This window comes from Porphyromonas endodontalis ATCC 35406 (assembly GCF_000174815.1).
GTDB lineage: Bacteria > Bacteroidota > Bacteroidia > Bacteroidales > Porphyromonadaceae > Porphyromonas > Porphyromonas endodontalis.
In genome coordinates, this window is sequence record NZ_ACNN01000014.1 from 57,672 (window position 1) to 115,342 (window position 57,671).

General features: G+C 48.4%; 40 protein-coding genes and 1 pseudogene. 35 read left to right on the top strand and 6 right to left on the bottom strand.

Translation table 11 applies throughout. The annotated features are described in order from the left end of the window. The first annotated feature begins 335 nt into the window (after window positions 1-335). Together POREN0001_RS09000 and prmA are read left to right on the top strand one after the other, a co-directional pair. The gene (locus POREN0001_RS09000) at window positions 336-1,325 is read left to right on the top strand and encodes an Ig-like domain-containing protein (protein WP_004333129.1); all 990 of its coding nucleotides are present in this window, start codon (window positions 336-338) and stop codon (window positions 1,323-1,325) included. A 138-nt stretch (window positions 1,326-1,463) separates the two neighbouring features. Next, complete coding sequence (gene prmA, locus POREN0001_RS09005) at window positions 1,464-2,354, top strand: 50S ribosomal protein L11 methyltransferase (RefSeq protein ID WP_147286672.1); 891 nt, start codon at window positions 1,464-1,466, stop codon at window positions 2,352-2,354. 83 nt (window positions 2,355-2,437) lie between these two features. Here the strand turns inward: prmA and POREN0001_RS03320 are convergent, their stop codons facing one another. Continuing rightward, the gene (locus POREN0001_RS03320; RefSeq protein ID WP_004333047.1) at window positions 2,438-3,895 is read right to left on the bottom strand and encodes an aminoacyl-histidine dipeptidase; all 1,458 of its coding nucleotides are present in this window, start codon (window positions 3,893-3,895) and stop codon (window positions 2,438-2,440) included. 55 nt (window positions 3,896-3,950) lie between these two features. Between POREN0001_RS03320 and POREN0001_RS09245 the strand changes: the two genes are divergently transcribed. The 7 genes from POREN0001_RS09245 (at window position 3,951) to nifJ (ending at window position 11,917) form a co-directional block, all read left to right on the top strand. Next, entirely contained in the window at window positions 3,951-4,169 is a 219-nt protein-coding gene (locus tag POREN0001_RS09245) for a hypothetical protein (protein WP_004333026.1), read from the top strand. A gap of 25 nt (window positions 4,170-4,194) precedes the next feature. Next, window positions 4,195-4,830, top strand: a complete 636-nt coding sequence (locus POREN0001_RS03330) for an OmpH/Skp family outer membrane protein (RefSeq protein WP_004333125.1) — start codon at window positions 4,195-4,197, stop codon at window positions 4,828-4,830. A 91-nt stretch (window positions 4,831-4,921) separates the two neighbouring features. Next, a complete protein-coding gene (locus tag POREN0001_RS09250) occupies window positions 4,922-5,944 on the top strand; it encodes a DUF805 domain-containing protein (RefSeq protein ID WP_004333106.1) in 1,023 nt (340 codons plus the stop codon). Window positions 5,945-6,057: 113 nt separating this feature from the next. Beyond that, the gene (gene rd / locus POREN0001_RS03340) at window positions 6,058-6,222 is read left to right on the top strand and encodes a rubredoxin (RefSeq protein WP_004333091.1); all 165 of its coding nucleotides are present in this window, start codon (window positions 6,058-6,060) and stop codon (window positions 6,220-6,222) included. A 197-nt stretch (window positions 6,223-6,419) separates the two neighbouring features. Beyond that, entirely contained in the window at window positions 6,420-6,794 is a 375-nt protein-coding gene (locus POREN0001_RS03345; protein ID WP_004333097.1) for a thioesterase family protein, read from the top strand. A gap of 311 nt (window positions 6,795-7,105) precedes the next feature. After that, window positions 7,106-8,296: an AAA family ATPase gene (locus POREN0001_RS03350; protein ID WP_040580415.1), complete on the top strand. Its 1,191-nt coding sequence runs from the start codon at window positions 7,106-7,108 to the stop codon at window positions 8,294-8,296. 75 nt (window positions 8,297-8,371) lie between these two features. Further along, window positions 8,372-11,917 (top strand): pyruvate:ferredoxin (flavodoxin) oxidoreductase, encoded by a 3,546-nt coding sequence (nifJ, locus tag POREN0001_RS03355; protein WP_004333086.1) that lies wholly within the window; start codon window positions 8,372-8,374, stop codon window positions 11,915-11,917. A 320-nt stretch (window positions 11,918-12,237) separates the two neighbouring features. On the opposite strand, the gene POREN0001_RS03365 is transcribed toward nifJ, so the two are convergent. Then, complete coding sequence (locus POREN0001_RS03365) at window positions 12,238-13,368, bottom strand: hypothetical protein (protein WP_004333114.1); 1,131 nt, start codon at window positions 13,366-13,368, stop codon at window positions 12,238-12,240. 296 nt (window positions 13,369-13,664) lie between these two features. Between POREN0001_RS03365 and POREN0001_RS03370 the strand changes: the two genes are divergently transcribed. Next, complete coding sequence (locus POREN0001_RS03370) at window positions 13,665-15,428, top strand: DEAD/DEAH box helicase (RefSeq protein ID WP_004333108.1); 1,764 nt, start codon at window positions 13,665-13,667, stop codon at window positions 15,426-15,428. A gap of 180 nt (window positions 15,429-15,608) precedes the next feature. Here POREN0001_RS03370 and POREN0001_RS03375 read toward each other — a convergent pair whose 3' ends face one another. Both POREN0001_RS03375 and POREN0001_RS03380 read right to left on the bottom strand, forming a co-directional pair. Continuing rightward, entirely contained in the window at window positions 15,609-16,304 is a 696-nt protein-coding gene (locus POREN0001_RS03375; RefSeq protein ID WP_004333037.1) for a hypothetical protein, read from the bottom strand. Between the two features lie 14 nt (window positions 16,305-16,318). Then, entirely contained in the window at window positions 16,319-19,879 is a 3,561-nt protein-coding gene (locus tag POREN0001_RS03380; RefSeq protein ID WP_169307827.1) for a leucine-rich repeat protein, read from the bottom strand. 354 nt (window positions 19,880-20,233) lie between these two features. Here POREN0001_RS03380 and POREN0001_RS03385 point away from each other — a divergent pair, with 354 nt between their 5' ends. The 13 genes from POREN0001_RS03385 (at window position 20,234) to POREN0001_RS03445 (ending at window position 32,582) form a co-directional block, all read left to right on the top strand. Further along, complete coding sequence (locus POREN0001_RS03385; RefSeq protein WP_004333143.1) at window positions 20,234-21,220, top strand: cation diffusion facilitator family transporter; 987 nt, start codon at window positions 20,234-20,236, stop codon at window positions 21,218-21,220. Window positions 21,221-21,227: 7 nt separating this feature from the next. After that, complete coding sequence (locus POREN0001_RS03390; RefSeq protein ID WP_004333003.1) at window positions 21,228-21,800, top strand: hypothetical protein; 573 nt, start codon at window positions 21,228-21,230, stop codon at window positions 21,798-21,800. Window positions 21,801-22,041: 241 nt separating this feature from the next. Further along, entirely contained in the window at window positions 22,042-22,434 is a 393-nt protein-coding gene (locus POREN0001_RS03395) for a hypothetical protein (RefSeq protein WP_040580425.1), read from the top strand. A 104-nt stretch (window positions 22,435-22,538) separates the two neighbouring features. Further along, window positions 22,539-22,931: a hypothetical protein gene (locus tag POREN0001_RS03400; protein ID WP_004333088.1), complete on the top strand. Its 393-nt coding sequence runs from the start codon at window positions 22,539-22,541 to the stop codon at window positions 22,929-22,931. 226 nt (window positions 22,932-23,157) lie between these two features. Further along, a complete protein-coding gene (locus tag POREN0001_RS03405; RefSeq protein WP_004333033.1) occupies window positions 23,158-23,970 on the top strand; it encodes a glycogen/starch synthase in 813 nt (270 codons plus the stop codon). A 105-nt stretch (window positions 23,971-24,075) separates the two neighbouring features. Next, a complete protein-coding gene (locus POREN0001_RS03410) occupies window positions 24,076-25,476 on the top strand; it encodes a DUF4270 domain-containing protein (RefSeq protein WP_083797828.1) in 1,401 nt (466 codons plus the stop codon). 150 nt (window positions 25,477-25,626) lie between these two features. Next, entirely contained in the window at window positions 25,627-26,925 is a 1,299-nt protein-coding gene (locus POREN0001_RS03415) for an MFS transporter (RefSeq protein ID WP_004333013.1), read from the top strand. 9 nt (window positions 26,926-26,934) lie between these two features. Further along, window positions 26,935-27,372, top strand: coding sequence for an NfeD family protein (locus POREN0001_RS03420; RefSeq protein ID WP_004333148.1), 438 nt, complete (start codon window positions 26,935-26,937; stop codon window positions 27,370-27,372). 28 nt (window positions 27,373-27,400) lie between these two features. Further along, the gene (locus POREN0001_RS03425) at window positions 27,401-28,480 is read left to right on the top strand and encodes an SPFH domain-containing protein (protein ID WP_004333118.1); all 1,080 of its coding nucleotides are present in this window, start codon (window positions 27,401-27,403) and stop codon (window positions 28,478-28,480) included. A 99-nt stretch (window positions 28,481-28,579) separates the two neighbouring features. Continuing rightward, a complete protein-coding gene (locus POREN0001_RS03430) occupies window positions 28,580-29,563 on the top strand; it encodes a glycosyltransferase family 2 protein (protein WP_004333103.1) in 984 nt (327 codons plus the stop codon). Beyond that, window positions 29,560-30,603, top strand: coding sequence for an FAD:protein FMN transferase (locus POREN0001_RS03435; protein ID WP_004333117.1), 1,044 nt, complete (start codon window positions 29,560-29,562; stop codon window positions 30,601-30,603). Before POREN0001_RS03430 ends, POREN0001_RS03435 begins: the two co-directional genes overlap by 4 nt. A gap of 30 nt (window positions 30,604-30,633) precedes the next feature. Next, the gene (locus POREN0001_RS09010) at window positions 30,634-31,257 is read left to right on the top strand and encodes a hypothetical protein (protein WP_004333043.1); all 624 of its coding nucleotides are present in this window, start codon (window positions 30,634-30,636) and stop codon (window positions 31,255-31,257) included. Between the two features lie 17 nt (window positions 31,258-31,274). After that, on the top strand, window positions 31,275-32,582 hold the full coding sequence (locus POREN0001_RS03445) for an acetyl-CoA hydrolase/transferase family protein (RefSeq protein WP_004333084.1): 1,308 nt from the start codon (window positions 31,275-31,277) through the stop codon (window positions 32,580-32,582). A 17-nt stretch (window positions 32,583-32,599) separates the two neighbouring features. Here POREN0001_RS03445 and POREN0001_RS09365 read toward each other — a convergent pair whose 3' ends face one another. Next, the gene (locus POREN0001_RS09365; protein WP_147286673.1) at window positions 32,600-33,067 is read right to left on the bottom strand and encodes a hypothetical protein; all 468 of its coding nucleotides are present in this window, start codon (window positions 33,065-33,067) and stop codon (window positions 32,600-32,602) included. Window positions 33,068-33,157: 90 nt separating this feature from the next. Between POREN0001_RS09365 and POREN0001_RS09370 the strand changes: the two are divergent. The 10 genes and pseudogenes from POREN0001_RS09370 to polA all read left to right on the top strand — a co-directional run. Then, window positions 33,158-33,319, top strand: a pseudogene (locus POREN0001_RS09370) (AraC family transcriptional regulator); the annotation flags it as partial. Between the two features lie 399 nt (window positions 33,320-33,718). Then, window positions 33,719-34,897: a fimbrial protein gene (locus tag POREN0001_RS03460; protein ID WP_040580434.1), complete on the top strand. Its 1,179-nt coding sequence runs from the start codon at window positions 33,719-33,721 to the stop codon at window positions 34,895-34,897. Between the two features lie 123 nt (window positions 34,898-35,020). Then, the gene (locus tag POREN0001_RS03465; protein WP_004333111.1) at window positions 35,021-35,953 is read left to right on the top strand and encodes a FimB/Mfa2 family fimbrial subunit; all 933 of its coding nucleotides are present in this window, start codon (window positions 35,021-35,023) and stop codon (window positions 35,951-35,953) included. 52 nt (window positions 35,954-36,005) lie between these two features. Continuing rightward, on the top strand, window positions 36,006-37,340 hold the full coding sequence (locus POREN0001_RS03470) for a fimbrial protein (RefSeq protein WP_004333140.1): 1,335 nt from the start codon (window positions 36,006-36,008) through the stop codon (window positions 37,338-37,340). Window positions 37,341-37,352: 12 nt separating this feature from the next. Then, a complete protein-coding gene (gene fimD, locus POREN0001_RS03475; protein ID WP_147286674.1) occupies window positions 37,353-39,353 on the top strand; it encodes a fimbrial tip adhesin FimD in 2,001 nt (666 codons plus the stop codon). 11 nt (window positions 39,354-39,364) lie between these two features. Next, window positions 39,365-40,972, top strand: coding sequence for a lipoprotein (locus tag POREN0001_RS03480; protein ID WP_147286675.1), 1,608 nt, complete (start codon window positions 39,365-39,367; stop codon window positions 40,970-40,972). A gap of 405 nt (window positions 40,973-41,377) precedes the next feature. Further along, the gene (locus POREN0001_RS03490) at window positions 41,378-43,381 is read left to right on the top strand and encodes a T9SS type A sorting domain-containing protein (RefSeq protein ID WP_083797830.1); all 2,004 of its coding nucleotides are present in this window, start codon (window positions 41,378-41,380) and stop codon (window positions 43,379-43,381) included. Window positions 43,382-43,526: 145 nt separating this feature from the next. Beyond that, on the top strand, window positions 43,527-44,126 hold the full coding sequence (ruvA, locus tag POREN0001_RS03495; RefSeq protein ID WP_040580480.1) for a Holliday junction branch migration protein RuvA: 600 nt from the start codon (window positions 43,527-43,529) through the stop codon (window positions 44,124-44,126). A gap of 28 nt (window positions 44,127-44,154) precedes the next feature. Beyond that, window positions 44,155-51,639 (top strand): T9SS outer membrane translocon Sov/SprA, encoded by a 7,485-nt coding sequence (gene sov / locus POREN0001_RS03500; protein ID WP_004333142.1) that lies wholly within the window; start codon window positions 44,155-44,157, stop codon window positions 51,637-51,639. A 53-nt stretch (window positions 51,640-51,692) separates the two neighbouring features. After that, complete coding sequence (gene polA, locus POREN0001_RS03505; protein WP_004333102.1) at window positions 51,693-54,506, top strand: DNA polymerase I; 2,814 nt, start codon at window positions 51,693-51,695, stop codon at window positions 54,504-54,506. A gap of 291 nt (window positions 54,507-54,797) precedes the next feature. On the opposite strand, the gene POREN0001_RS03510 is transcribed toward polA, so the two are convergent. Continuing rightward, window positions 54,798-55,394 carry a sugar transferase gene (locus POREN0001_RS03510; RefSeq protein ID WP_040580485.1) on the bottom strand — a complete coding sequence of 199 codons (597 nt, stop codon included), beginning with the start codon at window positions 55,392-55,394 and terminating at the stop codon, window positions 54,798-54,800. 398 nt (window positions 55,395-55,792) lie between these two features. Between POREN0001_RS03510 and POREN0001_RS03515 the strand changes: the two genes are divergently transcribed. Continuing rightward, on the top strand, window positions 55,793-56,305 hold the full coding sequence (locus POREN0001_RS03515; RefSeq protein ID WP_004333066.1) for a hypothetical protein: 513 nt from the start codon (window positions 55,793-55,795) through the stop codon (window positions 56,303-56,305). Then, entirely contained in the window at window positions 56,302-57,603 is a 1,302-nt protein-coding gene (locus tag POREN0001_RS03520) for a hypothetical protein (protein WP_004333073.1), read from the top strand. The genes POREN0001_RS03515 and POREN0001_RS03520 overlap by 4 nt, the downstream gene beginning before the upstream one ends. Window positions 57,604-57,671 lie beyond the last annotated feature (68 nt).

Here is a 57,671-nt window from a genome sequence, read left to right on the forward strand (position 1 = left end):
CAAATTGGAGATTATACTCAAAGATAAAGAACATACTCAAAACTATGATTGATAATCAGGTACTTACAGTTTGATGCGGGAACCCTGACAGAAAATGGATTCGCTTGTGCGAAAATAATAGTATCTTTGTCTCGTACTGGGAGCTACGCCATGGACACAACGGTGAAAAATACTACGCAGCCCTCGTATACAAAAGAAGAGTAGGAAGAAGAGTTTAATGCTCCAAGGATTGATGTTCTCATCCTCTTTCCCTTGTATTCTCCCCTAGAGAGAGGATGGGATAATGGGAAAAAGACAAAATAGAAATAGACAAATCACTTAAAACTACAAGCACTATGAACAAAATGAAAACATGGATGTCTCTATTGACTACCGTAGCTACGCTCGCTTTGATGAGTGTAGTTTGCTCCGGGTGTGACCCTAAGAATGGAGGTGGTAACGATCCGGATCCTAATGGCGCGACAGGAATTACCCTCAGTGCAACTGAGATGACCCTCATGGTCAATGAAACTAAACAACTCACGGCTGTACTCAATGCCGAGGCTAAGGTCAAGTTTGTTACTTGGTCTTCGGACAACGAGAGAGTTGCTACCGTTATGCCCGATGGTACTGTAGCGGGGATCGCAGAGGGAAATGCAAAGATCACAGCTTCTGCCGGATCTGCTCGTGCCGTGTGCAAGGTACAAGTAAAAGGAGTGAAGAAGCTTGAGCCTCTTGAGGTTACAATGACTGGGAAAATAGACCACGAAAAGCACACTCCCGGGCAAAGTGGCTCAGTAAGCTTCAATCGTTTCCCTGCCTCCGTTGCAGAGTTCATGCAGGTGCGTGAGAAAATAGGGAAGGAGCCTCAGGGTGCTGTAGCTTTGGAAATTATGGCGATGGAGATGTACCGTCGCAATCGCAGTGTTGGTACTGAGTGCCTTAAGTGGTGCAATACGTTTACCAATACGGGTGCCTGCCTAGATCGACTTAAAGAGATTTTTGGGACGGATATAAATTATGCTCGTCCCTATCAGATGGCTGCATTCTTAGAGGGAGCTACCCCCCAGAATGGTTATAAGCCGAACGAACCCTACACGGTAACAATTGATGTCCGTGAGAACAGACCCTACCAAGATTCGGGAATTTTCCAGACAAAGGTTCTTGCTTTTTGGATTCATTGCGGAGGTGGAAAGCCTGGTTCAAAGAAGGGGATTGAAGTACTCAAAACATTGAAAAAAGATGAAGTGAGCAAGGATCCATATTTTATTGTTTTCACTTGTCCCGATCTCTACTTCCAGGTGGAACCCATTAGTTTTTCCACTACTTTTGAAGGCCTGAAGTAAGAAATTATCACTCGAGGGGGAGGTTGAGAAAGTCTCTCCGGAGAGGGCGATTTTACTAGACGGGAAACCGAGAAGAGCGCTTCTTTTGCTCCTATCGGTTTCCTTTTTTTGTCTCTTTCTGTACTTTTGTGTCCCAAGATGAGATACAAACAATACACTTTTAGCTTGAGCCACGAGGCCCATGCTGCCGAGTGGGATGCCACGATTTATCTTCCAATTCTGAGCCAAAGTTTGGCAGATATTGGCTTCGAAACGTTTGAGGAGTATCCCGAGGAGGGGCGTCTCGTGGGCTATGTGTGTGAACGCTTTTTCTCCGCTCTCCCTAGCGAAGGCGTGTGGCATTTAGAGTATCTCCCCTTGTCTTTTACCTACACCTCTTCGGATTGTGCCAGTGAGAACTGGAATAGCCGTTGGGAAGCGGAGAGTTTCACACCACTGGCTCTGGGCGAAGATCTGTATGTGCGAGCACCCTATCACGCCCCCTCGCCTTGTGCTGCACGGGAGTTGCTGCTAGAGCCGCGCTGTGCTTTTGGTAGCGGGGCACACCATACGACGCAGATGATGCTCTCCCTCCTCCTTGAGGAGCATTCGGCTCTTGCTCACGCACGTGTGCTGGATGTAGGCTGCGGTACCGGCGTCTTAGGGATTGCCGCAGCCCTCTTGGGAGCCGAGAGGGTTAGCTTTGTTGATATAGACGCTACGGCGGTAGAGAATGCTCGGCATAATGCAGAGTTGAATGGACTTAGGGTTCCCTGCTCCTTTTACGAAGGAATACTAGAAGAATTGGCGTTGGACACAGCCTCTTTTGATTGTCTTCTTGCCAATATCCACCGCAATATCATCCTGCACGACTTGCCCCGATATAAAACATTACTATCCCCCGGAGGGCTTTTGCTCGTGAGCGGATTTTACCAAGGAGAAGACGAACAAATCATCACCTCTGCCCTAGAGCGGATGGGCTTTGCTCTCAGGATGAGAAAAGAAAGTGGCGAATGGGTGGCTCTTTCTTTCACCTCCTTGTCTAACTAATGGAAATGAAAAAGCCCCACAGCAACAGAACATTGCTATGGGGCCCAGCGATTGGATTCAGGTGAAGAATCGCTCCCTAAAGTTTATGCTTCGGGGATATTTTTTAGTACCTCTACAAGATGACGCCAGAAAAGGTCTACCGTGGCGATCTCCATCTTTTCTACGGGAGAGTGAACGTCGCGTAGCGTAGGACCAAACGAAACCATATCTAGGTAGGGGTATTTGCTGAGGAAGAGTCCGCACTCTAGCCCTGCATGGATCGCCTTAACGGCAGGTTCTTTGCCAAAGAGTTTCTTGTAGGCATCCACCGTAACCTTGAGGATGGGCGAATCTGTATTGGGGCTCCAACCGGGATAGCCGTCGCGTACTTCCACTTCGGCTCCGCTCAATTCGAATACAGCCTTCACCATATTACCAACATCCGTCTTGAGGGATTCGCTAGAGGAGCGTTGGCTCGTTTCTACGCGGATTACACCCTCCTCTTTCATCTTGATAGAGGCGAGGTTGGTAGAGGTTTCTACAAGGCCTTCGATGCTGTGGCTCATGCCCATCACGCCGTGGGGGCAGCTGTAGAGACCTAAGATAAGGCGACGAGTTGTATCGGCATCCACAACGTGTGTGGGAGCGTCGGCCGTATTTACCGTAATCTTAACGCTAGGATCTACGGCTTTTAGCTCCTGACGAACATCGCCATCAAGCTCATTGATGATCACGCTGAGAGCTTCTTTTTTATCCATAGGCACCCCGATTACAGCAGTTGCCTCGCGAGCGATGGCGTTGTGTAGGTTACCACCGTCGATGTGTGCAAGTACCATAGGCATCTTTTCGCGTACAGCGTAGAGTGCACGAGTGATGATCTTGGTAGCAGCGCCAAGCCCTACATGGATGTCACCGCCTGAGTGTCCTCCCTTGAGACCACTCACCTTGATGGTAGCATAGTAGTACTCTTGGGGAGCCTTCTCTTGGGTGTATTTGTAGTAGGCCATTGTACCCATACCTCCGGCGCAGCCGATAAACATTTCGCCTTCGTCTTCGCTATCGAGGTTTAGAAGGATGGTACCTTTTACGAATCCGGGAGCTAGGTTCATGGCTCCTGTCAATCCGGTTTCTTCGTCAACGGTGAAGAGACATTCGATAGAGCCATGCTCCAGTGTATCGTCTGTTAGTACCGCCATTTCTGCAGCAACGCCTATTCCGTTGTCGGCGCCCAGTGTTGTACCATCGGCGCGCACCCAGTCTCCGTCGATAATTGTGCGGATGGGGTCGTTGTCGAAGTCGTGGATTGTATCGTTGTTTTTCTCACAAACCATATCCACGTGGCTCTGAAGAATTACCGTCTTGCGGTTTTCATAGCCTTTGGAGGCAGGTTTGCGAATAACGATATTACCAGCGGCATCTTGGTCGTATTCTAGTTTGTGCTCCTCGGCAAATTTCTTAAGAAAAGCAAGGATCTTCTCTTCTTTTTTGCTCGGACGAGGCACTTGAGTGATTTGGTGGAAGTAGCCCCATATTGCAGAGGGCTTGAGTTCAGTGATGTTCATAGCGTTTCTCTATGTTCTATTTATACTTATCTTTGTGCTACAAATATAGAACAAAATGCCGATAATACTGATAATTGCCCTCATAATCGTGCTCTTGGCAGTGCTTCTTTTGGGGGTTCGTGTCTTTTTTGTTCGTGGGGGCAAGTTCCCTAGTACGCACATAGAAGCAAATAAAGCGCTCAGGGAGAAGGGAATCCATTGTGCCAATAGTCAAATGGAGGCTGAGGCGCGCAGGAAGAATCTTTTCGACCGTATCGATACTGCTAATAAATAGGAAAAAGATAGAATAGACAATCCTCATGCAATCATTCAAACAAGCCCTAGTGGCCTCTTTTGTAGCTCTTGCAATACTCGCATTGGGTACTGCGTGTCAAAGTACCAATAGTACTACCAACGTGTCCGATTCTTTGGCTTCTCCATCATCAAATGGACTCAAAATTGCCTATGTAGAGCTAGACTCTGTGCTCAATAACTACGAGCAGTACACCGAGATGAAGGCTACGCTTGAGAAGAAGAGCAACGATAGTCGTGCTTCGCTCTCGGCTAAGATGAATAATCTACAGCGTGCCGGAGCCAGCTTCCAGCAGAAGTTGCAAAGCAATCAATTCGCCACTCGCGAAGCTGCCGAAGCAGAGCAAGCTCGCCTGATGAAGATGCAACAGGAGTTGGAATCCCTCAACGCAAGCCTCACCGAGCAACTCATGAAGGAGCAGGAAGCTGCCGAAGAAAAGCTTTACAAGGCCATCAAAGAGGAAATCGCCAAGATGAATAAAGACTGGGGATTCGACTTGATCCTTTCTAACGTAAAGGCCGATAATATCCTCTATGCAGCCGATGGACTTGATATTACCGGACGTGTAATTGAGGAGCTTAACAAGGCCTATAAAAAGGAGGCTCCGGAGGCAACCCCCAAAAAAGAAGAGGCAAAGAAATAGGAGTTTCTTTCCTGCTCCCGAGCTCTTTGTGCATTGAGCTCCTTTTCCCTCCTCCCTCACCGAAATATCCTCTTAACTCGCATTATTAAGTATGGAACGTACCTATTACATCTTACGCAACAACCAGCAAGAGGGTCCTTTTACGCGTCAAGATATTTTGCAAATGGCTCTGCCCGATCAGACTTTGCTATGGAGTGAGGGGTGGACACGCTGGCTCCCTCTTGCCGAAGTTGATGACTTTTCTCCCACACAAGAGGGTGGTGAACTTCCGCCGGCTCTCCCGGGGGAGGAGCGAAAAGGACTTGCACGGGAGTATCATTTGGCGAATCTCCGCGAGCAAATCGGGGTATTCACCCTCGAGGAGTTACGTCGAGATCTCTCTCCTCTAAGAGGGGCAAAATGGGTTTGGTACCAAGGGCTTGCCGAGTGGATAGCACTGGATAAGGAGCCTGAGATAGCCGCATTACTCGCTGCACAAGCCCAAGAGAGTGTGCCCACTCCACCCCCTGCTGAGCCTGCCCCAGCTACCCCTCCGCCCTATCATGGGGCTTCGGCATCGTCTGAGGTGCCCCCTTCGTTCTCCGGTGCTGCAAGGGAGAGGGTAAACACTCAGAGTAGAGTATATACGCCCGAGCCTTCGCTCTGGAGCTATTTTATTGGCTGTATCACCAAGCGATTTGCGCAATTCTCCGGACGAGCCAGACGGCGTGAGTTCTGGGGATTTGTGCTCTTTTCGTTCATTTTTCGTTACCTGATTCAGTTCTTTTCGTCCTTCATACTCTTTCCTTTCATCATGTCCGATGTTTTTAAGGAGCGGATATTCGATGCTTATATGAGTGGAGGTATCATAGATATGTATGGCGAGATCTTTAGGAATCCAGGCTTTATCACTACCTACGGACTTCTTACGGTGGTGTCCTTATTTCTCATGATTCCTTCGCTTGCTGTCTCTGTGCGTCGTATGCACGACATTGGCAAGTCGGGTTGGTTCCTCTTGATTACGCTTATCCCCGTGGTGGGGTCAATTATTTTTATCATCTATGCCGCCCAGGAAGGGGTGCGTTGTCCTAATAAATATGGAGAGGATCCGAAGGCTCCTCAGACCCCTAATTAAGACGCGGTTTATAGGGGTATAGATGGATTCTTAATACCCTATGCCCCTACAACAACTATCTTTGTTCTCAGAAAATAAGAACTGAAAGAAAATAATAGAAAGAGAAAAGAATTATGAAGAAGTACATCTGTGAACTCTGCGGGTACATCTACGATCCCGAAGTGGGAGACCCCGATAGCGGCATCGCCCCCGGCACTCCTTTCGAATCCATCCCAGACGATTGGGCTTGCCCTCTCTGTGGTGCCGAAAAGTCGGACTTCGTTCCCTACAACGGCTAAAACCGACCCATCCTCCTCACGAGAGAGGGGGTATTCATAAGTAATAAGAGTCCCCTGTCTTTAGAGAGTTGGTTTATAAGCCTCCTCTCTTAGGGCAGGGGCTTTTTTTATGCTCTCTCTTACGAATGGGGCGGAGGGCACCTGTAGGATATTTGTACATTTGCATCCGGAATATAAACAACCGAAAATAGAAAAATATGCTACCTATCCATCAAACTTGTCAGCTGGAGGTAACTCTCCAAGATCACCACTCCGCCATCCATGTTGGCTCGGGAGATTTACCCGTTTTTGGCACGCCTGCCATGATTGCTCTTATGGAGAAGGCCTCGGTACAACTCGTTGCTCCCCATCTAGAGGAAGGGGCTTCTACTGTGGGGATTCACCTTGATGTACACCACACTCGTGCCACGGCAATAGGTCAGACGGTGCGTGTGATGGCAACCCTTACCGAAGTGGATGGGCGTAAACTCATCTTCGACATTCGAGCCGAAGATAGCCAAGGAGAGATTGGGCACGGCACGCTGGAGCGTTTCATTGTCTATCGGGATAAGTTCATGGCAAAGCTAGCTTAATACAGCCCTTCCACGCCCACCGGCATAACGCCCCCTTGCTTATGTCGAGAAATTAAGGTGTCTATCCGAAAAAAGATAGGCACCTCTTTTTTTGTTTTAGGCTGATTTTGGAGGTGTTTTTTATCTGATTTTTGCAGAAGAATCTCCCTGTAAATTTTCTTTTTCTCTCCAGAAAGGGGAGTCGTTATTAGGTACTACTTCTATACCTACGAATGGTTGTTTTACCCTCAAATTGCCCGTTATTGTCATTTGCTTATTGCAATATGGAAAGTATTCCCTATCTTTGTTACCGAAAAATTGGTATCAATAGAATGGAAAGTCTTTTTAGGACACACGATCATTTGTTGCGCGCGCGAGAGAATACGGTGCGGCGCACGCTGATGGATGAAATCGACCCCAAAGAACGCTTGGTAGGGATTGTGGGCGCTCGGGGAGTGGGTAAGACCACTTTCTTATTAGATTGGGCTAATGAAAAGTATGGGCCTCTTAATCGTAAGGCACTATACATCAATCTAAACCAATTCCTATTTACGACAAAAACTCTTGTGGAGTTTGCCGGGGAGTTTGTGGCGGGTGGAGGCGAGACGCTTCTGCTCGACCAAATCTTTAAGTATCCCTCTTGGCGAGAAGAATTGTTGGAGTGCTACGAAAAGTATCCCTCTCTCAAGATCATCTACTCGGGCTCTCCACTAATTGTGGGCACAGGCACGAATGGATGGGAGCCGGTTGGCAAAACGTACGAATTGCTTGGCTTCTCTTTGCGAGAGTTTATCTATTCTCAGACGGGGGTAGAGCTCCCTCTGGTGCAGTGGGACGATATTCTCCATCGTCATATCGACCTCGCTCGGGAGATTCTGACAAAGCTCAATCCGGTACATTGGCTCAACGAGTACTTTCAGCATGGTTATTACCCCTATTTCATGGAGCAGCACAGCTATTCTGAAGATATTCTTAAAAATATCAACATGACACTGGAGGTCGATGTTATGTACATTCGCAACATCGATCAGCGTCTCCTCCCTAAACTCCGTAAGCTTATCTATCTCATGGCCATGGAGGGGCCCTCTTTGCTCAATGTGTCTCGCCTTGCCAAAGGGATTGATACCTCTAGGGCAACGGTGACCAATTACGTGAATTTCTTACGCGATGCTCACCTCGTCAATTTGATACACAAGAATGGATCAGCGGAGGTCAAGGCTCCTGCTGTTTTCTATTTGCAGAATACCAACCTTCTCTATGCCCTATTGCCCCATACTCCTGTGGGGGCTCACGTGGACAACGATGTGTGCCGCACATTCTTCCTCAACCAGATAAGCCAAGGTAGAAACATCGAAGCATCGATACGAGCCAATGTCAATTTCATTATAGATGGTACGCAGGAGTTCCGTGTAGATCGCGAGATAACCGCTCGCTATCATCCTAAGCGTTTCTATGCCGTACATGGCATTAACGTAGGGAGCCGCAACGTGATCCCCTTGTGGCTTTTCGGTTTCCTCTACTAAGTCTTTTAGAAGACTTCCCTCAGACAAAAAACAAAACGAAAGAGAGAAATATCTATTATCAAACTTATACAAGCTATGGCAAAACAAAAGAAAATGATGACGTGCGACGGTAACCAAGCCGCAGCACACATCGCCTATATGTTTAGCGAAGTAGCCGCTATTTACCCCATCACTCCATCGTCTACGATGGCTGAGTTTGTAGATGAATGGGCTGCTCAGAAGCGTAAAAACATATTCGGAGAAATTGTAAACGTAGAAGAAATGCAGAGCGAGGGTGGTGCCGTTGCAGCTATGCACGGGGCACTGCAAGCCGGTGCTTTGGCTACTACCTTTACGGCATCTCAGGGGCTTTTGCTCATGCTCCCCAATATGTACAAGATTGCCGGGGAGTTGCTCCCGGGCGTTTTCCACGTATCGGCTCGTGCTATCGCAGCTCAAGCTCTTTCTATCTTTGGGGACCAACAAGACGTGATGAGTGCACGTATGACGGGTTTTGCTCAGCTCTGTACAGGTTCTGTTCAGGAGGTGATGGACCTTGCGGCCGTAGCTCATCTTACGGCCATTAAGAGCCGAGTTCCCTTTATCCACTTCTTCGACGGCTTCCGTACTTCGCACGAAATTCAGAAGATCGAAAGCCTCGACAACGAAGATATTGCACCTCTTGTAGATCGTGATGCTCTGCTCGCCTTCCGCAATCGTGCTCTTACTCCCAATAAACCTGTAACTCGTGGTACGGCTCAGAATGGGGATATTTACTTCCAAAATAGAGAGGCTGCCAATCCGTTCTACCTCGCTGTGCCCGATATGGTACAAGAGTATATGGATAAGATGGCAGAGGTTACGGGTCGTAGCTACCACCTCTTCGATTACTATGGAGCCCCCGATGCAGACCGCGTAATTATCGCCATGGGTTCGGCAACGGAAGCTATCCGCGAAACCATCGATTACCTCCAAGCTAAGGGCGAGAAGGTAGGGCTTCTTGCTGTTCACCTCTATCGTCCGTTTAGCATTAAGCACTTCTTGAAGGCGTTGCCCACCTCGGTAAAACGTATTGCCGTACTCGATCGTACCAAAGAACCCGGTGCATTGGGCGATCCCCTCTACATGGATGTGTGCAATGTATTCTATGGTAAAGAAAACGCCCCTCTCATAGTAGGCGGTCGTTACGGGCTATCTTCTAAGGATACAACTCCTGCTCAGATTGCCTCGGTTTTCGAGAATTTGAGCCTTCCCACTCCCAAGAACCATTTTACCATCGGGATTGTGGATGACGTTACCTTCTCTTCACTTCCTCAACACGAAGACCTTATCTTTGCGGATGGAACATTCGAAGCAAAGTTCTTCGGTCTTGGTGCAGATGGTACCGTAGGTGCCAATAAAAACTCGGTGAAGATCATCGGGGATAATACCAATAAATACTGCCAGGCTTACTTCGCTTACGACTCGAAAAAGTCGGGCGGTTTCACAGCTTCGCACCTCCGCTTCGGCGATAAGCCCATTCGTTCTACCTATTTGGTGGTAACTCCGGACTTCGTAGCTTGTCACGTGCCGGCCTACCTCCATATGTACGATGTGCTCAAGGGACTCAAGAAGAACGGTACATTCCTTCTCAACTCTATCTGGGCCCCCGAAGATATTGAGCAACATCTCCCCAACAAGGTAAAGCGTTATCTAGCGAAAAACAATATCCGCTTCTATACGATCAACGCAACGGCTATTGCTCAGGAGATTGGATTGGGCAATCGTACCAACACAATCTTGCAATCGGCTTTCTTTAAGATTGCCAACGTAATCCCCTACGATCTCGCTGTAGAGCAGATGAAGAAATTCATTGTTAAGAGCTACGCTAAGAAGGGCGACGACGTGGTAAACAAGAACTATGCAGCCGTAGACCGTGGTAGCGAGATTATCGAAATACCTGTGAAGGCTGAGTGGGCAAATCTCGAAGATGATGCCCCCGTTCGCCACACAGACGATACGGACTTTATCCACGATGTGGTACGCAAAGTCAATGCACAAGCCGGAGACGATCTACCCGTAAGTGCCTTTGTCGGTCGTGAAGATGGTACATGGGATAATGGTACGGCAGCCAGCGAAAAGCGTGGTGTGGCCACCTTTGTTCCCGTTTGGAAGATGGAAAACTGTATCCAATGTAACCAGTGTGCCTTTGTGTGTCCTCACGCAACGATCCGTCCTTTCCTCCTCGATGCTGCCGAAAAGAATACAACCGGCGTTGCAACGCTCGAGGCAATGGGTAAGGGGCTCAAGGAAGCCGGCTTAGGATTCCGCATACAAGTGGATGTACTCGACTGCTTGGGCTGTGGCAATTGTGTCAACGTTTGTCCGGGGAATAAGAATGGTAAGGCTCTAGAGATGGTGCCTCTTACCACCCAATACGACGAGCAGGACAACTGGGATAAGATGGTTAAGCAGGTGACCAATAAGTCTAAATTGGTAGATGTTTTGGCCAATGTGAAGAATAGTCAGTTCGCTCAACCTCTCTTCGAGTTCTCCGGAGCTTGTTCGGGGTGTGGTGAAACTCCCTATGTTAAGCTCATCTCACAACTCTTCGGTACGCGTCAGATGGTAGCCAATGCTACGGGTTGCTCGTCTATCTATTCGGCTTCGGCTCCATCTACTCCTTATACTACGGATGCTTGTGGTCACGGTCCTGCATGGGCTAACTCTCTCTTCGAAGACAATGCCGAGTTTGGCTTGGGTATGCGCATTGCTGCCAATACGATGAGAGAGCGTCTGTCGCACGTGGTAGAAAAGGCGTTGGCAGACGGAGCGGTTGCAGGTGAACTAAAGGCTCTTCTCGAAGAGTGGACTGCTAACTTCGAAAACTCTGCAGAAACACGTCGTCTCAGCGATGCTATCCTACCTTTGCTAGAGGCTGATAAGACGCCAGCTTTGGCCGAAATGCGTGAACTTAAGGACTACTTCCTCAAGCATTCACAATGGATCATCGGAGGGGACGGTTGGGCATACGACATCGGCTTCGGTGGCCTCGACCATGTACTCGCTTCCGGCAAGAACGTGAATGTACTCGTACTCGATACAGAGGTGTATTCCAATACCGGAGGACAAAGCTCAAAGAGTACGCCATTGGGTGCTATTGCCAAGTTTGCCGCCGGAGGTAAGCGAGTTCGTAAAAAAGACCTTGGGCTTATTGCCACTACATACGGCTACGTATATGTAGCTCAGATCGCTATGGGTGCTAACCAAGCTCAGACGCTTAAGGTAATCCGTGAGGCTGAAGCTTACGATGGACCTTCTCTCATTATTGCTTACGCTCCCTGTATCTCACACGGACTCAAGGGCGGTATGGGTAATGCTCAAAGCGAGGAAAAACGCGCTGTAGAGTGCGGTTACTGGCACCTCTGGCACTACGATCCTACGTTGGCCGAAGAGGGCAAGAACCCCTTCTCATTCGATAGTAAGGAACCGGATTGGAGTAAGTTTAAGGACTTCCTCAAGAGCGAAGTGCGTTACTCTTCTCTCTATAAGCAGTTCCCCGACGAAGCAGAAGAGCTTGCCGAGGCATCTCTCGAAGCTGCTAAGTATCGCTACAATAGCTATCAACGTCTCGTTAAGACAGATTGGAGTGTAGAGGAGTAACCCTCCTCTCACTACCTTTTGCTTCTCGTCTCTTTGCCCTTAATGTGGAAAAGCACGGGGCAAGAGACGACCTGTAGAATAGTAAGAGAGGCCGTGCCACAGCACCCGGTTTTGGGGAGCATGACGCAGCCTCTCTCGTTTTCCTTTAGGATGAGTGGATTCCTTTCTAAGGAAAACATTCTGAGCGAACTACCCAAAGATACAGAGCAAATCCGAGTTTACCCAGAGTATCTTTTGGTAGCCTCTCAGGTTCTTTTTATAAGGGCTTCTATTTCCTCGCTTAGGGAAGCCCATGTGTTTTTGCAGTGGTATTTCGGTTTTTATTGAATGAGTAGCTTGTGCGTTCTTCCTCCAATGGATACGATGTAAACGCCTGTTGCCAAAGACTCAATATGGAGTCGACTAGCTCCGTTGGCATCAGTTCTCCCATGAGCCATTAGCTCTCCTTCTGTAGAGTAGAGACGTACATAAGTATCGGGAGTGGCGTTGTTGATACATAGTACTTTGTTAGATGGGGTTACGTAAAGCACAGGTGCTTTCTGACCCATAGCCTCTAGAGAAGTCGGTACTCCCGGATAGGGGATCCAATCTTCTCCATCATGTTGGTTGACCTCCCAGTTTTTCTTTTTAGCAATGGCTACATCTTCTGTGGTGCATTGGTTCTGTTCGTTCTTGTCCCAGCCTGCATAGGCCCCAAAAAGTCCGGGGGTTGCTGCACCTGTTCTATCGGGTAATGCTTCCATCACACGCTTCATCGCATCGCCTCTTAGGTGGTTTACGGTAGCCGAGAGCGAGGTGAGCTGATCGACTTTCCCCAGTTTGAGTTCTGAGATTTGGTTGAGAGAGCAAATGATGTTTTCCAAATTGGGGCAGTCTGTTAGGTCTAAGGTCTGAAGTTGATTCTCGTAGCAAGTTAAGAGTGTCAGGAGAGGACAATTCTTCAGAGAGAGAGTTTTTATAAAGTTCATAGAGCAATCCAATGTGTTTAACTGAGTCTGATTGGATAGGTCTAGAGCCGTGAGGGCGTTCTCTACACAGTAAAGTTCTCGAAGATTATTGGTGTTCTTGAGGGCAATTTCTGTCAGCTCGTTTTGTCTGCAATCGAGCTTAACCAAATCGGAACAATCCTCGAGAGTGATGGATGTTGCCTTTACAGCAATAAAATTGATCTCTTGCACCTTTCCCTTTATGGTGATCGTGGGATCGGTTAATGTATAGGTAGCCCAGCCTTCTCCGTAGGGATTGGGGTTGGCTTCGGTGCCGGAAACGGTAAAATCACCAAGCGCAATGACCCTGAGATTCATCTTGTCCCCCTTGGCCTTCTTGGTCTTAATGGTGATTACTCCCTGGGCAAAGCTCTGCATAGAGAGCCCGGAGAATCCTAAAAATAGTGCAGTAAAAAGGAGTGAAAATATCCCTCTCTGCATCCCAAAAGTAAAACTAGTCTTCATAAGCATATATTACTAAGTCAATCCTATATTCCTTTCAATAGTCGCTTTGTGTAAGCTCTAAAGTTTCCAAATTAATATTCTGGCGCAAAGATATGAAACTTTTTGATTATGCAATGCCTTAAAGGGAGAAATAATATTTTGTCTAAAGTGTTTCTTTTTACTCTAAGAGGCAATCTCCTTGTACACTTTGTCTTCTTTGTTTTTCTTGCTCTCTCTCTGTAAGTGATGGTGAATCAGCCTCTAAACTCCTCTTTTTATGATGCTTTAGAGGAGATTTTAGCGTACCTTTGCAGGCGATGACATTTGACGAACTCAAACTTAGTGCACCCCTGCTGGATGCAGTTAGTGCCTTGGGATTTACAGAGGCGATGCCTGTTCAGGCTGCCGTAATCCCCTATCTATTAGAAGATAACATAGACCTTATAGCGTTGGCGCAGACGGGTACGGGCAAAACAGCCGCTTACGGTTTACCCCTTTTGGAGAAGCTCCGTCCCCAACGCGATTTCCCCCAAGCATTAGTCCTTTCTCCCACGCGAGAGCTTTGTTTGCAGATTGCAAGCGATTTGGAGTCTTTTGCCAAATTTCTACCGGAGGTACATGTTTTGGCGGTCTACGGAGGTAGCTCCATAGAGACGCAGATACGCTCCCTCAAGCGTGGTGTAGACATTGTGGTAGCCACCCCCGGGCGTTTGCTCGACTTGATGCGCCGCCGTGCTATCTCTCTTGAAAGGATCCATACGGTAGTGCTCGATGAGGCAGATGAGATGCTCAATATGGGCTTTAGCGAAGATCTTAAAGCCATCCTTTCGGAGATCCCCGAAGAGCGTAATTTGCTCCTTTTCTCGGCTACGATGTCGCGAGAGATCGCTACCATTGCACACAGTTATCTACACGATCCCAAAGAGATAACGATTGGGCGTAAGAACGAAGCCAACAGCAATATTCGCCATATCTACTACCTTGTGCCGGCTCGGCAACGCTATCTTGCTCTCAAACGGATCGTCGATTTCTTCCCCTCTATTTACGGGATTGTCTTCTGCCGTACGCGTGTGGAGACCAAGGAAATAGCCGAGCACCTGATTGCCGATGGTTATAATGCCGATGCGCTTCACGGGGATTTGAGTCAGGAGCAGCGCGATCGTGTAATGCAACGCTTCTGTAGTGGGCACTTGCAATTGCTTGTCGCTACCGATGTGGCAGCCCGAGGGTTGGATGTGGATAACCTAACGCACGTGATTCACTATGGCCTCCCCGACGACGTGGAGAACTATACGCACCGCTCGGGGCGTACGGCTCGTGCCGGCAAAACCGGGCTTTCTATCGCCCTTTGTCACCTGAGGGAGAAGAGCCGCATTCGTAGCATTGAGAAACTAATTGGTGCCAAAATGGAGGTCGGCACACTGCCCTCCGGGCGCGAGATTTGTAGCAAGCATCTCTTCCACCTTGCCGATAGATTGGAGCATGTAGACTCTAGCGCTCATGCCGAAGAGATTGCCGCTATCTTGCCGGAAGTGAGTCAAAAACTCTCGTGGCTCGACCGCGACGAACTGCTCCGCCGCCTCATGACGCTGGAGTTTGAGCGTTTCTTCGCCTACTATAGCACCGCAGAAGAGATCGAACCCGAGAGTCTGAAGCGCGAGACAAAAGAAGAGAAACGCGAGAGGCGGAATAGTGCGCCTCGTGTGGTAGAGGAGGGTATGACGCGTCTCTTTATCAACTTTGGCAAGACGGATCGCCTCTTCCCGAATAAACTTATCGAGCTGATCAATCGCTGTGTGCCGGGGCGAGTGCGCATTGGCAAGATTGACCTGATGCAAAAATTTTCTTTCTTCGAAGTGGATAGCCACGATGCCCATCGTCTGATCGAAGAGCTCTCTCAATACGAAGTGGAGGGGCGGCGCATTATTGTCGATTATGCCGACGCTGCGGATGGCTCCGACTCCAAGAGGGAAACCGCTCGTGGGAGGAAAGACTCCGCCCCTCGGGAGAAACACTTCCGCAAAGACAAAGCTCCGCGTAAGCCTTTGCCCAAACCTAAAGAAAAGAGGAAGAGACGATAGGGGGTGTTGTCCTAAGTATCCTATTTCTTGGGATATTGCTTCGCCCTTTATAGGGAGTGTCTCTAATATAACAAACCCACGATAGCCGTTTGGACTATCGTGGGTTTTCTGTTTTTGGAGAGGTTGCCTCTGGGGAACTACGTAGTGTAGTTTTGGGGAGAACAACCTTTGGAGGCTCCTTTACCAAACTTCGTACTCATCCGAGGAGAAGTGGATGCCGGGGAAGTCGGTCTTGCTATAAGGGGTAAAGTGGAGCAGGCACCATACGTTCGTCTTTTCGTTCTTGAAGATTAGGTCGCCATCGGTACGAGCATCACGATACTTATACCCCATTGTTTTGAGCCACGACCGAATCTGAGGACTTCGAACAAGAGCTGCATTTTGAGTTTTGAGTACGGCTTCATTGATCTTCATATCCCAATCCCTCATGTAACCTGTCATAAAGAACATCTCTTTTTTAGTAAAAAACGTCCAAAACCCAGGTACTGAGCGAGGATCTTTCTCGTGCCCTAAACCGGCTTCGTACGCCTCCATGGCGTCAATATCGTCTGTCTTAAGGGCAGCAATCATAGGTAAGAAGTATTGAGAGACATCGAGTAAGAGAGGATCTTTCGTTTCGCCAAAAGTCGCCTCACTGAGGTCTATTTTTTCCAACTTGCCAGCGGAGGCCATGTTGTTAAGTAGGGCGATGTCAGTCTCGTTGATCTCGCCCGTTACTTTGATGGAGGTCAAGCCCTTTGCTTCCTCGAGGGAGAGCTCTTTTGGGAGAGAGCCTGTAGTTGAGAGGTGGATCTCCTTATGGAGTGCATTTTGTGCGGCTAAACTACCCATGCTTAGGATAATGGCACTGAGTAGTGTAGGATATATCTTTTTCATTTGTCTTGAGCATGTTAGGGAATGAATACTTTGGATACCTCACCTTGGATTGCGAGTACGTAGCATCCGCTCTGAGGGAGTGTGAGGCGAATTATACTATTGCCGGGAAGCATAGTACGGGCAATGGAGTGCCCTTGGAGATCGTAGAGTGCGACCTCTTGGCTCTCTGCTGTTAGAGAAGAGAGTATAAGGGTTTCTTCTTCGAAAGCAAGTCTGTAGGCTCTATCGGCTGTAATCGTGTTATTTGACACGGGGCCATTGTCTACTACGACCTTTGTTTTTTCAAATTTCCCCATCTTTTCAAATTCGCTTTTGATGGCGTCGGTGGGCACATAGATCACGAGACCCTCTCTATCTTCAAAGGCTTTTTCTGAGAGTTTATCCACCTGGGCTGTGATCACAACGGCTTGGAGTTTGGCACAATTGCTGAAAGCTTTGTGACGGATCTCTTTTGTGTTTTTGGGGAGCTTGATCTCGATTAGATTCTTCGATTCGGCAAACGCATTTTCGTAGATGCCTTCAAATTTCGTGTCGAACTTCGATGGATCTAAAGGTCCTTCGACATGAATGCGCTTCATGGTGATGAATCCACTACGGAGCCCCTGGCTCTTTGTGTTGATCTCGGGGAATGAAGGGTTTGTCATAAGCACGAAGATTTCGACCTTTTCGCTGCCTTGGGGGAAGAGGGTATCGTTGAAGGTAAATACCCCATTTTGTTCTGTGTAGGCGGTTTGGGGCACCTCTACTTTCTCTGTCATTGTCTTCTGAATGTACCACTTGTAGGAGGTCTGCTCGGGTTGGTCGGTGATGCCTTGTACCATATACTCGGCAGAGAGGTCGATGGTATAGTCCTTGATCAATTCGCTAGGTATATCGTACCAATATTGGCTATATACATAGGAAGTCATGTTTTTGCGAGGAGGTAGCATCGAGAAGGGCAAGGTATTGTTGGCAATATCCAGTTCGGTTAATTCGCTTAGCTCTTTGAGGCCGACAACCTTTTCCAACCCATTGATATTTAGATTGATCTTTTTGAGTTTAGGACAGGGCGTCAGGTCGATTTCTTTGAGTTTGTTGCTCGGAGCACTGAGTACTTCGAGGGCACTCATCCCTTTCAGAACTAGTTCCTTTATATCGTTGGTCGATAGCTTAAGTTCCTGAATTTTTGTGCCGTCTTCGGGCAATGTAATGGCGTTGAGTTTACATCCTGCGAGGTCGATATGAGTGAGCTCATTGTTCTTGCTCAAGTCGATGGAGAGGAGGTCGTTGCCATTGGGGACAGCGAGCTTTTGCAACGTGAGGCAATGACTTACATCGAGGTAGGTTAGCCCAAGCACGTTGAAGAGAGAGGTGCTAAGGGTGGTAATGCTTTCACCATAGATCTTTACTTCGTGCTGGGGAGTACTCGTTTCAAAAGTGTGTTTGAGATTTTTCTGGAGACCCTGGGTTACGGTTGCTTTTTCAATGTGCGAGCCATCGCCCCAGTCAATAGATAGAGTCTCGTTTTTAGCACTGATTACGTTAATGCTTACGGTCTTATTCGCTGTAAAGAAAGAGATGGCTTCTTGGGTGAGGTCGGGGGTGTCTGTCCCTGTTCCCTCCATATCGGCCACCCAATTTTTACTCTTGAGAAGGCCCGTGTTAGAGGTGTCTGCACCAGGATTGTTCTTGATATAGATCTTCGCCTCATCGGCAGCATCTCGTTGGGGCAGTGCTTTGTAGATGGCATTGAGTTCGTCTGCCGAGAGGTTGTTGTCGTTGATAAAAACCTCTTTGAGATCCGGTGCGGTAGGGAAGGTTATGTGTTCGAGTTCGCACTTGGGGAGCATGATCAGTTTTATTTGTCTGAGTGCGCTGAGGTCAAGCGATTGGATCTTGGTCATGCTTAGATCTAGCTCTGTAAGCAGAGGCACCTTAGAGAGATCCCAAGTTGAGAGCTTTGTTTGTGCAGCCTTGAGTGTCGTGAGTTTGGGTGTGGCGGAGAGATCGAGATTTTGGATCTTTTCCGCAAACGAGATGTCAAGGAAGGTCAGATCGGGATTGTGAGAAAGGTCGAGAGCCTCTAGGAGTACGTTGTCGTAGATGTTGAGCTGACGAAGTTTAGGCATCTTCGTGAGATCCAAAGAGGTGATCTGGCTACCGGTAAGCCAGAGGTAGTCTAGCTCGGGGGTGTTGAAGGTGATATGCTCTATATCATTGCCATCAAGGTCGTTGATGATAAGATCTCGAAGAGCGGAAGGCATGGATAAGAGGTCTACCGTTTTCCCTCCATTGGTGCAGTCTATTTGCTTTCTACCACTACTGTATGTGCCGGGAGCTTTTTTGACGATAGAGCCATTGCCGAGGTTAAAGGTGAGGGGGAGAGTGGTGCGTATACCCACTTTGAGCCCCTTGCTTGTGCCACTCTTTTGGTGGATTGTGACAACTTTTATACCATTGTCGCCCAAAGCGAGTTCCTTAACTTGGAAATTTTTCCATTGATCGTTGGCACTATATATGGCACTTTTGCCGTTGGGGATGAGGAGTTCTACGCCACTACGGTTAATGCCTGCGAAGGCGGTTGCATCAACCATAGGTGCCGATGGGTTATCTATACGGAAAGAGGTGAGGGCTGTACAGTTTTCAAAGGCGGCAGCATCAATCTCCGTGAGTCCGCTTCCAAGCCATACTTCTTTGAGAGCGTTACATTGAGCAAACATTCCTTTGGAGAGTTTCGTGAAGTCGTAGGGGGTATTGATGTTCACGAGCTTGGGACAATTGGCAAAAATGTATTCGCCCAATGTTTCGATATTCGATTTGATGAAAATCATCGAAAGCGAGCTACAGCCATCGAAAGCGTGGTTGCCGAGGTAGGTAACAGTATTGGTAAGGTAAGCGATTTCGAGGCTTTCGCATCCTTGGAATGCGTTGTCGCCGACACGAGTTGCTCCGCCTGAAAGGGTGAACTTGAGGGCTTTACATCCCCGGAAGGCATTGTCCCCCACTTCGGTAATTTTGCTACTCTGTATGGTGGTTAGCGCACTACACCCCTCAAAGAACCCTTTAGCGACTTTGGAAAGTTTGGCATGAAGTTTTGCCTTGCTGAGGGAGATGCATTCGGCAAAGGCATGTTCGCCTACGGTGGTTACGCTTTCGGGGAGCTGTATGTAGGTAAGTCCACTTGCTCTAAAAGCACCATCGCCAATCTCTACGAGTTGGGAGGGGAGTAGGATGCGTTGGAGAGATTTTATCCCGGCAAATAGGGCTTTAGGAAGGCTATTAGGCTTTTCTACTTGTAATGTTTGACCGGGGTAATAGGTAGAGGTGTATCCATCTCCTCCGGTTTCGATTGTGGCCTCTCGCATATCTAAGCGACTCATTTGCGTGAGGGTACGTAGCACGCTAAGGTCGTTGGTGTTGAGCGAGCCTTTTAGGGTTAGGTCTTGAACCTCATTTTTGTTTGCTGGCAATTTGCTTGCCAACTCTCCGGCTTGAATCTCTAAGGAGAAACTTCCTCCATTCTGTGCGCATAGCAAGCTCGTCGATAGCGAGAAGAGGAATAGAGCGACAAAGAGTAAGTGAATCTTCTTTCTCATAAATCCTAACATCTGTAAATAATAAAACCTTATCGATCTTGTTTTGTGACAGGAGTCCTGCTTAAAACAATGTGCCAAATATACGAGTATTTTCTATGCCAAAGGTTAAAATAAGTTGTTTTTTATTGAGGATTTTATGTTGATTTGTAGCTTTGTATCCTAGGGGAGAGTCTTCTAATTCTGTCTAAATGCTTTTTTCTGTGTGCTAAAGTCTCTTTTGTCCTTATTCGCTGTACCTCTTCTGATAGGGGTTTGGGGGATTTTATTTTACCCAATAGTAGGTAGAAGAGGACAAGGAGTCTATAATATTTGTATATTTGTGCTCTATAGAAATCACAGAAAGGAGGATGTAGTATGGACGAACACAAACACATTCATCACGATTGTCACGAGCATCATCACGAGCACGCTCATGAGCATAAGCACGGCGATCACCATGGGCACCACCATGCCCTCGGGCATCATCACCACTCCGCAACAGGTAATATCAAAGTCGCTTTTTGGCTTAATATCTCCTTTGCTCTCTTCGAACTCGTAGGCGGTTTCTTCACTTCTAGTATCGCGATACTCTCCGATGCCTTACACGACTTTGGGGACGCTTTGTCGCTGGGCGTCGCTTGGTATCTGCAGAAGTTGAGCGAGCGAGGGCGCGATGCCCGTTTTAGCTATGGCTATAAACGTTTTTCACTTCTAGGTGCCCTCTTTATCTCGGTGGTACTGATTGTGGGCTCTATCTTTGTCTTGACGGCGGCAGCAAAACGCCTGATCGAACCCGGAGAGCCTAAGGCCGGATGGATGCTCGTTATCGCCGTTGTTGGATTGGTTGTAAACGGAGTTGCGGCACTGAGAGTAAGCAAAGGGCATTCGTTTAATGAGCGAGCCGTAATGCTTCACCTCCTGGAGGATGTGTTGGGATGGGCTGCTGTCTTGATCGTCAGTGTGGTAATGGTTTTCGTTCACCTCCCGATTCTCGACCCTATTCTCTCTATCGCTATCTCTTGTTGGGTGCTGTTTAATGTGGTTCGCACCCTTATTGGTACGTTCAAAGTATTCCTACAAGGTGTGCCCACGGACATAGATTTGCCGGCATTGGAGCAGGCTATTGCAGAAGTGCCTGAGGTCTTGTCTACTCACGATGTGCACCTTTGGAGTATCGATGGCGAACTACATGTGCTTACCATCCATGTGGTATTCAATCCCGAGAGCTGCGTCTCGCCTACTGAGGTGCTTGCCCTCAAAGAGCGTGTGCGTGCGATTGCCAAAGAGGCCGGAGTACAGCACGCTACCATAGAGATGGACGCTCCGGATACCCCTTGCGGTATGGAGCATTGCTGCGATTGACGCCCGTATGATCACCCCCATAACGCCTAGTGCAACACAGCCTTTGGAGGAAGAGGAGGAGCAAGTGGGCTTCGGTTCGCACAATATATACGCTCCCAACTTTTCCCTCTTTTCGGCTTTGTCTTTCTTCCCATGGCAGGAGTTCTTCGTCGCAAATGGCTTCGACGGAGAGTTCCCTGCCATTATTTATAGTGATGATCGTGCGGAGCAACTGTACCAAGAGGTGATGGGGCAACTCGACCTGCTGGCACAAGATCCTTCGCTTCACTGCGCTCTGGGTCTAACGTACCAGAGCGATGAGCAAAATATGGGGCAGGGATTAACCGGTTTGCTCGAGGTCGAATTGACGACCAAAACCCTGCCTGATTTCTTAACTTTTTCTGGGCAAAGTGGGACCTCTATTCTGCCCTATATTTTCCAAACAATCAGCCTGTGGGTGGCGAACGAAATACGTGGTTTCGGAGAGCCTTTCCCGCTAGTTTCTGCCACGTCTCTCGCTCCGCTTGAAATATCGGACGCCCAAGGCTACCGAGCTACCTACACCCTTCGGCTACCCTCTGTCCCCTCCGACGAGAGATAAAAAGGCCACTAGAAGGCTATCCTCTCCTCTTCTTCCGTGGATAAAATAACTCCAAAATAATTTTCTTTTTGCCATTTGTAGTTTCGATCTTGGGTGAAAATGTTTGCTCATTAGTCGAATTTGTTTATATTTGTGCTGTAACTAAATTTGAGAGTCTCGCTAAAAAGTGCCACTTCTGAGGCTGCTAACGTGCGAGGATTCTCAGCCTGAAGAAAAATAAATAGACTAAAAGAATATAGTTATGGCACAGAAGAAAATTAATTACGAGCTGCTCACTTGGACACTTCTCCCCTATCTTTTCATTGCCTCCTTGATTAGGTCCTGGTACGAAGCCTCCGCGGAAGGAGAACCGAATCTAATGGCGATAGTGGTAGGGCTCTCCACGCTTCCTATAGTCGCATTCTTGGTGATGAGGCTCTTTGCTCTTATTGCCAAGAAAAGGAAGAAAGAGGTGATTCTCCCTCGCTGGATAGACCTGTTTTTTGTCTATCTGTTGGGCTTTGCCGGGGCGTTGACGTGCTTGTCTCATTCCACACGTGCGTTCTGGGTTGCAGTACCTGTTCTGATGCTATTTGCTTGCATTTTCATGCTTATAAAAGCTTTTGTTGCTACTAGACCCGAGCCGAAAGAGTAACCTATTAAAAATAAGGAAGATAAAGACTCAAAAGCGATTTCTTCGTCAAGTAATAAGAATACCAAAGGAGAGTAGTAAAATAAATAGACCAAAAGAATGTAGTTATGGCACAGAAGAAAATTAATTACGAGCTGCACACTTGGACATTTCTACCCTATTTCCTTATTATTCTCTTTATCGGTTTATGGTACAAAGACTCCGCAGAAGGCGAGCCAAACCTAATGGCGATAGTGGTGGGGCTCTCCACGATTCCTATATTCATGTTCTTGGTAGTAAGGCTCTTTGCTCTCATTGATAAGAAAAGGAAGAAAGAGGTGATTCTCCCTCGTTGGAGAGACCTGTTTTTTGTCTATGTGTTGGCCTTTGCCGGGGCGTTCGTGTGCTTGTCTTATTCCACACGTGCGTTCTGGATTGCAGTACCTGTTCTGATGGTATTTGCTTCCATTTTCATGCTTATAAAAGCCTTTATTGCTACTAGGCCCGAGCCGAAAGAGTAACCTAGTAGTATATAAATCTCTGAGGGTGCAGTGCGAGGCAAAGAGAGCCTCCCTGCACCCTTTTTCTTGCCCAAAAGGGAAGGAAAGAGAGCGAGGCTTGAATACGCATAAGCGGAGGTGTGGCTTGCCGTTTAGCATCCTAGAGGCTAAAAGCTCCCCTAGAGGGGCAAAGTTTTCCACGTAGGTTTTTCGTATCTTTGCAATAAATCAGATGAGCCTATAGCTTATGGAACAGAAAAAAATACTCTACATAGCTCAGGAGATTACCCCTTACTTAGACGAAACCCCAATGGGATCTTTTGCTCGCTTGCTCCCCCAAATCGTGCAAGAAGCAGGGGATGATGTGCGCGTTTTTATGCCTAAGTATGGAACGATTAATGAGCGTCGCCATCAGTTGCATGAGGTGATTCGTCTTTCGGGTATCAATATCATTGTCAACGATACAGATTGTCAGTTACTCATCAAGGTGGCATCGGTACCTCAAACTCGCATCCAAGTTTACTTCATAGATAATAAGGAGTTTTTCCAACGTAAGAGCCAGTTTGGGATAGAGGAAAAGTATGGCAACGACACTGCAGAGCGCTCTATATTCTTCTTCCGAGGGGTATTTGAGGCTATCAAGAGATTGCGCTGGATCCCCGATATCATCCATTGTACGGGGTGGTTTGCCGCTCTTGCCCCCTTGTATCTGCACACGCTCTACAAAGACGACCCCGATATTGGCAAGGCTAAAGTGGTTTACACGCCCTTTGATACAGAGGTAACAGGAGATATTACAGAGAAGCTTTTTGATATACTGGCGTTCGATAATCTCAAAGGCGATTGGGTGGCTCCGCTGCAAGGAGCCTACGACCCCGAAGCTCTCCGCCGCATTGCGATAAATTATAGCGATGGTGTGATATTGCCTGCAGAAGAGGCCGGGAAATGGACCTCTGCCAAGTATGCAAAGCAGCTCGGTAAGCCTATTTTGTCATATCCCGGCATGCAGAAAGAGCAGGCCGATGATTATCGCCAATTCTATAATAGCCTTTTGCAGTAAGAAATATCTTATCTTAGCAGCCGAAATAGTACCCTCTCTCTGTTTCGTCCTCTCCGCTGTGGGAGAAAGTGTGGTAGGGGAGTAGGTCAGTTATCTATTATATAGATGAGGATAATAAAACAATCATTCTGGGCTGCCTTGGCAGCTTTCGCCATCGGAGCTTCTGTCTTTGCGGGTTGCAACGACAATGCCTCCAAAGTGGGTTTTACTACACAGCCGAAAGATGAAGCGCTTACGGCAAAGTCAGATACATTTCTACTGAGTGCTCAAACGGTGGAGGTGCCGAGTATCTACTCACGCTCCACTTATACGCTTTTGGGGCAGCTTAGCGATCCTCTTTTTGGGGACTTGCGTTCGTCGTATATTACGCGCTTGCGTCATGCTCCGGGCTTCAAGTTTGCACATGAGCCTGAGGGTAAGAAAATAGACTCCGTCCTAGTAGAGATTAGTTATTCCTCGTGGGCAGGCGATAGCACTTTGTGGGCAAAGGCCTCTATTTATGAGGTTACAAAGCCCCTCCCGGATAGTCACTACTCCGGAAACATTCAACCCTATCTCGAAGGGGCTAAACGTCTGGGTAGTGGGAGCTACAAGGCAGGAAATAAGATAGGAGATCATTACGCCTATATCCCTGTAGATAGGGAGATTGGTCAGCGTTTCTACGATGCCTCTGTACAGCATCCCGAGTATTTCGACAATCAGAAAGCCTTTGAAGAAAACCTCTTGAGGGGGATTTATGTGGAAGCCTCTACGGGGTCGGGCTGCATGCTTAGCGTCTATAGTACGGCATTGCTTATCTACTATACGTATACGGCTAAGGGCAAAACGGCAGATGGTAAGGCAGACTCTATACACCACAAGCGAGCTTCGTATCGCTTTGCCAATACCAATCAGCTCTATCTCTCGCAGCAATTCGATCATGCCAATAGGGATGAGCTCTTGAAGCCCAACAGCACATATAGTTTCATTACCTCGCCATTGGGGTTGGCAACGGAGCTTACGCTCACTACAGAAGACCTCAATAAGGTGGTGAAGTCCGGCTGGAACCAAAAGACCAAGAGGCTTTTTAATGAAGCCAAATTGACCCTCCCTGTAGACATCCCTGCCCATGGGCGTACCGTATTGCAGCCGCCGAAGTATCTTTTGCTGCTACCTGCCGACTCTGTAAAGAACTTCTTCGAAACAGGGCAATCGCACCTCACACAACCCGATATTGCTTTCTTGTCGTCGGAGTACAGCGTCTTGTCTAGGCAGTACAATTTCAGTAACATCAGTAAGTTGATTACCCGACATGTTTTGAATCATAAGTCGGAGACAGCTTCTTCTATAGAGATAAAGGAACCCCTTCGCTTGCTACTTGTGCCTGTAAGCCTAGAGGGAGGGAAAGCAGGCTCTTCGTCCTCCAGCGTTACAGGGGTGGCGCATTACTTATTCCCTTCCGGGGTGCGTATTAAGTTAGATAAGAGCAAGATACGTTTGGGGATTATCCATACGACCTATGAGTAAACCACCTCTTTGACGAGTCTTCCCTTGATTGCCGCTTAGGTGTCGATGGGAGACTCGTATTTTTAGAGAGGGGAGTTTTGCTTCGCATTGAGAGATGACGTTTGAATACAAAAGAGAGTAGCACTTGACAAAAACAAGAGATAGAGCACGATGAAAAACGTAAACCTTCGCCTCAAACTTATCGTTATGAATTTCCTCCAATTTGCCGTTTGGGGGGCTTATCTTATCTCTATGGGGCGTTATTTGGGTACGCATGGCTTGGGGGATAAAATCGGTATTTTTTATTCCATCCAAGGTATTGTCTCCATCTTTATGCCGGCTCTTATGGGGATTGTTGCAGACCGCTGGATCCCTGCTCAACGCCTATTGGGGCTCTGTCATGTCATCGCCGGTGGTGCCATGATTGCTCTCTCTTATGTAGCACAATCGCTGGGGGATGCTCCTACTTTTTCTGCACTTTTCCCTCTTTATACGCTCAGTGTTGCCTTTTATATGCCTACGTTGGCTCTGAGTAATTCGGTGGCTTATTCCGGTTTGGAGCAGGCCGGCGAAGATATTGTGAAGGCATTCCCTCCCATTCGTATCTTTGGTACCATCGGTTTTATCGTGAGTATGCTGGCGGTGGGCGCCCTCGGTTTCCAGGATACGCCCCTGCAGTTCCTCCTCTCGGGAGGGATAGGGATTCTCTTTTTCCTCTACTCTTTCTTCTTGCCCCACTGCCCTACAGCTCCTCGAGGCGAGAAGAAAAGTCTCTCCGAGGCTTTCGGGCTCAAGGCTTTCACGCTCTTCCGTGAGCCTAAGATGGCGCTTTTCTTCCTCTTTTCGATGCTACTCGGGATCAATTTGCAGATTACCAATGGTTTTGCCAACCCCTATCTGGGTGCCTTTGGGGAGCTTCCGCAGTATGCCGAGGCTTTTGGGGTAAAACATTCTAACATGCTTATCTCCCTCTCTCAGATCTCCGAAACTCTTTGTATCCTACTCATTCCGTTCCTCCTTCGTCGCCTCGGTATCAAGCGAGTGATGCTGATTGCCATGATTTGTTGGGTGCTTCGTTTCTCGCTCCTCGGTGCCGGGAATCCAAGCGGAGGGCTCTGGCTTTTCGTCCTCAGCATGATTGTCTACGGGATGGCATTCGACTTCTTCAACGTATCCGGCTCTCTATTTGTCGATCGTGAGACGGATAGTAGTATGCGATCGAGCGCACAGGGCCTTTTTATACTCATGACTAATGGTATTGGAGCCACCATCGGCACGTTGGGGGCGCAGTGGGTCGTTAATTATTTTGTGGAGAGTGAGCACGATGCCGTAGTGCGTCTCGAAGGGTGGGCTACCAGCTGGTATTTCTTTGCTGCCTATGCCCTTGTGATCACGATTCTTTTCTGGATATTTTTCCGCTACGAGGGCGATCGCCAAGGAGCGAAGCCCAAGAAGGTAGAACACAAATAACAGATAACAATGAATGCTGCACTTATTTGGTTTATAGCCTCTATCCTGCTTTTTGCCGCTGAGATCATCACTCCCGGCTTTGTTTTGGCTTGCTTTGGTGCCGGTGCTTTGGTGGCGTGTATCCCGGCCTTACTGGGGTTAGGGATTGTTTGGCAGGTCGTTGTCTTTGCGTTGGGTAGTTTGCTGGCTCTTTTTCTGTTGCGTCCTTTGCTCCAGAGACTATCTAAGAATAAGAAAACCCCCACTACGGGGATGGATGCGCTTATCGGCAAAAAGGCAAGAGTTGTGCGAGAGGTTTCTTCTCGGCAAGGAGGGCGCGTTGCTATTGATGGAGACGAGTGGCCCGCGGTGGTGCTCGCCGAAGATTTAGAGATTCCCCAAGATGTTTTTGTAAAGGTGGTGAGCTACGATAGTATTGTACTTGTCGTAGAACCTTTCGAGAGTTAGTTTCATATCCTAATAAATACACACATATATGAGTAGTACGCTTATAGTAGTAGGAGCTATTTTATTGCTCGTTATTTTCTTCATCTCTAAGGGGCTTACGATTGTCCAACAGAGTGAAACGGTGATTATCGAGCGACTAGGTCGCTATCACAAAACGCTCTCTTCGGGGGTTAATATCATCATGCCTTTTATTGACAAGGCGCGCCCGATGACTTGGCGTTATACGCTACAAAGCTCTAAGGGTACTCCCGTAGTACGCTTTAGCAGCATCACCCATATCGATTTGCGAGAGACCGTATACGACTTTGCCCGCCAGAGTGTGATTACACGCGACAATGTGGTAACAGAGATCAATGCCATACTCTACTTCCAAATTGTAGATCCCATGCGAGCTATGTATGAGATTAGCAATTTGCCTGTGGCTATTGAGATGCTTACGCAGACGAGTTTGCGTAATGTTATCGGAGAAATGGACCTCGACGAGACTCTTACCAGCCGAGATACGATCAATAGTAAGTTGCGCGATATTCTCGATGAGGCCACCAATAAGTGGGGCGTTAAGGTCAATCGTGTAGAGTTGCAGGATATCAATCCTCCCCGAGACATCCGCGATGCCATGGAGAAGCAGATGCGTGCCGAGCGTGATAAGCGTGCCCAAATCCTCACAGCCGAGGGGCAAAAGGAAGCGGTTATCCGTGAGTCGGAAGGTAAAATGCAGGAGTCTATCAACCATGCTGAGGGGGCTCGCCAAGCCGAGATCCTTGCTGCCGAGGCAGAAAAGCAGGCAAAGATACTCCGTGCTGAGGGAGAAGCCGAAGCCATTCGCCGTATTACGAATGCCGTAGGTGCCTCCGGAGCAGACCCCGCTCAGTACCTTATAGCCATGCGTTATCTCGAAGTTTTGGGAACGATGGGTACCAGCAAGAGCGACAAGGTTGTCTACCTACCCTTCGAGGCTACGGGCATCCTCTCTGCCATTGGGGGTATCAAAGATATTGTCGGCGGGGTAAAAAGTCCCTTGGCTCCCCTTGTTAAGGAGGTAAAGAACATGCCTCCTGCAACTCCGAAACCCACTACAATGCCAGTATCAGACCCACTAGATTTCTAAAAGAATAATCCATTTGCCCACCTCCGAGGTTCGTCTCCCGTTTTTTCCCTTTGGGAGACAATAGGCTCTAGGAGAGTGGGCAGCTTTTTGTACCATTCTATGCCTGATAAGGAATATCCTGTAGAGGTCTCTTTGGTCATTCCTCTCTACAACGAAGAGGAGTCGCTTCGCGAGTTGCATAGTCGCATCCGCCAAGCGATGATTTCTGCTCACTACAGCTACGAAGTGATTTTTGTGGATGATGGTAGCACTGATGGCTCGTGGCGCGAGATTGAGCGTCTTGCAGCCGAATACCCCGAGGTGCGTGCGCTTCGCTTTGCTCGCAACTATGGAAAGTCGCCCGGCTTGCAATGCGGTTTTGCCCGAGCGCGCGGACGGATTGTGTGTACTCTCGATGCCGATTTGCAGGACCAGCCTGAGGAGCTGCCCGAGATGTGCCGCCTCATCACCGAGGAGGGCTACGACTTGGTCAGCGGATGGAAGAAAAAACGGTACGACCCAGTGCTGAGCAAAAACCTCCCCAGCAAGTTGTTCAATGCCACGGCACGGCGCGTTTCGGGGATTCGCAACCTGCACGACTTCAATTGTGGGCTCAAGGCTTACCGCCACGAGGTGGTAAAAAGTATCGAGCTCTACAACGACATGCACCGCTATATCCCCTATTTGGCGAAAAATGCCGGCTTTACACGTATTACGGAGAAGCCCGTGGTGCATACGAAACGCAAGTACGGGGTCTCTAAGTTCGGCTGGGATCGCTATTTCAATGGCTACCTAGACCTGCTTACCCTTTGGTTTACTTCTCGTTTTGGTCGTAAGCCGATGCACTTTTTTGGTTTCTGGGGGAGCTTGGTTTTCTTAATTGGGATGATTGCACTCATTGTGGTGCTTGTGACTAAGTTTGTAGCCCTCTCGCGGGGGATTCCGGCACCTCTTGTGACCGATAGAGTCTACTTTTACATTGCCTTGGCTGCCATGATTATTGGTACACAACTCTTCTGCGCCGGCTTTTTGGGAGAGCTACTAAGCCGGCAATATAGCAACCGCAACGAATACAATATAAGGGAAGAAATTGGTAAGGAATGAAAGCGAATCATTTGCGTTTTGCACCCTTCTTGGGGCTTCTTTTATTGCTGCAATTACAGGCTTGTAAGCCTTCTCGCCCTGCCTACATCAGTGAGATGGGCGAGGTCTTTCATACACTCTACCACATGAAGTACGCAGCCGACTCCTCGGCACACCTTGAGGTGGAGCAGGCTTTGCACGAACTTAATTATACCGCCAACCCTTTCGACTCAACCTCCTTGCTCTATGCCATTAACAACAACCGTACGGAGCTTGTCAACGAGGGCTTTGTGGAACTGCTGACGGCAGCTCAGGAGTATGGTCGCCTCTCGGGAGGATTTTATGATGTGACAGTGGCTCCCCTTGTTAATGCGTGGGGCTTTGGCTTTTCTCCTTCGCCTTGGAAGGACGGTGAGGTACCGGCTTCTGCCATTGATAGCATCCTCTCTTTTGTGGGCTACGACAAGGTAACGCTCCGTGGTGATACGCTCAAGAAAGCAGACCCTAGGATGCAAATTGATTTCTCTTCCATTGCCAAAGGGATGGCGTCCGATTATGTGGCTCGTGCTCTTCGTGCTAAAGGGATCCGAGATTATATGGTAGAGATTGGGGGAGAGATTGCCTATGGAGGAGTAAATCCCGAGGGGAAACCTTGGCGTATCGGCATCAATAAACCGAGCCTTGATAGCACAGGGCTGGAGCATTACGAAGAGTATGAAATGATCATAGACCTACCGGGAGAGCGAGGCGGAGTGGCTACTTCGGGTAATTACCGTAACTTCAAAGTGCGCGAAGATGGCTCTCTCTATGCCCACACCATAGACCCACACACGGGGCGGCCTGCCGAGACCGATGTGCTGAGTGCCACCATCCTGCATCCCGATTGCTACCGGGCTGATGCTTTGGCCACAGCGGCTATGGCTCTAGGGGCAGAGCGTGCCGAGAAAATGCTTCGCGCTATCCCCTCCGTGGAGTACCTCCTGATTGTTGCCTCTCCCCGAGGAGCAAAGTCCGCTTATGAGGTGCGTCGCAGTGCCAATTTCCCTCCGGATCAACAATAATCCTTACTCAAATTTGTATCCACTATTCGTATGAAAAATAAAAAGAATCTATTGCTTCCGATGGTAGCTCTCCTCTTGGGAGTGACCTTGCTAGGGGCTTGTTCTACAAAGAAAAAGCAAGAGATGAATCAAAAGGAATCTGAGTTGCCCTCGTCTATCTATGTTGGGATGCCGGTAGAGTCCGGGGATAATAATACCCCCGGGCAGGTTGTGCCGGACAGAATCGGTGCCGGACGCCCTATTGCGGCTGCCCAAGCCCCCATTGTTATTTACAAGACTCGCGGAGACTATCGAGAGTTGGTACCTATCCAGCTATCCGCTGATGGCTCTACCGTTGTTAGTTACCCCTCTCGCTACGATTTGGGGAAACCCGGAGCTTTCCTCACACCTCTACTTTTGGATGGAGGTTACCTTGTCGATCGGCGTGGGGTAGGGCTTCACACGGCCTTCCTCAACCTCTCTTACGAAGAGTACTTCGCTCTACCCAATGACCCCTCCATTGCAGAATTGCTCGGTTGGGTGTTGGATAAGGAGCCTTTGACCTTCCTTGCGGTATGCGATCGGAGTTACTTTACCACCAAAAGTAAGGAGGAATTCGAACGCTATATTGCCGAGGGAATGCCCGGAGCAAACGTGCTTATTACAACGAAATAAATCCATTTCTTAACGATATGAATTGGCAAAACCATTACAAAGAACACCTTGTTTCTGCCGAAGAGGCAGTGCGCCGCTCGCTTTTTGAGGGCGCAAACGTAGTAATTGGGAGCGGGGCAGCTCATGTAGATCTCTACATCGAGGCCATGTACGCACAGCGCGAAACCATGCCCCATATCAATCTCTTCCACGTACTTTACTTCGGGAAGGCTCTCTATCTCTTGCCCGAGATGAAAGAGAAGGTACACCCCATGATCAACTTTATGGACAAGCAATCGCGTACTGCCTACAAAGAGGGCCTGCTCGACTTCTTGCCCTGTCACTTCCATGAGGTGCCGGCTCTGCTCAAAGAGGGATTCTACCCCGTGGACGTAGCTGTAGTACAGCTCTCTCGCCCCAATGCTGAGGGCGTTTGCTCTCTGGGGGTATCGTGCGACTACTCTCGTGCTGCCGTAGATAAGGCACAGGTGGTAGTGGGGATTCTTAATAAACAGATGCCTTTCTTGGGCGGAGATACCGCAGTGCCCGTAGAGCGTCTCGATTATATTATCGAAGAAGATGCGCCTCTCGTAACAGTGCCCGGGGGAGCCGTTGGCCCTGTGGAGGCTAAGATTGGGGAGTATTGTGCCTCTCTTATTGGCGATGGAGCTACCCTACAGCTCGGTATTGGGGCTATCCCCGACGCCGTTCTCAACAACCTGCACGACCGCAAAGACTTGGGTATTCACACCGAGATGTTTACCGATGGTGTGATGAAACTCATGCAGAAGGGCATTATCAATGGTAAGGCAAAAACGCTCTTGCCCGGCAAGGTGGTCTCTGCCTTTACCTTTGGTTCTCAAGAGTTGTACAAGTTCCTCCAAGGGAACGAAGACGTTGCCATGTATCCGGTGGATTACACCAACGACCCCTATGTTATTGGTGAAAACGATAATATCGTCTCCATCAATTCTTGTATCGAAGTGGATCTTACGGGGCAACTTACAGCGGAGAGCATTGGCTATTCTCTATTCAGTGGATCGGGAGGGCAGGTGGACTTTCTTCGCGGAGCCAAGCGTTCTAAGGGAGGTATCAGCATTATAGCCATGCCCTCAACAGCGCGCGGAGGCGAATTGTCACGCATTGTTCCCGTCCTCAAAGAGGGTTCTGTGGTAACGACCGGTCGCAACGAAGTCGATTACATCGTAACGGAGTTTGGTATCGCGCGTTTGCGTGGTAAAACGGTGGCGGAGCGCGCTCTTGCTCTTATATCCATTGCGCACCCCGACTTCCGTGAGGAGCTAGAAGAGGCTGCACGTCGCATGTTCCCCTACCTCCGTAAGTAGTCGCCCTTTTCGGCTCTTTAGGAAGATTTATTGGCATCGGGCAGGTAGATGAGATGAGCATCTTGGTAGATATGTCCGCCCTTTCTTGCTCTCGCTGATAAGTTCTTTTCCCCATAATTTATATTCTTGATTGCCCTGCGGCAGAGGCTCCTAGTGACCCTGTCGCAGGGTTCTTTTTCCCTCTCGGATACTAGACGTGGGGCGGTGGAGAGAAGTCCCGCCCCCCCCTGCCATATCCCTTTTCTTGTTAGTGTCTGGAAAAGAGTGTAAGGGTAGTCTCCTAGCATGGAGTTCCTTGTCATTACTTTTCCTTTAGATATTTTTTTGGAACACTCTGAGAGCATCCCAATCCTTGAAAAGAGGCAGCGATCTTGCATAGGAGGTTGGTTTTTCTTCCTCGCTATTCTTCCCATTAAAAACACTACTGTCTCGGTCGAGGGGAGTGCTCCTCGCTTCTTGAAAGTCTGTTTGTAGAATCTGTTCAATCGCTCAATAAATCATCCGATGAAATTGCGGCGGATTGTTCAGATAGGAGTAATAAACCAAAATCCTGCAGCAAACTTTGCGCAGTTAGCGCTCTCCTGACTGACAAAAATCCCAACCTAAACATCAACGAGGTGGAATACCAATCGGGCTTCAACTCTCGCTCCATCTTCAACCGCTGCTTCCGATCCTACTACAGCATGTCACCATCGGAATACAAGGTCATCTCCAAAGAAAAGAAGATAAGGAAGTAACTCTCAAGAGGAAAAAGAGCTGAGGTGACAACTTTTTCCTCATTCATATTCATTTGATTTAGAGTCTCTTGCAAATATGAGACACTTATGAGACACTTTTTTTCAGATATGACACGTCCCCCGAATTCCTCTTTTTTAGTTTTGCACCGTCATCAAAACGAAAAAAGAATGAAGACGAGAATGCATTGAGTATACATAACGGAAGATAGCGAGAGCGGAATAACTATCGGGGCCTCTACCGAAAAGGGATAAGATGTTCTTTGAGCTTTCCATGCGAGGGATATCCCTTTCCTATCACTGCTCTGAAGTGCCCTATTTTTCTGCGGGGAATGCTAGATATGAGATAAAGAGTCATAGCGCACATATAAGTTTAATGTAATAATATAAAGTATGGTTCAAATGAAAGCAAAAGTTTTAATGACAGGCTTGGTTTCTCTTGCCCTCTTGGCTGTTGGCTGTAAAAGTAACAAAGAGGCAGAGCCCAAGGAAAAAGGTAATGCCAAAGTTAGTATTGTAGTGGCAGGTAATGCCTCTGGGATGCGTGCTTATGGCGATGAAGATGGAGAAAAGCACATTGAGAAGCTTACTGCTATTATCTACAAGGGTGATGTACAAGAAGCAATCAAAGTTGGGGAAGCTGGGGCTCCTGAGGTGAAGGATATCGAGTGTAGTGCCGGAGAGCGCACCTTGGTTGTGCTAGCTAATGTTCCCGCCTCTATGGATCTTGTGGGGAAAACGAAGAAAGAACTAGAGAAACTTACTTATGAATTGGCAAAAGATGATGAGACGCACAACAAGCTTCTTATGACTTCTGAGTTTACTTCTATCACCCTCAAAGCAGGAAAAAACTATTATGGTTATGCCAATAGTGTAGGTAATCCTGCTGATGAGCATATCTCTGTGGGGGCTCCTCTTCAGATTAAGCGTGTGCATGCTGCCATCGCATTCGAAGGTGTAAAAGTTACCTTTAAGCCCGAGTATAAGGACTATAATGTGAAGTTTGACGATGGCATGGTATTCGCTTTGATTGCTAAGAAGAACTCCATGATCTTTGGTTCAAGCCTTTACAATGTTGCAAACCAAGATTATCTATATGGTGTACACGTTACTTCTGGTTCCCTAACACCTGCCAACTACACTGAGGCTGCTTGGCTCAAGACTGCTATTAGCCAAGCAGATATCAAAGATTCTGACATGAAGAAGGGGTTCTATGTGCTAGAAAATGCAAGTAAAGAACATCCTACGATCCTCTGTCTCAAGGGGACTCTCGTACAGAAGAATAATGATCCGTTGACCCCCGAACAAATGGCGAAGGCTTTTGCAGCAGGATGGATCGTTTCTGAAACAGATGCTACTACTTACTACCCTGTAATCATCAATGCAACATCTAACAACTATTCTTACAATGGTGGGACTGAACGAGACAAAATCGTTCGTAATACAAAGTACAACGTGGTGCTAACGATTACAGGTCCTGGTACGAATAAGCCTGAAGATAAGACCGACGAAAAAGCTAACCTCGACGTTCTATGTAAGATCGTTGATTGGGTTATCATTACTCAAAATGCTACTTGGTAAGAAAGAGATATTCTGATTACCTACGGGAGAGAGAAGAGGGGTATATGCCTCCTCTTCTCTTACCCAGCCTTTTATAAGATAGAGAGCTCCTTTGATAGCTCCCTTTATTTGTAAAACAATAGTATGCGCAACACAAAGAAATTATTACTGACTTTCTTGAGTCTCTTTTGGGGTGTGACTTTCTTGTTGACAGGTTGTATATACGACGATCTCTCAGAATGTCCTCGTCCCTTTTTCCTCAAGGTGAAAGCTATTGATGCAGATAACAAGGATATAACCTCTGGCGGGGCAGTGCAGAGTGTTGTGCTATTCTTTTTCGATGAGGCAGGCAATTGCCTCCAGACTAAAGAATTGAATGCTGCGCAAATCGTTGCTCAAAAGCCCGTTTTTGTGGAGTCGAAAGGCGCGTCGAAGATAACTTGTGTGGCTTGGGGTAACCCCTCAGAAGATGATCGAAAACAATTCTCCTCGATCACTCGTTTGAGCGACCTGTATGTACGTCTTGTATCTCAAGATGGTATTGCCCAATCCCCCACAGACCTATTTGCCGGCAGCATAGAGCACGAGATGGAGTACGATCTTAATAAGAAAAATAGTACCATCACAGTAGAGATATCACGCCGCACAGCAGAGGTTACCGTCACTGTCCTTGGGTACAAATCTTGGGCAGAACATCTTAAGACTTCTCCGCTACGCGCCTCTCAGACTATTGCAGATGCCATCACATTGGGGACTACCCCCGATACCTATATCTCCCACCAACAATTGGGAGGGCAACCTGTATCTTATCGTCCTAAGGGCGTGATAGAAGGGAATGGCAACCTAATTGTTGCTCCTTTCCGCATATTCCCGACTTTAAATGCTGCTCCATTGGTGCTCGATCTTTACGCCAATGGCAAGAAGCAGCTCTCCTTTACAGAGAGCAGTGATGGTAAGAAGTTCGTCCCAGAGGTAGGGCGAATGCTCAATATCCTAATCGATATGCGTTCGTCTTCACTCAATACTTTAGTGGTAGTTACCCCTTGGGATGTTGTACATCAATTTGCAACTTATTAGTCACCCCGTTGTATAGGATGCGAAAACCCATGCAAGAAACAAAATCTAAAAGATGAAACTAAATAGCCCTATAGCCTTCTTGAAGGTTCTGTTGTTGTTCGTCACAGTACTGATCGCCTCTTGTGCCCGAAAGGGGGAACTTAATGTTGCCGAAGACCAAGAGGCTACCATCAATTTGTCGTTGCCGGAGACTCGTCTTCGGGGCGGCTCCCTTTTCGCAGGAGATCAGGAGATTACCAAAGTGCGTATCCTTGTCTTCAAAGGAGAAGGGCTCGACGTACAGCAGCTTTTTATTGCCAATACAAGTGCATTCACCAATCCATTTTCTCTAGTTGCCCACGCCGGTCTTCGTAAGATATACGTTGTGGCAAATGAAAGCGACGCCCTCGGTACACGTCTTTCGACCATCGTTTTTGAGCGAGAGCTCAAGAAGGTATTGTCGGATGAGCTGTCCGCTTCTGCCGTGTTGCCCCTTGTCTTTACAGGCGAGGCTGAGGCAACCCTTCGACCCGATCAGTCTGTACAAGCTGTAGTCCCACTCCGGCGTATCGTTGCCAAGGTCACACTTTCTCTCAAGCATCACTCTGCATTGAGTACAGATCAAGTGCAGATCCGAAAAGTTCTTATCAACCGATTGGCAAAAACGGAGCCTCTTATTCCTCGTAGTATCGTCTTTCCATTGGGTACTCCTTGGGAATGGACCAAGGTAGAGACAATGGCTCTTGTCAATAATGATACCGAATACAAACCCTACATCAAAGAGGAGGAACCTCTCTATGTCTACGAGAACTTAGGTTCTTCGGCAGACTCTACAGGCCGTGCTCCTATCCTTATGATTGAAGCGTTGTACAATGGCATTGCCACCAATTATTACGCTTATGTCAATGACAAAAATAGCTCTGCCGATCATCATTACTCAATAAAGCGTAACCATCACTACATGCTCAAAGGGGATATTACCAAGGTGGGAGAGTCTCCCTTCTTGATGCTTACTACCGAAGTTTTGCCTTGGGATGTGGAAGAGTTAGAGCATAAAATCTTGGAGCCACAGCAGGGCAAGCTGGAACCTGGTAGTGTATTCCCCGGCCCTAATTACACATCCAAAGAGCATCCTTTCTCTGTAACAATCCGTATTAAAGCTACGGAAGGAAGTCACTGGAAGGCTACTCTTACCAATGGTTTGGAGTTTGCTCTTCAGGGGGATACCTCGGGAGATACAAATGTAGACAGGGACTATACGGTTACGATTGTCCCTTTGAAAGTCCCTGGCAATAAGCCCCGTAAGACTGAGCTTTACTTTACGGTGGATGGTAAAGAAGTCGTGCTCAAAAAAGAGGGCGGGTTACGCCTTACCCGCATTGAGATTATACAGAAATCTAAATTTTAGCTACTACTCGAAATGATGATCCGTAAATATATATTCCCTCTTGTCCTTACTACAATTGCACTTTTCTTTGCAAGCGTAGGGTGTACTAGAGAGTCTCTTGGCGATGGAGGGGCTCATGTTGGAAAAAATTCTTTGCTGCTTCAATTGCAAGTCTCACCAACAGACCTTCGCGCTACAGAGGTGGGAGAAGATGCTTACAACGAGAATACCGTATCTTCCATTACCGTCCTTTTCTACAAAGGTGGGCAACTCTTTTGGCAAAGTAAAGAGAGCGGACAAGGAGGGATCACTCCAAATGGAAGTATTACCACCCCAGGGCGTCACTACATCATACCGGTGCCCGATGATAAGAAGGCGCAACTCAATGGCGTTAATGGCTTCAACGTGTACGTTGTGTGCAACAAAGCCTCTTTTGTAGCACCTGCCACCGAAGCCGCTCTACTCAAGGAAGTGGTTGCAGATGAGCTTAATGCCACGGCTCCCGCTAGCTTTGTGATGATTGGGAGTGCGATTAATAAGAGGATTGACATGGCCACTCAAGCCGGTCGAAACTTGGGTTCTATTGGTCTCAAGCGCGTGGCTGCCAAGATACGACTACTTCGCCCCACTGTAGACGTTGCCGGCTACGTGCAAGTGGGGGATGCCCAAGTCAAGCTTCGTAACTATGCAGATCGGGGGTATTTGGCAACTGCGGAGAATCTCCCTACTGCTGAATACAAAACAACAGACTATCGGTCTGTAACTGAAGTCACCGCCGGAGGAAAAAAATCCGCACACTTCTATTCGTATTACAATGAGTGGGCTTCGTCTACAGCTTTAGACCGGCGCCCCGAGTTCTTGGTGCAGATTAAGATGAAGAAGGTGGGTGAAAGCGACAATATGGCTAAGGACCACTATTACAAAGTGCCTTTGGAACCTCAGCAAAAATCCCTACAGTCCAATAAACTCTATGAGCTATCTCTCCGAATAGAAATTATTGGCTCTCCCTCCCCCGAAAATCCGGAACTTGTAACAGGGGCTATCTCGATAGAAGAGTGGAGCAAGCACGAAGACTCCTACGGTCTACCCGCAACCCAGTTCCTCGTTGTTGCTGAGCATGATGTGGAGATGAAGAATGCGACTCAGTATAGTCTTCCTTATCAGTCGTCAAAGCACCCTATCACTATCAATATCAAAAAGGTGTATGCGACTTATGTAGATGATAAGGGGGTACTACAGACGATCTCCTACGGAAGTGGGCAGTCGGAGTATCCTACCATTACCAGTGATGCCAATTCAATTTCCATTAGCTCCTCTATCCCAGAGAATAATATCCCTAAGTATATAGAGTTTGAAGTAACAAATGGGGTTTCCGGTCTCGTCGAAAAGGTGAAGGTAACACAAGTTCCCTCAAGTTTTATAATCCATACCATGGGTACAAGCTCTAGCCTCAATCCCGATGGAAATTTGCCACCTCACCTCCATAATAAAGCAATGTATCACATTCGTATCTTAGTTCCCCCAGCGAATATGATACTCGGGTTCCCTCCTATGGAACCGGTAAAATTCTACGAAAGGAATACCTACAAAGAGTCCCATGATCTTACTAAGGATGACCTGGAAACCTCCAGGATGGTATCTCCTTCGTTTGAGTTGGCGTCTCAGTTGGGGGCAACTCTCACCTGGCCTTACTATAGATTTACTTTCTTCTATTCAGGAAAGCCGCAAATAGATACTGAAAATAAAAAGAGTGCAACTTACAATTGTGCGACTTATGTAGAGTATCGGGTTAAAGATGGCGTTACTGAGGAAGTCAAAGGCTGGAGGCTCCCGACAGAGGCAGAGATTGAACTGATTGATCAATTGCAGAATGACACCAAGAGTGCCGTAAAACGAATTATGACGGGGAGATATTATTGGGATTCTTATTCGGCGAATGGTGCGAAGCTGATGACCCATCCTGAATCTGGAGGATCCTCTTCTGATAGGGCTCATATACGCTGCGTCCGTGATGTAAAAGATAATACGATTTAGAGATGAAGGCAATGAAACAAATACTTTTATACCTAGTAGCTCTACTGGCACTCTCGGCATGTGCCTCCAAAGAGTTGCCCTCTCCCACAGGTAAGGAGCAGATACACTTCTCTATAGATATGCCCGACTTCTCGACAGCACGAGAGGGAGGGCTAGACGAGAGTGGCATCAGTAACCTTGAGTTGTGGGTCTTCGACCGCGATGGTCACTTTGTGGAAAAAGCAACGGCTACGCTCACCTCGCAAGGCTCAACGAGAGCATACACTGCCTCTATTACACCTTGTGCAGAACCTCGTATCATCCATTTTGTCGCCAATGCATCTCTTACGAATGAGAGTGAATGGATAGGGCGGGACGAAATGCAGATGCTTCCCTCCTTCAGGGCTGCTGCCCACTCAACCATCCCCATGTGGGCGCGCAAGAAGTATGATAGCGTACAGAAGAATTCCGATTTGGGAGCTATTCTGCTTCTTCGTAATATGACAAAGTGCAATCTAATTGTGGATACGGATGCCGTCAAAGAGGCTACCTATAGTATCTACAATACGCTGGCAGAAGGTACATTGGCACCTTTCGATCCCTCTGCCCCCAATCGGGACCAGGCCTTTAAGAGACCGGTTACTATCCCCACAGAGCCTGCAGGAGTTCCTTTTGCCAACAATAAGCCTTGGCACGCTACGGATGGGGTAAGCCCTTTCTACGTGTATGAGCGAGATAACACCCTCTCTCCATCTGTACCCTGTCTCATACTAAAGGCAAAATTTGGGAATGATGCCGATTTTTCGTACTACAAGATAGACTTTGTTGATAAGAATGACAAGACTAAGCGCCACCACCTCCTGCGTAATCATTATTTCAAAGTTACGATCAAGGATGTGCGTGTAAAGGGGTATGCTACCCCCGAGCTGGCTCTTGCCGGAGCAGCGGCCAACAATATCGCTCTCTCGGACGAGGTACAGATGTTTCCCTCTTTCTCTGATGGCAAAGGTCGCTTGGAGGTTGATAGAACGTACTTTTCTCTTACCAATGATGAGCGTGAGGCTACCTTCAACGCCCGCTACTTTCCCAATCAAACTTCCTCTACTCAAGATAACAGTAAACTCACGGTGAGGCCTACAGGAGACGCTGTTACAAGTGCGACTGTAGACGCTAGTGGTAAGATTACGCTCCATTTTGCGCCTCAGCCTGCGGAAGGAGAGGGAGTCCTTACCTCAGATGTGGTTGTAGGGGTGAGTGATAATGATGACCTCAAACGCCTTGTACGCGTAGAGGTTCGTAGGCATTACGAGTATAAGAGCTTTAAGGCAAATGATCAAACGAACCTCTCAAACGTAAGGGTCACTAAGACGCAAGGAGCTAGCCTAAAGATTGAGTTCGTTCTCCCGGATGAGTTTAGCGAAGCATTGCTCCCCATTACTTTTAGAGTCTTTACAGAACATTTCTATCCATCCAATGGGCAAGGCTTTTCTTTCCAACGAGTAGAAGGAAGGACTTGCTATGAGTATACTCTCTCCAAACCTATGCCTGCAGGGCGACGTATAGAGTGCAATCTCAAGTCGAATAGGTCAGGCTCAGCAGAGACTATAGAGGTACGTTCCGTTGAGGTATTTTGCTCCTAAAGAAATTCATATTACGAATTAATGTTGTTCATTTTAAGAGTGCTTCTGAAGTCCCCCTCCCTTTTTGTTCGAAAAAAGGAGGGGGCTTCTTTTTGGGGGAGTGCCTTTCTCCACTCCCCTTTTTGCCTGATTTTCACTCCTATTACAGGGTATAAAATATTTTTTTGCTGCCTGAAAAAGAAAAACTTTCTGACCTGTATACCTACTGGATATTAGCCTGTTTTATTTTCTCTTTCCCATGAAGAGATTTTTTGCTTTTCTTGTCATTTTGCACACAAACGCACTCTACGTAAAATCTTTTTGTAACTTTGGCTGGGATAAGAAGCCTCTGCTTAGCAGTATTCTTCTTATTTGAAAACTCTCCTCTTATAGTCGTTTTGAATTGAAAGAAGTTATTAGAACCCTATGAAAAGAAGAACTACAATTATGAGCCTCGTGGTTGTGATGATGGCTCTTTTTTCTTCTGCTTTTGGGCAGCCGCTTGCCCAGCAGTCTAAAGCCAAAATCCCATTTCTTGTTTCCCTCAGGACGAAACATCTTCTCCCCATGGGGGATAAAGATAAGAATGTAGAGTCTAGGAGGTCGCCTCTACGTGCCTCGGAGCCAGGGGTTATTACAATGGAACACAACAAGCCTAAGGGGCAGACTGTTGTTATTGCCACATCTATCCCCGATGGGCAGATGGACGGAGTAGAATTTGACCACAGCGAGTGGGATGAGTATCATGTTAATGAAACTCGTTACTACAAATTTACCTCCGACAAGGTTACCTTTAAGGGATTGGATACGTACCCTCTCACCATGCTCTCTGTGGAGAATTGTGCTATCACGAAAATTGACCTTACGAAGTGTCCTGAGTTAGCGGAGCTTTACATCAATAACAATCCGGAACTGAAGGAACTCGATTTCAGTAAAAATACCGAGATTAAGACCATTGGAGCCGGATTTACGGGGCTTACTTCCGTAAACATTGCCAACCTAAAGAACCTGTCGGTAGCCTCTTTTGCTCCGGCTGCTCTAGAGGGAATTGATGTTACGGGTTGCGAAGGATTGCGATTTCTTCTCCTCTTCGGAAATAAAATTAAGGGAGAGAAAATGACCAAGTTGATGAATGATCTCCCCGATCGTAACAAAGATGGAATGGAAGAGGGATGGCTCTTTATCACAGGTGATAATCCCAAGTATACTGAAGGGAATGTATGTCTCGTGAGCGATGTGAAGATTGCACGAAAGAAGCACTGGAGAACAAAGACAGAAGATCGCAAAGACTATAAGGGGCAAGACTATGTGCCATCTTATACAGAAGATAAGATCACCTTTACCACAGAGATCCCCGTCCGTAAGGAGATCCATATGCGTATTGAGGGCGTAGATGATGCCGATTTCAACGTCGAAGGTGCCGAGTTTTGGCAATATCATTATAGGCGTGATGAGTATGTCTTGACGAGCCAAACTGTTACCATAACAGGTAAGGTAGGCTACCTCGATCTCACTGAGTGCCAGATTTCCTCTCTCAACATTTCCGGCAACAAGGAGCTGGAAGTGCTTATTTGTGCGGATAATCCAAAGATCAATTCTCTCGACCTCTCTCAGCACGTCAAGCTAAAGCGAGTGGACGTATCTCGCTGTCCTGTTACGGAATTGGATCTAAAGAATGCAAAAGACCTCGAAGCCTTTGTTGCTCTCTCAACCAAAATCAACAAAATAGATGTTGCTCCCTCGGATAAGCTTATAGAGTTACAATGTAGCAATACTTCGCTTTCCGGCGTAGACCCTTCTAAGTGGAAAAATCTTGAAAACTTGACCTTGGCAGGGTGCAACTTGTCTCAAATCAATCTTTCTGAGAATAAGAAACTTGAGATGGTGCAGCTACATGCCAATGAACTTGATAAGGTTGTTTTTGCAAGTCCTATGCTGTATAGTGCCACCGTTTTCCTGAACAAGATAAAGGGAGCAGATATGACTCGCTTGATGGAGTCTCTCCCTCGTCGTTATGAAGGCGCTAATCCCCAAGCTGCTATTGTAGTGTATGGTACGGGGCTAGAAGATGAGAAAAATGAATGCTTAGACACCGATGTAAAGATCGCTCTAGATGCATTCTGGAAAGTCTATCAGGTAGATGCAGACTTCAAAGAATCCCCTTACGACGGCATTCCCACCGCCAATGCTCCTAAGATTTCAGGAGAGAACCCCATTGCAGTGTACCCCAATCCTACGAGTGATTTCATTTTCATTTCGGGGTTAACTGTCCAAGAGCCTATCCAATTGTACGGTTTGGATGGGCAGATATTGCTCCAAACCCGGGCTATAGAGGGTTTTGCTCGCTTAGATGTACGAGCCCTTCCCTCGGGAGCCTACATTGTACGTTGTGGTAAAAATGCCTATTCGGTACAAATCTCTCATCGCTAATGGTCTTGGTGTAGCAAGATAAATTTGATAGAGAGAGGGGGATGCTCTGTTGTGGAGTGTCCCCCTTTCCTGTAAGAAGGAGATATACAGAGCTTCTCGTTCGGCCTAATCACAATAGGCAGAGCCCCTCATGCGTTATATTTATATGATTGCCTATATAGAAGGAAAAATAGATCGACTCTCCCCAACAAATGCCCTGCTTGATGTGGGAGGAGTGGGGTACGATATAAACATAACACTCACGGATTACACCGCTTTGCAGGGGAAACCCTCTGCTCGTCTGTGGATAACCGAGATCATTCGAGAGGATGCCCATCTCCTCTATGGCTTTGTGCGGGAGGAGAGTAGAGCTTTTTTTGAGAAACTCTGTTCTGTTTCGGGGGTGGGGCCTAGTACCGCTCGCCTTATTCTCTCCTCGTATACGCCCAACGATTTGGCAAGTATTATCGGTAACGGAGCCGTGGATTTGCTCAAGAATGTAAAAGGGATTGGGCTTAAAACAGCGCAACGTATTGTGGTGGATCTCAAAGGAAAGATCGACCTGAGTGCCTACGACCTCTCGGAGGGAATGCCCGAGGGTGGAAATGCTCCCGAGGTAGCGGCTGTGAGCGACGAGGCTCAACGCGCCCTCAAGATGCTGGGATTCCCCGAGGCAGCTATCCGCAAGGCGGTAAAGGCAGTGCTTGGGGCGGATGCTCATCTCCCTGTGGAGGAGGTGATCAAGCAGGCTCTAAAGCGTCTTTGATTACCCTTTTTGCTAGCCGGTTCCCCATATGTCGCAGCAACAGAGACGTTGGTTTTTGGCTGTTCTAGCCCTAGCTTTTCTCGCTTTCTCTTCGTGGTGGGGAGGGGGAGCCTTGGTGCGTTCTCCTAGAGTGCCCTACCGCATTGCCTCTGTTGCAGACACTACCCATCGTCCCAAAGTACAGAAGACGCATCCCCAAACTGCCGAAGATATTGCTCGGAAGCATCCCATGGATTTGCGCAATCCATCCCAGCTAAAGAGCGAATTTATCTACGATGGAGCCACGGGCTGCTACCTATACGTGACCACCCTCAATGGAAAGCGCATCGGCACTCCCATTATTTACACCACAGAACAGTACCTCGCCTACCTCAAGCGACGCGACGCCACAAGTTACTTTGCACAGCGCGATCGTGAGGGTGCCAAGGAAGAGGGCAAGCAGCAGTTCAACCCCTTCGATTTCGGTTTTGAGCTAGGACCTGCCGAAAAAATATTTGGTCCCGGAGGGGTGAAATTGCGAACCCAAGGATCGGCAGAGCTACTATTTGGTGTAAAAACCAACGCAACGGACAATCCCTCCCTGCCTCAGAATGCTCGCAGTCATACCTTCTTCGACTTTGACGAGAAGATACAAGCCAATGTACAAGCCTCGGTAGGAACGAAGCTCAATTTTGGTTTGAATTACAACACAGAAACGACCTTCGATACCGATGCTCGTAAGCTCAAACTTGCTTACGAGGGAGAAGAAGACGATATTATTAAGCTTGTGGAGGCCGGGAGCGTTTCGCTACAACCCAAAAACTCGCTCATCCAAGGCGGAGCCTCTCTCTTCGGGATTCACACCAAAATGCAGTTTGGCAAGCTCCAACTTAGCATGGTGGTGAGCCAGCAAGAGGCAGAGACCAAGCGGGTGAGTTCGGAGCGTGGAGCACAAACCACACCATTTGAGTTTTCTGCAAACAATTACGACGAAAACCGCCACTTCTTCCTCGGGCATTACTTCCGCGATGGCTATGATCACGCCCTCTCCGCCCTTCCGTTTGTTTCGTCGGGGGTGGTGATCAATCGTGTAGAAGTGTGGATTACCAACAAACGCGCACGCTTTGAGGAGGCGCGCAATATTGTTGCCTTTACGGATTTAGGGGAGCCTGAGAAGCTCACGGCGCCCGGGGTAATTGCCACGCATAAGACGGGAGGTGCGCCCGACAATAGTGCCAATTCGCTCTACGAGGAGTTGCTCTCTAAGCCGGATCTCCGCCGCATCGATCGCGTGGGGCAGCTATTGCAGGGGCATTTTGTGGGAGGAACCGATTACGAGAAGCTCGAGAGTGCTCGCCGTTTGACGCCCAATGAGTATTCTCTCAATGCTTCGCTCGGTTACATCTCACTCAATACGCGCTTGAATGCAGACGAAGTGCTCGGTATCGCTTACGAGTATACCTATAAAGGGAAGGTCTACCAAGTGGGCGAGTTCAGTACAGACCGAAGTGAAAACAGCAGCGACAATCTTTATGTAAAGCTTATCAAAGGATCGGCCATGACCCCATCGGCTCCCTATTGGTACTTTATGATGCGCAACGTCTACACCCTAGGTTCCAATGTAAGTGACCTACAACAAGATCGCTTCAAACTCGATATATACTATCGTAACGACGAGGCTGGGACGGCTCTTCCCTATCTTGATGAAGGGAATGCAAAGGGCAAACTCCTCCTACAATACCTCGGTATGGATCGCCTCGATAGCCGAGGAGAAGCCTATCCCGATGGGGTTTTCGACTTTGTGGAGGGCTACACCGTGCAGGCACGCCGCGGATTGATTTTCTTTACCACGGTAGAGCCTTTTGGTAAGGCACTGCGGAAGCGACTCGGGGATGACGCCATTGCCGATAAGTATGTATACCAAGAGATCTACGACAATACCTCTGTGGTGGCGCGGCAGGCTGCCGAGCGCGATAAGTTTATCCTGCGAGGGGAGTACAAGGCGGCATCTTCGGGGCAGATTAGTCTTGGTGCCGGTATTGCCAACGTAACGCCCGGTTCGGTGCGAGTTACAGCTGGGGGGGCACTCCTTACGGAGAATGTAGATTACACCGTCAACTACGCCATGGGTACCGTGACTATCATCAACGAATCGATCTTGAATAGTGGTACACGCATTGATGTTTCCCTCGAAAATAAGGGACTCATGAACATGCAACGCAAAACAGTGGTGGGCTTCGATGCCAATTATAGCTTCAGCAAAGACCTCACCATTGGAGCCTCTTTTATGCACCTCTCGGAGCTGCCTCTTACCACCAAGAGCGCAATAGGGGCGGAATCGATGAGCAACACCCTCTGGGGGGCCAACCTGAGCTATCGCACCGAGTGGCAGGGCCTTACCAATTTGATAGACAAATTACCCTTCCTCGATCTCACAAAACCGAGTGAATTGAAGCTAAATGCCGAGTTCGCCCACCTCATCCCGGGGCATTACGAAGGGCGATACGCCAAGGGCTACAGCTATATTGATGACTTCGAATCCTCCCAAGGGTATATAGATTTGATGAATCCCTATGCTTGGATGCTGGCCTCTACTCCGTATCAGGACGGAGCTTCGGCTTTGTTCCCCGAGGCGGCTCTTAGCAACGACCTTCGCTACGGCAATAGGCGCGCTAGGTTGTCGTGGTTTTATATCGACCCCATGTTCAATCGGGCCAATTCGTCTTTAACCCCCAGCTACATCCGCAATAATCCGGAGTTCCTCAGCAATCACTATGTGCGAGAGGTAAGTATGCAAGAGCTCTTCCCCTACCGCGATTACGGCCAGAGTTATTTGAGTTATTTGCAGACTTTTAGCCTATCGTACTATCCCCAAGAGCGTGGCCCCTACAACCTAAACGCCAATGCCCTATTGCCCGATGGCACACTCTCTAACCCGCAAGACAACTGGGGTGGAATTATGCGTAAGGTAGACCAGAGCGACTTTGAGGCTGCAAACATAGAGTATGTAGAGTTTTGGTTGCTCGATCCCTTTATCTACAATCGTGATGGGCAAGGGGGAGATTTGTACATCAACCTAGGAGAAGTGAGCGAAGAGGTACTCAAGGACGAAAAGAAATTCTTTGAGAATGGGATGCCCATCAACGACGATCCGCAAGCGACGGAGAGTACCATCTGGGGTAAAGTACCCCTAAGGCAGGGAGCTGGTTATGCCTTCGACAATTCGCCCGGAGCGCGTACAAAGCAGGATGTCGGCTTCAACGGACTTAACGACGATGAGGAGAAGACCTGGCCGGCTTACGTAGATTACCTCAATGCAATCCGCAGCAAGGTAGGAGGAGCCGTGCTGTCTCAGTGGGAGAGAGACCCCATGAGCCCCCTATCCGACCCCGCAGGGGATAACTTTATGCACTTCCGCAATACGGCCTTTGATGCGGCTCAAGCTCCTATCCTCGACCGCTACAAGTACTACAATGGCGTGCAGGGCAATAGTGCCGAGGCAACCGACAACAACGACCCCTACAGCACAGCCAGCCGCTCCGTACCCGATGCCGAAGATATAAATCAAGACAATACTCTCAACGAAAATGAGAAGTATTTTGAGTATAAAATCTCGCTCAAACCTGCCGATATGGTGGTGGGCAAAAATCATATCGTAGACGTGCGTCCGGCCACGGTCTCCTTAGCGAATGGCACGAGAGAGACGGTCAATTGGTATCAGTTTAAGGTGCCGGTGCGAGGGTTTGATCGCAAGATTGGGGGTATTGCAGACTTCAAGACGGTTCGCTTTATGCGTATGTACCTAACGGGTTTCCGCGAAGCTACGTTCCTTCGCTTCGGTACACTCAAATTGGTACGCGGGGATTGGCGGCAATACGATAGGGAGTTGCACGACCCCTCGCTACTGCCTGCCACCAAAGCGACAATGGAAGTCAGCGCTGTTAATATCGAAGAAAATGGAGACCGTCAGCCCATTAACTACGTGCTCCCCCCCGGTGTGCTGCGCAGTATCGACCCCTCACAGTCGCAGGCTACGCAGCAGAATGAGCAATCGCTAAGCATGAAAATCCGAGATCTAGCCCCCGGAGATGCGCGCGCTGTGTACCGCAATACAGGGCTGGATCTGCGTCGATATAAAAAGCTAGAGCTCTTTACGCATGCCGAGCGCATACAGGATGCCGCTGACGCTGTTGGGGATGGAGACCTCTCCGTTTTCATTCGTTTGGGAAGCGATTATCGCAATAATTACTACGAGTATTCCGTACCTCTCAAGCTCTCTCCCTATGGGCTTTATAGTTCCGATGTAGCCGCAGACAGGCGTACCGTGTGGCCGGACGAAAATAAAATGACCATCCTCTTTTCGCACCTTACCGACCTTAAGGGCGAGCGAAATATGGAGAAAAGCAAGGGTAATCCCAAGGCAGACTTCTCTCTGCGCTATGCAGCTCCCGACCCCGAGAACCCCCGTAATACCATCACCGTAGTGGGTAATCCCTCGCTCTCCAACGTGAAAACCATCATGATAGGGGTGCGCAACGGAGGGCAAGGTAGCAAGAGTGCGGAGGTATGGGTCAACGAATTGCGTTTGAGCGACTACCTCGAACAGGGCGGTTGGGCAGCCAATGCCGATATGCAGTTGCAGGTAAGTGACTGGGGGAGTGTGACGGCAAGAGGGATGATACAAACCGCCGGATTTGGCGCATTAGACCAGTCTCTCTCTCAGCGTCGGCTCGAAGATTTACAGCAAATCAACGTCTCCTCTAATTTCGAAATGGGGCGTTTCTTCCCCGAGAAGGCACACGTATCGATCCCCCTCTACTATGCATACAGCAATGAGGTGATAACTCCGCGCTATAATCCTCTCGACCAAGACGTCTTACTCTCGGAGGCTCTCAAAGCCACCACAAACAAGTCGCAGAGAGACTCAATACGGCGCATGGCGATAACAGAGACACGTACGCACTCTCTTTCTCTGAACAACATACGGGTGGATGTAAAGAGCAAAACTCCGATGCCCTACGACCCTGCCAACTTCTCCTTTAGCTATAGTTACAATCAACGCAATCACCAGACGCCCGACCTCGTCTACGACTCAAGGCGCGATTGGCAAGCGGGGCTTACCTATGACTATTCGCCCATAGTCCCCCCTCTCAAACCCTTTGGTTGGATCAAATCGGGGAGCAATCTCGTCTCCTCGCTCAAGAGCTATCAGATCAATTGGTTGCCTTCGAAGATTGCTTTGTCTTCTCAGATGGTGCGCAACTACAGCGAGCAACAAGTGCGCAATTATATCCCGGGGGTAGCCAATGCACCCTCTTTGCCGGCTACATTTGTGCAAAACTTCCTGTGGAACCGAGCTCTCACACTCAATTGGGCACTGACTTCGGACCTTCAGTTTTCTTTCCGCTCAGGTACCAATGCACGCATCGAAGAGCCCCATGTACAGGTCAATCGTCAGTTGGAGCCCGACCTCTACAAGATTTGGCGCGACTCGGTTAGTCGCAGTATTGCCGAGCTGGGGCGTCCTCTAAAGTACGATCAAACGGCAACCCTTACCTGGAAGCTCCCCTTTGCTCTCATCCCATACATGAGTTGGATTAACGGCTCTTTAAGTTATACCGGTACTTACAATTGGGATTTGGGAGCGAAGCGAGCCGATGGCGTTTCTTTTGGTAATATTATCCGCAATGAGGCACGTATCGACGGATCTTTGGCTCTCGGCTTTATGCAACTCTACAGACAAATTCCCTTCTTAGCCCAAGCCGAGAAGGCTTTGAACGCTACCCCGTCCAATACAACAATCCGTAGACGGCAGCTCGAAGCTCAAAAACCCGAAAAAGCCTCGGCTCCTCTCCGATATACTCAGGACATTACGCTCCGTGCCGATAGCGCCATTGTGGTACGTCACAACCTGGGGAGCCGTAACCTAAAGGTCTCTGCTCGCACCGCTTCCGGAAAAATGTACAAACTCAAGACGCGCACGATAGACAACAATTCGCTGGAAATCCAAAACCTCGATACGGTACAGATTGCCCTCTCAATAGAGAACGAAAAGGCGCGCAAGAAGGCAACCCAACCGGACGAACCCTCTCGCTTTGTGCAGCATCTTGCCTACATTCTTATGATGGTGCGCGACATAAACATTACCTACAACCACACCAATAATCTCAACCTACCGGGCTTCATGCCACAGATAGGCAGCGTAGGAGGGCAATCGCGGCAGGGTGATCTCCTTGCTCCGGGGCTTGCTTTTGCCTTTGGGCTCACGGACAATAGTTTTGTAGAGGAGGCGGCTCGTCGTGGATGGCTTACGCAGTTGCAGGAGAATGTAAGGCCCTCCGCCTATTCGCAGACCGACAACCTTGGGATACGTGTTACGCTGGAACCGATCAAAGATCTCCGTATTACCCTCAATGCCAACCGCAACAGTACGCAACGCGAGGAGACTCAATTTGTTTTTGAAGGCATGCCACGCACTTGGGGCGGCTCCTTTATGATGACCACCATCGGGCTCGGAGACTTTTTTGCTACAGCTCAGGCGAGTGACGGATACGCCTCTGCAGCCTTTAGCCAATTCCTCGCGTTCCGCTCCATTATTGCGGAGCGACTGCGAGAGCGTTACGAGGCTCATGCTCCTTCTTCCTCCTTTACGGTACGAGAGAATAGTGCAGATGTACTGATACCGGCCTTCCTTGCCGCCTATACGGCGAGCGCACCGGGCTCTGTCTCTCTCTCTCCCTTCCCCTCCCTCAAGAGTCTGCTCCCTAACTGGAGTATCACCTATACAGGATTGAATAAATCCCCTCTCTTCTCGGAGCTCTTCCGCAACTTCTCCCTCTCGCATACCTATACTTCTACCTACACCGTGGGTAACTATGCTTCCCTCCTAGGTTGGAATGCGATTGGTGAGGACGAAACTCCTCTCGGCTTTTTGAGGAAAACTGCAGCCGATGACCTCTCTTCTGGCTCCTCAACTGCGGGACAACGTATTGCAGCTATGCCCTACGATATTCCCTCGGTGGCCCTACAAGAGGGTTTTAATCCTCTCATCGGGTTGGAGATTACTTTCAAGAGTGGGATGACGCTCTCCTCTCGATGGAATAAACGTCGCGCCCTTAACCTCAATATCACAGCATCCCAGTTGATTGAGTCGTCGTCTAACGAGATTTCTGCCGGGATTGGTTACAAGGTCGATGACTTCTTTAAGTGGCTAGGGATTAAGCGCAAGAGGCCCTCTGGTCGCAAAGCTAAAGATGCCCTCTTGACTTCGGGCGGCTCCATGACGTTGCGTCTGGACTACAGTTACAGCCGCACCTCTATGCTGATTCGTAAGATACAAGAGAACTTCTCGCAAGCTACCAATGGCAATATCGCTCACACCCTAAAGTTTAGTGCGGACTATGCCCTCAGCCGTATGCTTACCCTGCGCGCCTTCTATGATTGGAACATGAATTATCCGCTCGTAAGTACAGCCTCGTTCCCCACACGTAACAGGAACTTTGGTGTCTCCCTCCGCATCAATCTAACGCAATAGCTTGGTTATAACCTCCTCTTCTCCTCGGAGAAGTCCTAAAAGAAAGATCGCCAATGAACCCTACCTTTACCGGCAAAAGACTTTTTCTTCTTGATGCTAGTATGCTCATTTATCGAGCTTACTTTGCCTTTATTCATACCCCCCGATTCGATAGCAAGGGAAACAATACAAGTGCCCTTTTGGGCTTTGCCAATAGCCTCATAGAGATTATTAAAAAGGAGAAGCCCGATTATTTGGCAGTGATCTTCGACCCCGAGGGAGGCTCTTTTCGCCACCGAGAGTATACCGCTTATAAGGCGCAACGCGATGCCACACCGGAGGGAATCCTCTGGGCATTCCCCCAAGTGAAACGTTTGCTCGAAGCCCTACGAATCCCTGCTATAGAGGTGCCGGACTACGAGGCAGACGACGTGGTAGGTACCCTCTCTCAGCGTGCCGAGAAAGAGGGCTTTGAGGTCTACATGGTTACTGCGGACAAGGATTACGGCCAACTCGTTACCGAGCATGCTCTCATGTATCGCCCGGGGACTAAAGGGGCTGAGGTATGGGGCGAGGCCGAAGTTTGTGAGAAGTTTGGCCTTGTGCACTGCTCGCAAATGGTCGATTACCTTGCCTTGGTGGGGGATGCTAGCGACAATATCCCCGGATGTAAGGGTATCGGTCCGAAAAAAGCTTCGGAGCTACTCACCCAGTTTGGAAGTATTGATGCCATTTACGAGCACCTAGACGAACTATCCCCTTCCCTCAAAAAGAAACTCGAGGAGGGGCGGGAGAATACGCTTTTATCACGCTATTTGGCCAAGATTTGTACCGAGGTACCCATGGAGGTGGAGTGGGAGACCTTCCGCCATTTAGAGCCGAATGTGCCCCAGCTCCGGGCTCTGCTCGCAGAGTTTGAGATGCACACGCTAGCCAAGCGTTTGCTCCCAAACGAGGGTGAGGCAGCCGATTGGGGAGGGGGGCTCTTCTCCTCTAGCTCTACCAGTCAAGACGAGGGGAAGGAGCCATCAGAGGCTAATTCTCTTTTCTCTCCTGAGCGAACAGCCTCTCTACAAGGGCTTACGACATTGAAAGATACAGCGCACACCTACCACGTGGTACGCACAAAGGAGGAGCAGAAGCAGCTTTGGGCGCGCCTTGCCGAGAGCAAACAATTTGCCTTCGATACCGAGACGGATGGGCTCAATCCGCTCACTGCCTCTATTGTGGTAGCCTCATTTGCTCCCGAAGAGGGCGAAGCCTACTATCTTCCCCTTCCCCAAGACTTTGATGAGGCTTGCGCCATCCTCCAGCCGCTTGATGCCCTCATGCGTAACTCTGAGATACTCAAGATGGCTCAGAATGCGAAGTTCGACCAAAAACTTTTGGCTCGCTATGGAGTTTCGTCCGCCACTCCGCTCTTCGATACGCTTGTGGCGCATTATCTCATCGCTCCCGACCAGAGGCATAATCTAGATACCCTAGCGGAGCAATACCTAGGTTATCGTACTATTGCTTATAGTGACCTATCGGAGAAAAAGAACTTCGACTTGCGCCGAGATGTTGCAGAAGAGCTTTTGGTGGATTATGCCGCCGAAGATGCCGATGTGGTACGCAGGCTCTACCCCCTTCTTCGGGAGAAGCTAGAGCAAGAGCAGCAAGAAAAACTCTTTTGGGAGGTAGAGATGCCCCTCGTCGGAGTGCTGGAGCGCATGGAGCGTGAGGGCGTACAATTGGATGTACAGCGATTGCATGAGGTCTCCGAGAAGCTCACGAATGACCTCCGCGAGACGGAAGACGCGATATTCCACTGGGCTGGTCACTCTTTCAATGTTAGTAGCCCTAAGCAGGTGGGAGTAGTCTTATTTGAGGAGCTTGGCTTGCATGCCAAGGGTAAGAAAACAAAGACAAACACCTACTCTACAAGCGAAGAAGTGCTCTCCAAATGTGTAGATCAGCACCCTATTGTGCAGAAAATCTTGGATTACAGAGGGCTGAAAAAGCTTATCGGCACCTATACGGAGGCTCTTCCCGAATTGGTCTATCCTGATGGCCGCTTGCGTACATCGTACAACCAAGCCGTGACCGTAACGGGGCGCCTCTCCTCGAGTGATCCTAATCTCCAAAACATCCCCATTCGCTCCGCTATGGGGCAAGAAATTCGCTCTGCTTTCGTGCCTCGCAGCTCGGAGTTTACTTTTTTGAGTGCCGATTATTCGCAAATAGAACTTCGCCTCATGGCTCACTTTAGTCAAGACGAGCATTTGATAAAGGCTTTTGTGGAGGGGGAAGATGTACACCGCTCTACCGCCGCACGGATCTACAACGTGGCTCCCGAGGAGGTTACGCCCCTGCAGCGATCCCATGCCAAGACCGCCAATTTTGGTATTATCTACGGCATATCTGCCTATGGATTGAGTCAGCGTCTCAATATCGATCCTTCCGAGGCTTCTTCCCTTATCTCCAGCTACTTCGAGAACTATCCCGCTGTGCGTGCCTATATGGATGAGTGCGTGCAGAAGGCGAGGAAGCTGGGTTATACCGAAACACTTTTGGGGCGCAGACGTTACCTGCCCGACATCAATAGTCGCTCGGCCACTGTGCGTCAATTTGCTGAGCGCAACGCTGTAAACGCACCTATTCAAGGGACGGCTGCCGATCTTATCAAGGTGGCTATGATACGTATAGACGCTAAAATGCGTGAGCGAAACATGAAGAGTAGAATGATAATGCAGGTACACGACGAACTCAACTTCGATGCCTATTTGCCCGAAGTAGACGAGTTGCGAGCCTTAGTGCACCAAGAGATGTGCCAAGCCATCCCCAATCTTAGAGTGCCCCTTGAGGTGGAAATCGGGGTAGGAAGTAGTTGGCTCGAAGCTCATTAAAGACTTGTTTTTATATCAGAAAATAGGGAGGGGAGTACCGAAAGAGTGCTCTCCTCTTTTTCTTTTTGTGCCTATCAGATTACAGAGAAGCAGGTGGAATAGAGAAAATGCTTAGGGTGAAAATCCGGTCGCTCTAGGGCAAGAAACTTTCTTCCGCTGCCTGAAAAATGAAAAAAATTAGGCTGCCATTCTTTTTATTTCTAGGCAGCCTTTTTACGAGGGTTTCACAGAAAAAAAGACCCTTCTGCTCTGGGTAGAAAGGAATCTATGGTGTGTAAGGAAAGAAATTTTTTAGCGGTCGAAGATGGTGAGGTAGGCAGTACGCAAAAGAATCTTGACGTCGCCTATAAAAGAATGGTGCTTGACGTACTCGAGGTTGAGCTCAATTTTCTTGGGCATAATCACCTCCTTAAAATAGACTTCCGGGCACTCTTGCTCTCCGAGGAGCGCGTTTTCGTGGCGGAAGTAAATGGAGGCCGGGCTTGTGATGCCGGGGCGTACGGCTAGGATGGGGAGGTATAGATCGGGGTACAACTCCACCTGCTGGCGAACGAGAGGCCGAGGACCCACAAGGCTCATATCTCCCTTTAGTACATTGATTAACTGGGGTATCTCGTCTATCTTTAGCTGACGAAGCCACCGCCCCAACCGCGTGATGCGAGGGTCGTTGTCTCCCACGGTAAGAAGCTGGTCTTTGCCCCAGTCTTGGTGGTGCATGGAGCGGAATTTATAGAGAACGAAGTCTTTGTTGTTGCGTCCTACACGCGCTTGGCGAAAAAATACTGACCCTCGAGAGTCGCATTTAATGAGGATGGCTACAACGATAAAAAGGGGAGATAAAAGAATTATCCCAATCAAACTTACTAATACATCGAGTAGCCTCTTTATCATGCGTGTGGTGTGTGTATTACTGCATGTTGCCTATTTATGTCTTTGCAAAGGTAATAAACCCGTGTGATATTTTGCCTTAAATGGTAATCTCTTATACCATTTGGGCTAGAGAATCCTATCCAACGAAGGGATGGAGTGGCGGAGAGGGCATTTTAGTACCTCAGTAAAGAACATCTTAATGCATGGCTTTGTATGTATTTTTGTTGAGTATCAGATAATAATCAAAACAAATTGTTATATTTGCAGAGTACATAGAAACAAATGACCGGATCCCTCTCCCCTGTGTAGTCATGTAGGCACAGGTTAGATGATGTTACCAAGGAAAGAAAAGAGGAAAAGGAGGGAGGAAACATGAAGAAGAGTTCTTATAAATTCATAACAAAATACGTATTGAGATGAAAAAACAAACTGTATTATGGATGGCTGTGCTCCTCCTCGCGACATGGGTAGCCCACGGGCAAACTACCTACCCAATGTCTTTGGTGGTAGAGGGGCAGGCTCCGGCAGAGCGTGAAGTAGTTGAGCTATCTAAAATCTCCAAGGTCACCTTTTCCGAAGGTAAGATGCTGCTCCTCGCAAAAGACAATGCGGAACTCCCCAAGGGAGGCGTGTTCCCCCTTAAAGAGATCACCAAGTGCCTATTCTCCACGCAGTATGCTCCTACGGGCATTCTCTCTCCTTTAGTAGCGCCCGGGCTTATTACATGGCGTGATACTGAGGAGGCTCTCTACCTCGAAGGGCTTGACGCAGACCTTCTCCATAGTGTAGCCGTTTACGCTGCCAATGGAGCTACTATTGCTTCTTACCCCAGATTTAAGGCCGGCTCCCCCATCTCTACAGTACAGTGGGCGCCCGGTGTTTACCTTATTCTTATCAACAATCAAACCATTAAATACATAAAGAAATGAATAGACTCTATACTTTTTTTGTAGGTGCATGTGTTGCTGCCGCTTCTTGCTTTAGCTCTCATGCCCAAGTGCGTGAGCGCATGGTGGTTTACCCCAAGGGAGGATCTCCTGTTGGTTACTGGGTAGATCATACAGATAGTGTTATGTTCCTGACTGATATGCCCGACCTTAATGCAACCCTTAAAGTAACGGAGCCTGCTACCCCTACGGTGGGTGGGATGCACCTTGAGTTTGACTTCGGGCTTGATGTTAAGAAGGCAAGAGTGGCATTCCCCGAGCAGTTTCAGTTCCGTGGAGGTATTGATGGAATGACACAGGATCAGCTTATGGATGCCTTCTCAAGGATGGAGTCGCACTGGGTTACTCCCAATGGCCCTAAGATGAAATTTGACCTCACGGGTCTACAGCAAGGTTACTCTTACTACGCCATCTTCTATGGTCAAGATGAGTATGGTTGCCCGGGAGAAGTGAAGTATGTTCCTTTCGAAGTCCCTAAAGCGGCTCTTGTAGGAAATCCTAAGGTAAAGGTTGAGTTTACCCATATCGGTAGTACGAGTTTGAAGATTAAGTTTACCCCTAATGACGATGTCTTAGGCTACTTTTACCTCGTAATGCCCGTGGATGATCCCAATCGAGAAATGCTGATGCAGATGATGGGTATCCCTGATCTAAAACATTATGTGACTATATTTGGTGTTGATTTTGATACTAAAAAGCAACATGTTGGCGAGGAAGAAAAAGAGATAAAGGACCTTGCTAGTGGTACAGAACATGGTGTGTACCTTGTAGTTGTGGACAAAAATGGTCAGTATAGTGAGGTCTCTGACAGCGACAGAGCTACGACCAAAGTGTTAGGTACAGACAAAAAAGCGCACATTACACTCACCCTCAAAGAAAAGACGGCTAACTCGGCTAAGTTTGTCTGCAAGCCCGATGAAAACACAACTGTGTATCGTGTAGCTGTGCTAGAGAAGGCTAAGTATAATCGAGAAGTGATTGAAAATGCATTCAAAGAAACTCCGGATGAAGACATGAACTTGCCGCTCTTTGCTGAGGAAAAGACTTTGAACGCTAATGGGCTCACCCCTAATACAGACCATATAGTGGTAGCTATGCCCCGTAACCTCAAGAAGGAATGGGGAGATCTTGTTACTCTTGAGTTTAAGACGGACGAAGGTGCTGCACCGGGATCTGCCCTCAAACTTGAGGTCGTAGGTGGAGGTAAAACCTTTGTTGCTCCTACGGCAACTCCTCTTGAGATGACCTCTGCTAAAGTTTCTCTAGAGCTTACAAAGTAATCTTCCGTTTTTAGAATTTATCGACGATGCTCCCGGGGCTACGGCTCTTGGGAGCATCTTTTTTATAG

What these genes read in the sequence shown, in the direction of transcription:
- POREN0001_RS09000 (WP_004333129.1), top strand. Translation starts at nt 336, where the DNA reads ATGAACAAAATGAAAACATGGATGTCTCTATTGACTACCGTAGCTACG.
- prmA (WP_147286672.1), top strand. Translation starts at nt 1,464, where the DNA reads ATGAGATACAAACAATACACTTTTAGCTTGAGCCACGAGGCCCATGCT.
- POREN0001_RS03320 (WP_004333047.1), bottom strand. Translation starts at nt 3,895, where the DNA reads ATGAACATCACTGAACTCAAGCCCTCTGCAATATGGGGCTACTTCCAC.
- POREN0001_RS09245 (WP_004333026.1), top strand. Translation starts at nt 3,951, where the DNA reads ATGCCGATAATACTGATAATTGCCCTCATAATCGTGCTCTTGGCAGTG.
- POREN0001_RS03330 (WP_004333125.1), top strand. Translation starts at nt 4,195, where the DNA reads ATGCAATCATTCAAACAAGCCCTAGTGGCCTCTTTTGTAGCTCTTGCA.
- POREN0001_RS09250 (WP_004333106.1), top strand. Translation starts at nt 4,922, where the DNA reads ATGGAACGTACCTATTACATCTTACGCAACAACCAGCAAGAGGGTCCT.
- rd (WP_004333091.1), top strand. Translation starts at nt 6,058, where the DNA reads ATGAAGAAGTACATCTGTGAACTCTGCGGGTACATCTACGATCCCGAA.
- POREN0001_RS03345 (WP_004333097.1), top strand. Translation starts at nt 6,420, where the DNA reads ATGCTACCTATCCATCAAACTTGTCAGCTGGAGGTAACTCTCCAAGAT.
- POREN0001_RS03350 (WP_040580415.1), top strand. Translation starts at nt 7,106, where the DNA reads ATGGAAAGTCTTTTTAGGACACACGATCATTTGTTGCGCGCGCGAGAG.
- nifJ (WP_004333086.1), top strand. Translation starts at nt 8,372, where the DNA reads ATGGCAAAACAAAAGAAAATGATGACGTGCGACGGTAACCAAGCCGCA.
- POREN0001_RS03365 (WP_004333114.1), bottom strand. Translation starts at nt 13,368, where the DNA reads ATGAAGACTAGTTTTACTTTTGGGATGCAGAGAGGGATATTTTCACTC.
- POREN0001_RS03370 (WP_004333108.1), top strand. Translation starts at nt 13,665, where the DNA reads ATGACATTTGACGAACTCAAACTTAGTGCACCCCTGCTGGATGCAGTT.
- POREN0001_RS03375 (WP_004333037.1), bottom strand. Translation starts at nt 16,304, where the DNA reads ATGAAAAAGATATATCCTACACTACTCAGTGCCATTATCCTAAGCATG.
- POREN0001_RS03380 (WP_169307827.1), bottom strand. Translation starts at nt 19,879, where the DNA reads ATGAGAAAGAAGATTCACTTACTCTTTGTCGCTCTATTCCTCTTCTCG.
- POREN0001_RS03385 (WP_004333143.1), top strand. Translation starts at nt 20,234, where the DNA reads ATGGACGAACACAAACACATTCATCACGATTGTCACGAGCATCATCAC.
- POREN0001_RS03390 (WP_004333003.1), top strand. Translation starts at nt 21,228, where the DNA reads ATGATCACCCCCATAACGCCTAGTGCAACACAGCCTTTGGAGGAAGAG.
- POREN0001_RS03395 (WP_040580425.1), top strand. Translation starts at nt 22,042, where the DNA reads ATGGCACAGAAGAAAATTAATTACGAGCTGCTCACTTGGACACTTCTC.
- POREN0001_RS03400 (WP_004333088.1), top strand. Translation starts at nt 22,539, where the DNA reads ATGGCACAGAAGAAAATTAATTACGAGCTGCACACTTGGACATTTCTA.
- POREN0001_RS03405 (WP_004333033.1), top strand. Translation starts at nt 23,158, where the DNA reads ATGGAACAGAAAAAAATACTCTACATAGCTCAGGAGATTACCCCTTAC.
- POREN0001_RS03410 (WP_083797828.1), top strand. Translation starts at nt 24,076, where the DNA reads ATGAGGATAATAAAACAATCATTCTGGGCTGCCTTGGCAGCTTTCGCC.
- POREN0001_RS03415 (WP_004333013.1), top strand. Translation starts at nt 25,627, where the DNA reads ATGAAAAACGTAAACCTTCGCCTCAAACTTATCGTTATGAATTTCCTC.
- POREN0001_RS03420 (WP_004333148.1), top strand. Translation starts at nt 26,935, where the DNA reads ATGAATGCTGCACTTATTTGGTTTATAGCCTCTATCCTGCTTTTTGCC.
- POREN0001_RS03425 (WP_004333118.1), top strand. Translation starts at nt 27,401, where the DNA reads ATGAGTAGTACGCTTATAGTAGTAGGAGCTATTTTATTGCTCGTTATT.
- POREN0001_RS03430 (WP_004333103.1), top strand. Translation starts at nt 28,580, where the DNA reads ATGCCTGATAAGGAATATCCTGTAGAGGTCTCTTTGGTCATTCCTCTC.
- POREN0001_RS03435 (WP_004333117.1), top strand. Translation starts at nt 29,560, where the DNA reads ATGAAAGCGAATCATTTGCGTTTTGCACCCTTCTTGGGGCTTCTTTTA.
- POREN0001_RS09010 (WP_004333043.1), top strand. Translation starts at nt 30,634, where the DNA reads ATGAAAAATAAAAAGAATCTATTGCTTCCGATGGTAGCTCTCCTCTTG.
- POREN0001_RS03445 (WP_004333084.1), top strand. Translation starts at nt 31,275, where the DNA reads ATGAATTGGCAAAACCATTACAAAGAACACCTTGTTTCTGCCGAAGAG.
- POREN0001_RS03460 (WP_040580434.1), top strand. Translation starts at nt 33,719, where the DNA reads ATGAAAGCAAAAGTTTTAATGACAGGCTTGGTTTCTCTTGCCCTCTTG.
- POREN0001_RS03465 (WP_004333111.1), top strand. Translation starts at nt 35,021, where the DNA reads ATGCGCAACACAAAGAAATTATTACTGACTTTCTTGAGTCTCTTTTGG.
- POREN0001_RS03470 (WP_004333140.1), top strand. Translation starts at nt 36,006, where the DNA reads ATGAAACTAAATAGCCCTATAGCCTTCTTGAAGGTTCTGTTGTTGTTC.
- fimD (WP_147286674.1), top strand. Translation starts at nt 37,353, where the DNA reads ATGATGATCCGTAAATATATATTCCCTCTTGTCCTTACTACAATTGCA.
- POREN0001_RS03480 (WP_147286675.1), top strand. Translation starts at nt 39,365, where the DNA reads ATGAAACAAATACTTTTATACCTAGTAGCTCTACTGGCACTCTCGGCA.
- POREN0001_RS03490 (WP_083797830.1), top strand. Translation starts at nt 41,378, where the DNA reads ATGAAAAGAAGAACTACAATTATGAGCCTCGTGGTTGTGATGATGGCT.
- ruvA (WP_040580480.1), top strand. Translation starts at nt 43,527, where the DNA reads ATGATTGCCTATATAGAAGGAAAAATAGATCGACTCTCCCCAACAAAT.
- sov (WP_004333142.1), top strand. Translation starts at nt 44,155, where the DNA reads ATGTCGCAGCAACAGAGACGTTGGTTTTTGGCTGTTCTAGCCCTAGCT.
- polA (WP_004333102.1), top strand. Translation starts at nt 51,693, where the DNA reads ATGAACCCTACCTTTACCGGCAAAAGACTTTTTCTTCTTGATGCTAGT.
- POREN0001_RS03515 (WP_004333066.1), top strand. Translation starts at nt 55,793, where the DNA reads ATGAAAAAACAAACTGTATTATGGATGGCTGTGCTCCTCCTCGCGACA.
- POREN0001_RS03520 (WP_004333073.1), top strand. Translation starts at nt 56,302, where the DNA reads ATGAATAGACTCTATACTTTTTTTGTAGGTGCATGTGTTGCTGCCGCT.